Genomic DNA, 57096 nt, shown 5'->3' with positions numbered 1-57096 from the left:
AATATTATTGTGTTAGATAAAGGCGAAATAGCTGAACAAGGGACTCATAGTGAGCTAGTGAAATCCAATGGGCATTATGCTGAGCTATGGCAATTACAAACCACAACCAACGTACCAAAAGCACCAGTATCTAGCCCTACTGCTTTTGGTTTGAATGCCTCATTTAAGTTCTAATCAGCTGATAAAAGTAGCTAGAGCCAGGCCGTTCTAAACAGAGCGGCTTGTAATCCTTTCACTTAACACCCTTACCTGCCATCCTTGCTATTTTCTCAGCTATACTCGACAGTATTACTTCCATATCTGCTAGTTTTTGCGGCAGCTTCGAATAAACAGGAGGGTTGATGATTTGGCTGGTGGTTGCACTGTTATTATTGTTGTTGGCAATGATGGTGACTTTATTAAAAGGGGCTGGGAAGTCCCAGGTTGCAGTTGAGGTTAGTCACATGATGGGCAGAATAGAGAGTGCCCGTGCATCCAGTAATGAGGAAAAAGCTAAACAGGAAGCAGAAAAATTAAAACAGTTTCTCGATCAGGAAGGCCTGAAGGGAGGGATATTTGATCGAGCTCGGGAATTAATTAATGAGGTATTAAATTAACTGTTAAAATTCTCGTTTTATGGGAGTGAGTATTCAAAACCCTGAATATATCATATTGCAGTTAGGCAAGGTTTTAGTAATTGCTGATTAATTGCTTTATAAATGAATATACTTGGTTACAAGTATTAAATTTCTTCTATCATCTGTGGTTTGTTTCTCGATGAATTGACGTCTGCTTCGTTAGGGTATGGTTGTTCTATGACCCTATGCATGAGCGAAGCAACGATGAGACTAAAAAGTAAAAAATCATCCGTCACTATGCTGCTTTCGGCAGCTTTGGTTTCACAAGCAGCAGTCACTGCTATGAGTTTATCAGCAGCTGAAGCCTTATTTTCACCAGTTAATGATAACTATCAACAACAAAACTCTATTTCTAAGGCTGAAGCAGAATATATACAGGATCAACGTGAAGTAGATCTACAACTTGAAGTGATTGATGGAAAAATAGTTTTCCCAGAGCAAACAACCCTAAATTTATTTTTAGGGGAATCATTTAATCTACAGGTAAAACGGAGGGAACAGTCGACTACTAATAACGTAGAAATTATTTATGGATATGTGTTTGATAGTGGTTTTGATCATATTAAAAATTATAGTAATGTCATTTTCACAATTAACCACGATACCAACAAGGTAACTGGTTTAATTGAAACTGAATATGATAGCTATTTGGTGCAGCCGAATGAGAATGGTCGATACACTATTATTAAACAGCGAATGCCTGAAATATTAGATCAGCATGTAATACCTGCAGAAAACTGGCAAGTGACTAAGCTTAATGATAAGGATAAAACAGCTAAAGGTGAAACTGATAAAAAAGGTAATTATATTATTGATGTATACCTTGGATTTTCTCATCAGGCAGCAAAAAAAGTAGGTGATCCAAAAGCCGAGGCAGAAAAGTATGTGGCTTCTGTAAATAGTGGGTTAAAAAACTCCGGAGTTAACAATATACGACTTCGGCTAGTGGGTATTGGTTTTACTTCACAGAATCCAGGTATTATTGGCGATGTATTAGGTAAAGTTGAAAAATGGTTTGCGGCTGATGTGGAAAAATTTGCCCCTGACTTAGTGGGGGTTGTGCAGATGCCAACTAATGCTCCAAATAGTGCTGCAGGTTGGGCTGGGGTAACTGGTTATACTCAGGTGGTAGGAGCTCCCTGGCCTAATGCTTGGCGTCATGAGGTAGGCCATAATGTTGGTGGCTGGCACTGCTATGAGGCGGATAAGGCGAAAAAATGGCCATATGCGTTTGGTTATAATAATGGAAAAACCCGCACCCATATGTGTGGTAATTCTTCCAATTTTTATTCAAACCCCGATATTAAAGATGCTAATGGTTTATCCCTGGGTGATAAAACTACTGCAAACCTAATTCGCTTGTGGAAAGAACGTGCAGCGGAAATGTCTAGCAAACGCAAGCACACCATTCCTTTTCCTGATGATATTAATAACCCTATACCTGATCCTAAGCCGGACCCAAAACCTGATCCTAAACCAGATCCTAAACCAGATCCTAAACCAGATCCTAAGCCGGATCCGAAGCCGGACCCAAAACCCGATCCTAAGCCGGACCCAAAACCCGATCCTAAGCCGGATCCAAAACCCGATCCTAAGCCGGACCCAAAACCCGATCCTAAGCCGGATCCAAAACCCGATCCTAAGCCAGATCCAAAACCCGACACTATGTGTAAAAAGCCAGACTTGTTGAAAGGTAATCTGGTTAGAGAGCCTGACTTTAATCAGTTAACACCCTGGAAACGCTTTTATACCAAATCTATCAAGCATGCTATCGAGCAAATGAAAAAAGATTGTGGCTTGGATAATTGGTTAAAAGTGACTGACCGTAAACAGTATTATGATGGGACACTACAAAAACTGGCACAACCATTAGCTGAAAATAAAGAATATGTATTTACGGCTAAAGTGAAGTTACCAAAAGGGGCTGATAAAGATTTAGCCATGGTGACCTTACTGTTGAAAAATGAGTTAGGTGCCTACTACTATCAATATTTAGCTATTAATCAAGTGGATGAAAATGTTAAAGAGTTGAAAAAGCAATTTAAGGTAAATGCATTAGGTAAAGTAACCGACGCCTATATTGTTTTATTTGGCCCAAAGGCAGATAAAGATCTATTGATAGATGAGGTAAAAATTACACCTATAAATGATACTCCGAACCCAGACCCTGATCCGAAACCTGATGATAACAAGGTATTTGAGCATAACTTTGAAGACGACTTGCATGGGTGGCAGTCTGCTTTCAAAATGGGCAAGCTGGAACGAACTGATAAAATGAGTCAGCAAGGCCAGTGGAGTGCTCAGGTTACTGAAAGGGGCCATTGGTATGCCGGTTTATCACTGCCAGTTAAGGAAACGCTAACAGCTAATACGGACTATAAATTCTCTTTATCAGCAAGTTTGGGAGATGAAGCCAAAGCCAGTCAAATGCTGGACGTACAGCTGTTTTATGTAGACGATGAAGGTTATCACTGGCAGCGAATCCATAATATGCTGTTACCAATAGGAAATAAATGGTATCAGGTTGCTGCGGACTTTAAATTACAGCCAAAAGGGCAATTGAAAGCAGCTGAGCTATATATTATTGGTCCTGAGCCTAAAGTTAATTTTTATGTGGATAGTATTAAACTAGATAAAAAATAACCTCAGCATAAATATGCTATTGATTAAGGATACTCCTGGTCATGGATGACCAATTATTCATATCAGCTTTAAACTCCAGTAATATCTCTTAACTTTTTATTACCTTGCATCGCTCGATGCTCTTCATTATTTTATGTGTCAGTTGTAATTGATGAGTTATTTAATTTGGCTTTATACTATGGCCAAAGCGAATAATAAGCGAGCAAGTAAATGGAAACTACTGTGCAAAAATATAATGAATTACAACAATTCACTTGGAATCAACAGAAAGGATTAACCCATGATGCCTGGCGCTTTTATCATAAAAATGGTTTCTTGGTAGTTAATCATTTTGTGGCGGAGCAAACTTGTCAAAAATTAAAAAAACAAGCTTTCAAGATTGCTCAAGACCAGCAGCAACAAGAAACAGTGGTTTTTTCAACAACACACCGTCAGCATGATAAGTCACGCTATTTTATGGAGTCAGCCAATGATATTCGCTGTTTTTATGAAGAGTTAGCTGTGGCTAAGGATGGTGCGCTAACTAAACAAAAGCAGCAGGCTATTAATAAAATTGGCCATGCTTTACACAGATTTGATCCAGTATTTAAGCAATTTGTTGAAGGTAACAGCATAAAGCAGTTAATAAGCCAATTACCGTTGGTTTCACCAAAAATGATTCAATCAATGGTTATTTTTAAACAACCTTATATTGGTGGTGAAGTTGGGTGTCATCAAGATGCGACTTTTCTTTATACTGAACCCTCCAGTGTAATAGGACTTTGGTTTGCGTTAGAGGATGCGACCGTTGATAATGGTTGTTTACATGCCATTCCTGGTGGTCATCAGCAAGGGCTTGCCATGCGTTATTGTAATCAAAATGGTGAGATGCAAATGGTCGAATTGCAGAATATTCAGTGGGAGTTAAATGCTGCTATACCTTTAGAGGTAAAACAGGGTAGCTTGATTATTTTGCATGGCTTATTACCTCATTTTAGTGAGCAAAACTATTCTAGCCGTTCTCGGTTAGCGTTAACTTTCCACTTGATTGATACGCAATGTAATTATTTAGCAGATAACTGGTTGCAGTCAGTCTAGCCCGAATACTTCATCAGATCATGGATATTTTAATACTCGATTAAATTTTCAAACTAGCAAATTTCACTATAAACCCAACACCATTGTGTCTTAGCTGTATTATTAGTATTCAAATAACTTTCATGCTAGGCTATGTTACCTCATAGCCTAATATTAATGTGTAATTATTGAGAAATTAGTTTGAATACGACGAAACCTGGCGATGAGTTAGCAGTAGAACTTTCTCAGATAAGTGTGAAATATCAACAGCTAGAGCTGTTTAGTCGATTAGACTTTGCTCTGCCCCAACAACAAATTACTGCTGTAATAGGGGAAAGTGGTTGTGGTAAATCGACTTTGCTAAAACTTATCAATGGATTGGTAGCGCCTACCTCTGGTTCCATAAGACTCTTTGGTCAAGCCCAAACCCAACCTTTTAATAATACCACCCGACGTGGGATTGGTTATGCTGTTCAGCAGATAGGTTTATTCCCCCATTTGAATGCGTTTGAAAACATAGCCTTATTAGCAAAATTGGATAATTGGCAACAAACGGAAATTGAACAACGAGTGTCTTATCTTGCTGACTGCATGGGGTTAACCATTACTTTATTAGAGCGCTATCCCCATCAGTTATCAGGAGGGCAAGCCCAGCGAGTTGGCTTATGTCGTTCATTAATGGTGAAGCCTGCTGTTTTACTATTAGATGAAGCATTTTCTGCTGTTGATCCTATCACTCGTAAAGAAGTTCATGATCGTTTTTTACAACTTCATCAGGAAGAACCTAGAGCTGTATTACTGGTCACTCATGATATGCGTGAAGCAGTAAAAATAGCGGATAAAATTGCAGTAATGCAGGAAGGAAAAATTGTTCAGCATGGTGCGGTTTCCACGGTCACAGCTCAGCCTGCTAATGACTATGTTGCACGTCTTATCAAGGATCACATTTAATATGCGATTATTGTTGTTTATTATTTTGCTTTGGACGAGTCAATGGGCTGCTGGTGTAACTGATCGTGATAACACTACCATAACGGTGGGCAGTAAAGCATTTAATGAAGGCTATTTACTCGGTGAACTAGTTGCCCAAAAGTTAGAGTCTGATGGTTATAACGTGGAGCGTAAGCTGGGGCTAGGTAAAACAGTTATTACCTATGAGGCATTGCGTTATGGTGATATTGATGTTTATGTGGAATACACCGGTACTTTGGCACAGGCTATTTTCAAGCTAAAAAATACACCGGCTTTTGAGCAATTGAGTCGATTGGCGAAGCAACATGAACTACAGGTATTACCTAGTTTAGGTTTTAATAATACTTACGCGCTGGTGATGGATAAAAATAAAGCCAATAAACTGGGGATAAAAACCATTGCTGATCTTACTAAACACCCTCAGCTGAATTTTGGTTTAACCCATGAATTTATGAAGCGTGAAGATGGTTGGGAAAAACTAGCTGTCCATTACCAGTTAAACCAGCAGCCAGTTGGGATAGAGCACGGCTTGGCATATGAAGCGATTCAAGCAGGAAAAATTGATATTACCGATGCTTACTCCACAGATGGAGATATCAATAAGTTCAACTTACTGTTGTTGGAAGATAATGATGGCTATTTCCCTCGCTATGATGCAGTGCCTCTGGTAAGGGAGGATGCTGATCAAGCAATGGTAACTAGTTTAAAGGAACTAGCTGGTATTTTAGATGAAGCCACTATGCAAAGGTTAAATGGTGAAGTTGTCAATAATGATAAAACCTTTGCTGAAGTAGCCCATCAATTTCTGGTCACAAAAAAGTATAAAAAGGCCAGTGAAGTAGAACTAGAAGGCCCTTGGCAGCAGTTGCCAGGAAATATATTGCAACATTTAAAGCTGACGTTAATTGCTTTAGGGGCTGCCTGTCTATTAGGAATCCCGCTAAGTGTTTACTGCTATCGTAATAGAACGATTAGTCGTGTGGTTATTTATACTACAGGCTTATTACAAACAATCCCTTCTATTGCATTATTGGCGCTATTTATTCCATTATTTGGTATTGGTTGGTTACCCGCAGTTGTTGCTTTGTTTTTATATTCACTCATGCCTATCGTTCGAAGTACAACAACCGCTTTATTGACCATTGACCCAGTTCTGAAGCAAGTAGCGGTAGGCATGGGACTAACTCATAAAGAACAATTGAAAAAGATATATTTACCTTTGGCTTTACCTGCCATGTTTACTGGCATTAAAACAGCAGCGGTAATAAACATTGGTACGGCAACCTTAGCTGCTTTCATTGGTGCTGGTGGGTTAGGGGAACCGATTGTTACAGGGCTAGCACTTAATGACTTTCAATTGGTATTGTATGGAGCAATACCTGCGGCACTACTTGCAGTAGTAACCGAGTTATTTTTTGAGTTAGTAGAAATACGTTATATACCGGCTCATTTAAGAGATCAGTGGAAGTGATTGTAATTCAAAGTACTCCAACTTAAGCCTTCTCCCTTGTGGGGAGAAGATTTGGGATGAGTGGGCTAGTCTGTTACAAGACTAGCAATAGCAACTTTAACTGAAAATAAAGTAGATAATATTAACTTTGACGAATACCTTCGATAGATAAAATCAACTCAACTTCTTGGGAAGCTGGGCCAAGGTCTTTTTTGATATTGAAGTCTTTCAATTTAAATGATGTAGAACCTTGGAAGCCTTGACGATAACCGCCCCATGGGTCTTTACCACCACCAATTTTGGTTACATCAATAGACACTTCTTTAGTGACACCATGTAAAGTCAAGTCACCTACTAAAACAGCTTTATCGCTGCCTTTAGGCATGACTTTTTTACTTACAAAGGTCGCTTTAGGGAATTTTTTAACATCTAAAAAGTCATCACTGCGAAGATGCTTGTCACGCTCTGCATGGTTAGAGTCAATGCTGGCAGTATCGATAGTGACATTTATTTTCGTGGCCTCAGGCTTCTTTTCATCGTAACTAAAGGAACCGTCAAAGGTATTGAAGCGGCCATAAAGCCAGCTATAGCCAAGGTGTTTTACTCTAAACTGGATAAACGCATGGGCTCCTTTAGTATCGATTTTGTAATCGGCAGCCCATAACTGACTTGAGGCAAGTAAGGTTAGTCCCATGAAAACGCTTGCAACTTTATTTAATCGCATTGATAGCTCCTGTTGTTTGAAGGTTATTGTAAGATAGATGTCGTATAGCTGTTATTTTTTTGCAGTACCTAACATCCGTCGTAAAGTGTCGTCTTTATCCAGTACATGGTGTTTAATTGCTGCAAGGCCATGTAAACTGGCTAAACCAATTAAGATAAATGCCAAGTAATAGTGCACAGCGCCTGCATAGCTTTCTAGTTGGTCAATACCTGTAATTAGAGCAGGTACTTCAAACCAGCCAAAAACACTTACTGAGCGGCCATCGGCGGTTGAAATTAAGTAGCCGCTGAAAATAACCAGTAAGATTAACAGATAAAGTGTAATATGGGTTAAATGTGCCAGCAGTCGTTCCCATGCCTGGTGGGTCTCGAGTGGTTTGGGGGCATTGGTAAAGAGACGCCACCCTGCCCTTATAATAAATACAGCCAAAAGTAATAAGCCAATACTTTTATGTATGTCAGGACCTTTTTTATACCAAGGGTCATAGTAGTCAAGCTCTACCATATATAAGCCTAAGGCAAACAGACCTATAATGGTGATGGCAGTGAGCCAGTGAAGCAAAATACTCACTAAACCATATTGTTTAGGGGTGTTTTTTATATGCATTGAAACTTAAAGCCTAACGAATTAAGACACGATATCACTTCTAAACCAATAGCATATTACAGATAACAGTAACATAGGCTATAAAATTCTGAGTTAGTTCATCAAAAAATTTGATGAATTTTTTATGTTAGTTACTGTCTTTGGTGCTTGATGAAGGTTTGAAGAGGGAAAAGGAGCGTTAGGCGTCAGCCTGGAACAATACTGAGTGGTATATATGATCTTTTCTGAATAGAGTAAAGAGTTACTATATCCTGTAAAACTGTGCCGCTAGCTTGTGGAGCAACCACTCTATGCCTTTGAAATGGCTAGAGTGGTTGTACTTACCCATATGTTTATGAATTATGCTTTAACAAATTCATAATGACCACATCATCATCGGGTTTAGGGACAGGATCAGGTTTGGGTTTATTACAGGGTCTAACATCTTGATCATCAGGTTTAGGCTTACAAGGGCGACCATCATGACGTGGTTTCATGAGACGAATGAGCCTTTCCATTTGAGCAGCGGTCAGTACTTGTTTTAATGAGCGAATAGTGGTGTATTTCGCATTGAACGTATCTTTTAATAAGGTGGTTAGCTGTTCGTCAGTGAGACTATGCTTAGCCAGTAGCTCTTCATAACGTTTATTATCTTCGGTGACAATTGTGTTAGTCTTGGTTTGTTGTTCAGTCGTGAGTTCAAGTTTTTTCAGTGCTTCTTCTAATGGAAGTGGCTGAAAGTCTGGACGAGCATAACTGGTATTACCAAGCGTTGTTAATGAAAGTGTTGCTGCCAACAACATTGTTTTTAGTTTCATTGTTGTTTACTCCTTTAAATAACTACATTAAATATAATGTCGTCGCTGTACCTATTAAATTGTGGGTACCTCGGTGTGCTTGATAATAATGAGATAAAAAAACAGTACTGGGACGAGAGTTGTATATTTTAATAGCAATAAGTTCAAAAATTGAATGTGTAGACCATGTTAAGGTTTTACTGTGGTTGGTTAATAACCTTCAATTGAATCAGTTCGAAAAGTGCTAATAAACAACTCGCAGCATGCCTTTTTGATACTGCCAGTTAGTCAATTGATAGTAGTCTGACCATTTTTTTACCAGTGTTTTGAAGCGTCCATTTTTCTTTATCGTATCTAAGGCTTGTTGCCAATGGCTGACTAATTGCGGTGAGGTTTGTTTGGAAGTACCAATAAAAAGCTGGAATTTATAAAGCTCATACACAGGTTTGATTTGGTCAATTGAATAACCAGCTTCTCGCACTATAAAGGGAATATCTAGGTCAGTTTGAGCTAATAGAACTGCTCTATTGATAAACAGCTTTTGTATGGCTTGCTTCCATATTGGGCTGCTGCTTAAGTTAGTGAAACCTTGGCTTTTTAAGTATTGCTCTTTTGAATCGTCAATAACAGTGGCAATACTCGTTACTGTTTTTGCGTCATCCAATGAGCTAATGGTTACCTTGGTCTTTTGCGTACTATATAAAATCGCTTTTTTCTCTGCCAATGGACCAATCCACTGAAATAGCTGTTCCCGTTGCTTGGTGCGGCCCATACTGAATAGAAAGACATTTTCACCATACAATGTATATTGATAGGCTCTAGCCCAGGGGAGTAAGACAATGGGGGTAGAACTATTATTTGTTAAAGCAAGAATTTCTCTGACCACATCTGTGGCAAAGCCTGATACATCACTACCAGCCGCAGACTCTTTACTTGGCCCAATAGAGAAGTTGAGCGGTGGTTCTTCAGAGGTGTATATCTTAATAACAGGAGCAGCAAAGCACGCTAAATTAATAGTAATCGAATATATTGTCAGTAATACTAAAAACAGGAGTTTAGCCATCTAATTTAGAATCTAGCAGTTGTATGGAGTAACTAAACATTTTTTAGCTAAAGGACCTTTTTAATCAGTTGTTAACCAATAATCAGAGTCTATCTGCAATAGTCTGTTAGAAAAGGCTTTATGTAAGTGTAGACTCACTCAAAGGAAGTTCGAATGCATATTAGTGATCAGTTTGAAGGTGGCAATATAGCGGTTGTTTCGTTAGAAGATGCTGATGATATTCAACTGGAAATAAAAAAAGACAATCAGTCTGATTTTTATCAGTGGTTTTATTTTCGGTTTGTTGGTGAGGTTGGCAAAAAATACCAGTTTCATATTATGAATGCTGCAGAGGCTGCCTATGCAAAAGGATGGGAGGGATATCAGGTACTTGCGAGCTATGATCGAGAAAACTGGTTTCGCATGCCTTCCTGTTATGAGAATGGGGTGTTGTCAGTGAAATTTGGTTTGGAAGAAGCCAGCGTTTTCTTTGCTTATTTTGAGCCATATTCTTATGAAAGACATCTGGATTTGTTACAGGCAGCATTGGTTGATGAGCGTGTCTCCATGCATTTGTTGGGGCAGACTTTAGATGGTCGGGATATTAATTTGCTGCAAGTTGGTGAAGTAACCGCTACTTATAAAGTTTGGCTGATTGCTCGTCAACATCCAGGAGAAACCATGGCGGAATGGTTTATTGAAGGTGCCTTGGAAGCATTATTAAACCCTAATCTTGGAGTAGCCAGACAACTGCTTAAGCAAACGGTGTTTTATATTGTGCCTAACATGAACCCTGATGGTAGTGTAAGAGGACATTTACGCACTAATGCAGCAGGCATTAACTTAAATCGGGAATGGCAAAACCCATCAATGGAAAAAAGCCCTGAAGTGCTTTTAGTTAGAAATAAAATGCATGAAATAGGGGGTGATATTTTTTTAGATATTCATGGTGATGAAGTCCTGCCCTATAATTTTGTGGTAACCGCAGAAGGGGTGCCCAATTATAATGAGCATATAGCTAACCTGGAGCAGCGGTTTAAAGATGTCTTTTTGCAGGTAACGCCTGAGTTTCAGGTGGAGCATGGGTATCCGATTGACTCACCGGGTGAAGCGAACTTATCAATGGCAGCCAGTTATTTGGCCAATCACTTTCAAACGTTATCATTAACGTTAGAGATGCCATTTAAGGATAATCAGTTATTGGCTGACCCGTTGACAGGTTGGTCGGCAGAGCGGTCCAAACAATTAGGGAAGGATATTTTAATTCCAATCTGGCAGACATTGGAGTTAATGGAAAAATAGTTATGTTGCTTTTGACAATAGCCAGCACTGGCTGGCTATTTGTACGATAGAGCAGTGATCAATTATTTTTGTGTACACTGGCCACGCAAGTCTTCAGGCATTTCAGAATCAGCAATCATCTGGCGTTCTTCAATGGTTAATGGTTCATGGTTGCAGTAACGTTCCCATAGTTGACGTAACTTGTCCGCTTCAGTATCAACGGGAGTTGGTGCTACTGGCTCAACCTGAGTACTGACTGGTTCGGTGGTTTCACTATGGGTATCAGTAGTGGTTTGGTTACTGCCACAGGCAGTTAATAGCGTGATTGAGAAAATAGTGGCTAACTTTTTCATTATTGCTCCTTTGATTATTGAAGGGTGTCCGCAAAACTACTGCGATTTATCTGGTGCGCACTTTGGCAGGCGCAACCAACCTTTACGAAACCCTCTTTGAAGGCTGATACAAGACTACTAAGCCTGCAAATAAAATGTTTGCAGTAACCGCCTTCGACTTGCTATTTGACGCCTATTGTTGTGCTTATACTGCTTTATGTTGGCTGGCGCATCATAGCTTGGATGTCTTCTATCACTCAAGACTATCTGGCTGCGGAATATACGCATTGGTGACCCTGATCATTATTTTCGAGAGGTTGTTAGCAGTTAAGATTATTTATTGTTCATTTACTGATTTAGAATGCACTGAACTTTGAACCCTGGATTGCTGATGAAATATTAGGGCTGGGTTATTTGAAGATCTATTAACAAGTTGCAGTATAATATACACCTAATGCGAATGATTTTTAGGTAAGGTTATCAAGTGGTTGAAGTCCAGGAGCTAATAAATAATAAGTGACTGGAGTGAATGCCGTTAAATTCTCCTGCATTAACTGCCTTCCCACCATCATTGGTGGTCAGCGAAGATAACGAAGCCTTACAAATTATTCACGAAGGTTATAAGTAAATTTCGTTCATGTAGTGGTCATATAGGAATATGTCAATTTATTTTATTCTGGTCGAACCTAAGCTTCCGGCTAATGTAGGTGCAGCTGCAAGAGCCTTACAGACCATGGGCTTTGCTAATTTAAGGATTGTAAATAGCCAGGCGCATCTAGCACCAGAAGCTCAGTGGGTTGCCCATGGGGCAAGAGAAGTGCTGACAGCGGCAAAACATTATAACCACTTGGCAGAGGCAACTGTTGATCTCGATTTTACTGTAGCGACAACGGTTAAAAAGCGTAGTACCAAGCGTTATTACTATAGTCCTGAGCAGGTCAAGCAGTTGCTTGAAACAAAGGGCGCAACAATTAGTAAAGTGGGTATTGTGTTTGGTCGTGAAGAAAGTGGTTTAACTTCAGAAGAAGTACATCATTGTGACATTGCTAGTAGCATACCTCTTGCGAACCCTCAGCCATCACTTAATCTAGGGCAAAGTATAATGCTGTATGCCTACGTTTTATCAAGTATTGATATTGAACAAGAACAAGAGATACTTGCACCTGAAGGTCAAATGAAAGCGCTAAAAGCCAAATTAGCGTTACTGTTTGAGAGCTTGGCGATTTCCCCTACAGCAGTAGAATATCGCTGGGCGATGGAGAGATTAGGTGTGTTGACAGAAAAAGATATCCATTTTTTGCATACTTTTGCCAGTGATTTGTTAAAGTTGGCTCCTAACGGGGATAATATAAATCCCAATTCAACGGGTAATTAAGCTAAGTATTCAGTATGGGCTCTGTAGGAGCCCAGGTATTTTTTTATGCTTAACAAAGCTGCAAAAAACTAAAACCCATGTTTCATCATTATCTCTTCCATTAGTTTGTTTTCCCTTATTGTTTTTAGACCACGATTAAACGATTCCAGTTTTTTTTTGTATTCAGGGGCTTTTTTGGAAAAAGCAATATAAAGGGGCTTAATTTCTAAAGGAGGATCTAGAAACTCCAATTCTAATGCATACCAAGGATAGCGTTTGGCAATAATATATTGGGCAACATATTTATCGATAAAAATAAGTTGGACACGATTTTTATATAAACGCTTGATATTGGTATCGTCGTTGATTACTTCTTCTTTTACTAAATAGTCTGCTTCATCAAACTCTTTGGTATTGATATAACCTCTCACTACGCCAAAACGATAGTTACGTAGGTCCTTTAAGGCTGCAGCAAGATCTTTGCGTGGATCTACACTGAACTTTATACTTTGATCCTTTCGTTTATAAAATCCGACTGGTCCACCTGGAAAGGGGTCGGAAAAAACAAAATCGGTGAGCCGGTTTTCATCATAATATTCTGGGAATAAACCATCTACATGACCAAGGGTTGCAACGTGGAGTGCTCGAGCCCAAGGGAAAAACAACACCTCCAGTTCATAGCTTGCTTCAGAAAATGCAGCTTTAACAATTTCGTTGACATAGCCTTTATTTTCCAACTCCTGGCCAATATAAGGTTCCCAATTCAGGGTAGATAAAACGATTTTGTCGCGAGCAGCGGAGTAACTACAAAAAAAAGTAGCTAACAATAAAAAGCATGCCAACCTAAACTTACACATTACAAGCACCGAACTACCTAAACAGCTACCTATGAAAAATAGCTGAAAAAGAGCAGCTTGCCAGGGTATTTAATGGTTAACTGGAAATCCGTGGCGAATTTGACGTAACAAGTTTATCCAAGATAATCCCGTAAAAACTGCCACTTTCATCATTTTGCTGAAAATGCCAACCTAGATGTTGTTGACAGCAAGTACACAAACTAATTGCCCAACTACATCCGGTAAACCAAGTTGCCTCTGAATGATACTGACCATACTGATTACAACCTGGTGCAGCACAAAAGCAACCAAACTCAAACGCAAAGCCTGCAGGGTTCATTTTGAGATGAATGTGTTGGCCGCTGATTTCGATGCGTTCATGTTCGTAGGTGATAGTATTAAGGCAATGTTTACACAACAGGGCGGAAGCGGGCTGTTCGAGTAGCTCAACTAACTCGTCAACCTGGGACTTAACTTCTGGTTCGGCAATAACGGGCAAAGAGCCAATAACTGGAACCTTTGGGCTGATAAATAAGTAGTTATTAAACATACATGTCATCCAAGAGCGAACAGACAGGGGCCAGTTGATATTTGGCCCTTGGGCTAAAATGCTGCTCCTTGCATTAGCCTAGTCAGTTCATACTGCATGGTACTTCATCAGCCTTTTGACTACAATTTGTTGGGTGGTTACTACATATTGCTTAATTTTCATAATAGAGTGTCGATAATGTTGCACTGTTGAATATCAAAAAATATTAGTAAGTTTCAACACCCCGTCTTTGTATCATTAAATAAATGTTATACCCTACATTTTTGGTATAAAAACTATTGTTTGATGGTTTTTTACAATATCATCAACAAATGGCTTTTTTCTTCTAAGTATCTACCTAATTTTAGTAGACTCATGATTGCTTGCCAGTAACAGAAGATTAAGAGGACGTTGGCCAGATGAGAAAAGAAACCCTTTGGGCTGTATTAATAGTGACGACGGTCTTTACGGCTGGCGTGATAGGAGTAGGATGGGACTCCTGGATAACCCCAAATGCCCCCCTACCTTCGCCTGATGACAGCTTAGTTAATCAGAAAGATGATCTAAATAATGACGGGCCTGCTACTAGCTCTCAACAGACTAACTCTACAAAAGTTGGGATAAGTGACAGTAGAGATAGTAAACAAACTGCAGATACTCGTGGTGCTATGAAGCCTCCTGCCGATGTGAATCCTGACAAAACAGTTATTCAGCAATCGGCTACGGCTACTTCATCTGAAAAGCAGAACAAGAAGTCAGCTGGTCAGCGAACCCGAATAATTGTCAAAGATCCAGTCGTGTTGGATGGTGTTGATGTGGTGGCTGAATTAAAAGGGAAAGAGTTGTCAGCAGAAGACGCTATTAAAGCAGCGGATGAATAACGCGTATTAACTAAAAATTTTAAAGACAAGGTAACGTTTATGGAAATGCTGGTAACACCTATTTGGTTATCAGAACAACTCTCTCTTAACAATAATATTTGTGTTATCGACTGCCGCTTTTCTTTGGCTGATCCTACAGCTGGTCAGCAAGCGTATAAGCAGCAGCATATTCCTACAGCAGTGTATGCTGACTTAGAAAAAGACTTATCTGGTCCGATTATACCAGGAGCAACTGGGCGCCACCCTTTGCCTGATGCCAATCGCCTTAGCCAACAACTAAGAGATTGGGGGGTTAATCAAGACACAAAAGTGGTCGTATATGATCAGCAGGATAGTAGTATGGCTTCTCGGCTCTGGTGGTTACTGACTTGGCTTGGCAAGGAGCAAGTGGCGATTTTAGATGGTGGCATACAAGCCTGGCAGAGTTTAGAGCTAGCGGTTACAGCAGAAATACCCAATAAAGCTGAAGGAAACTTTTTGGGTGTGCCCGACTCCACCATGTGGGTGTCTGCAGAAGAAATACTGCAGCAGCTGGCTATGCCAAAATGGTGCTTGATTGATGCTCGAGCTACTGCTCGTTATGCTGGAGAGCAAGAGCCAATTGATCCTGTCGCAGGACATATTCCCAGCGCGCTTAACTTGCCTTTCCAGGGCAATTTAGCTGAGTCTGGTTGTTTCTTGCCTAAACATGAATTAATTGAGCGTTTTAAAAACTTGTCAGTTAAAGAAGTCACAGATTTGGTGTGTTATTGTGGTTCTGGAGTAACAGCTTGCCATAATATCTTTGCCATGGACCTAGCAGGATTAGGGCGCCCTAGGTTGTATCCTGGTTCTTGGAGCGAATGGGTAACCAATCCGAACCGGCCGGTAGCGACATCAGCTTCATAGGTGATGACTAATAAGCTGGGTAAACTTGGTTATTTGTCATGAACTTGAACAATGGGTGAAATAGTCAAGTTAATGATGTCTTATAATTTTACAGTAGGTTACAGTTGATTATTCTGAAAATGGTCAATAGCTGATTGATACTGGGGTATAAATAAAATTATTGTATGGACCAAACTTTGCTTAATAAAGGATAGTTTTTAACGGATAACAAGTTGGCGGGACAATGAGTAATAGTGAGCATAGCAATCAACCAGTTAAGACTGGGCAGCAATCAAGCTTGACCAGTGATATTCAGAAACTGTCAAGTAAACAGGTGCAACGTCGGAAGTTGCTCAAAGCTTCTGCAGTAGGAGCTCCTCTAGTGTTAACTTTAAGAAGTGGCGCGGCATTAGCAGCAACCAGTGCTACTTGTGATATGAAATTGGCTGAGGCCAATTTACCTGACCCTGATGCTGTGGTGTCTGAGCAGGACGGAATGAATGAAGAGCCTAGCTGGGTACGGGCAATGGGTACCAAGTATACATATACTCCGACCAATGGTGAGCCTCAAATGATTGTTGAGGTTAATAATACGCTGTATGAGTTAAATTTGAGTCAGCAGCTGATTCAAGCAATGAACCAAAACCAATTGGCTGAGTGGGAGCAAGCTGTGACTAATAACGAAGGGGAGTTAAGCTCTGAACAGGTGAGCGTCCTTGTTTACTTTGATGATATGCAGCAAATGAGTGTTGAATACTCTCCAGGTACTTCACCGTTAACGAATTCTTGCTGGGTTTCAATTCAGCCTACCCCCTAATAAAGAGTGTTGTAGCCTTTGGGTTACAGCACTAATCTGGTCTACCCTTTAAGCCATGACAATCTATTGCCAGAAAAAAAATAAACCTGCAAATTGGCGTCTGGCTGATCTTGATCAGTTACTATGGGCTGATTGGGGGGAAGATACTATTGTGTTTAATGGCTTATCTGCGGATACTCATTTGTTAAATGCTATGTCATTAGATGTTTTATTGTTATTGGCCAAACAACCACTATCGCTTGATCAGTTAATAACAAGCCTTGCCAATCAATGGCAACAGACCTCGGAACAGCTTGCAAAACCAGTTAGTAATTTGATCCACAACCTGGATTGTTTAGGGTTGATTGAGCCGGACTTTACATGAAGATTGCGGACTTAACAGTAATGGAGCTACAGGAGCGGCTTCGCACTGGCTTGATGTATCAAATAGGTCCATTTAAATTTCAATTAACTGTAAAAAACTGTAAAACACTTGTATCCCAACTGCATTGGTTATTTGCACATTATCCCACCTTTAGTCAGCCACAACTCATAGATTTTTCAATTCAGGTTAAACGACCTCAGTTGTGGCGTCGTTGGTGGCGACCTCAAGTGGAATTTAGAACCGATGGTGAGCCTGGTATGGCACCGTTTCCACTGGATCATGCGCTACCTATGCTAGAGTGGGGGAGTAACTGGTGTATTGCTACCCATGCCCATCGGTATTTAATGCTGCATGCTGCAGTGGTGGAGCGTAATGGCCAGGCTATTTTATTTCCTGCCTGGCCTGGCTCAGGAAAAAGTACTTTATGTGCAGCATTGTCGTTGAGTGGCTGGCGAATGCTATCAGATGAGTTTGGGCTATTAGAGCCTGAGACAGGTTTATTGCAACCGCTCCCTAAGCTAATTCCACTAAAAAATACTTCAATTGAAGTAATGAAGCGGTTTAGTCCTGAAGCGGTCATTGGGCCTTTATTTGAAAAAACCCGCAAAGGCATGGTTGCTCACTTTCGGCCTCCTGCTGCCAGTATTGAACGAGCAGAGGAAAAAGCTCATCCTCGTTGGGTCATTTTCCCCCGTTATAAGCCAGGCGCGAACAATGAATTGATCCTAGTAGAAAAGTCTCAAGCATTATTGAGACTGGCAAATAATGCATTCAATTACAAATTATTGGGTGTCTCAGGGTTTCAGGCTGCACGCCAATTAGTTGATCAATGCAGCTGCTATGAATTGAACTTTGATAATTTACGGGCGGTTATTCCATTATTGCTTAGCCTGTATGAACAGCAGCCTGCTTCCCAATCAGCCAAGAGTATTAGTAGAGTGGTTAATGAAACAGCGGGCTGAACATCATTATTTACTGAACGCCATTAAAGAACCATCAAGTGTGGTTCCGTTTTCTGTAGCGCAATGGAACATCCTGCTTTTTCAGGCTAAACAGGCTGGCATGTTAGCCACACTGACTAACTGTTTTCAGCAGCAACAGGTTTGGGATCAGTTACCTGAGCAGGTACAAGGTCAATGCCAGGATGCTTTGCAGTTTGCAAAATATTTACAACGTAATGCTCGCTGGGAAATCAATAGACTCAGGCGGATACTGTACCCTGCCGGCTATCAAATAACTTTACTAAAAGGAGCGGCTTATTTATTTCATAATATTCCGGTTAGTGAAGGACGATTGTTAGCGGATGTTGACTTATTATTTGCTGAGGAGGATTTACCTACGATTGAATCTTTACTAGTCGATAACGGTTGGGCTTGTGCAAAACAAAATGAATATGATAAAGCCTACTACCGTCAGTGGATGCATGAGTTACCTCCTTATCGTCATCGCGAACGGTTGTATGATGTAGATATTCACCACCGGATTTTACCCCGCACCAGTCGTTTAAACCCAGATCCTTCTTTATTATTAAATGCGGCTGTACCTCTGACTGAGCCAGGGCTAAATACCTTGTGTTTTCCTGACATGGTGTTACACGCTGTGGTCCATTTAGGTTATGACGCGGATTATCATAACCGAATTAGAGATTTATACGATATAGATCAATTGCTTAAATATGGGGAGCAACATGTGGCTGACTTTTGGCTGCAGCTTCAAGAACGTGCAGTGAAACTCGGTGTTACATCCCCTCTGGTTGATATTTTGTGGTTGTTACAGCAGTTTTTTGCAACCTCAGTCAATGAGAAATTGCTTGCAGAGTTGTCTAGACAGCCAACTCCTATTCAACGGATGAAATATTGGGCAATGCCTGAAGCGATATTACCTTTAGCAAGGGGGCAAGCACGGTTACAAAAAAAACTGGCCTGCCAATTACTTTATTTACGTTCCCACTGGTTAAAAATGCCACCGCTACTATTGCTACATCACCTGTCTCGAAAAGCCTGGATGCGCGCAACTGGTAAAGCTTAAACAATATTGCAGCAAGTTTGCGCTGCTATACTCTACTATTAAGCTGAAATGACAGTTCACTTACAGCTGTAGTGCTGCACTATTGCATCCTATGAGGCTGTTGCAATAGCTTTGCGAAAGTCTCCTATAAATAAGTGGAAACCTTGTATGAAGGGGAGTTCTGTATTAATTGTTGAAGATAGCCCCATGGTTTGGAAGGTGCTTAAACACCTATTTGAGGCAAGAAAAGACTTATCCCCTTCATTTGCTGCAAACTTGAATGAGGCAGAGAGATATTTGAACAATGCTGAAAAGACTTATTTGGTAGCAGTAGCTGATTTAAACTTACCGGATGCGCCTAATGGTGAAGTGGTTGATAGAATACTGCATGCAAATATCCCCTGTATTGTACTCTCAAGCTCATATAATGATGAAAAACGGGAGGCACTGTTAGATAAAGGTGTCGTTGATTATGTGGTTAAAGAAAGCCGTTATTCTTATGAATATGTCATTAAATTAATCGAACGGTTGCAAAAAAATCAGTTTATTAAAGTGCTGGTGGTTGATGACTCTAAATCCTCTCGTGCGTTTATCAGAAAAACACTGAAACAACATTTATATCAAGTTCTGGAAGCGGAAGATGGCGTTGATGCGTTGAATGTGTTGCAGCAACAGCCTGATATTCGGTTGATGATCGTTGATTACAATATGCCAAATATGAATGGGTATGAGTTGGTAAAACATATTCGGCATAAACAGCATAATAAGAACTTAATTATTATTGGTTTGTCTGCTGAAGGGGGTGGGGCGTTATCTGCCAAGTTTATTAAAAATGGAGCTGATGATTTTTTACGTAAGCCTTTTTATCATGAAGAGCTGCACTGTAGATTAATGCATAACTTAGAGGAAATGGAACTATTTGAAGCTGTTAAGGATGCTGCAAATCGTGATTATCTAACGGGGTTATTCAACAGGCGTTATTTTTTTCAGATGGCTGAGAAAGTATATGGAAATGCCCTGGAAAATAATAAACAACTTAGCTTGGCCATGTTAGATATCGATTATTTTAAAAAGATTAATGATAGTTATGGCCATGAAGCTGGCGACTATGTGTTAACTAAAGTGGCTGATGTATTAATGCAAAAATTCGCTCGTTTTACTGTTGCTAGGGTGGGTGGCGAAGAGTTTTGCATTTTATTTAATGGGCTTAATGCAGAAAAAAGTAAGCAATTACTGGATAGTTTTCGAAACCTTATTGCAGAACAGTCCTTAATAGTGAGAGATAATGTTCTAAGCATTACGTTTAGTATAGGTGTAACTGATAACTTATATAACTCGCTCAGCGATATGTTGGCCAAGGCGGACCAATGCTTATATCAGGCAAAGCAAGCTGGCAGAAACGTAGTGATAAAAGATTGAAAACTAGTAAGTCCTATAGGAGATAGTATTCTGCTACCTCCTTGATAATCAACCTTTATCATGCTTCTACAACAGCAAGTTTTCGTTTTGCTGGAGTTAGTTCGCGAATGTCATATTGCTTGGCTAATTGCATCACTAGATGCTGTTGACTTCGGTTACTGGCTACAGCTAAATCGATTTTAAAATAATCCTGTTTCTTATTTAGTTTTGCGTTGAAGTGTTTTATTTCAAAGCCGCGAACCCGACTGGTATTTAAAATTCGTTCTAAGCAACCAGGGGTGTTACGAGCGACCAATTGCAATTCATAGTAATTCATTGTTTGTACACTCCAGCATATTATCGTTAGGTACACCCGGTGGAACCAGTGGCCATACGTTGTCCTTGGGGTTGATGCATACATGCAAAAGAAAAGGCTTGGTTGCCTTGAGAAAAGCTTGCAAAGCGGGCTCTACTTCAGATGTTTGGGTAATACATTGAGCTGTTAAACCAAATGCTTGGGCTACTTTTACAAAATCAGGGTTATCTGATAAATCAACTTCGCTGTATCGTTCAGTAAAAAACAGGGTTTGCCATTGCCTAACCATGCCAAGCCGCTGGTTATCGATAATGATAATTTTAATGGGGAGTTGGTAACGAATAATGGTTGCCAGCTCTTGGATATTCATCATGAAAGAGCCATCTCCAGAAATATTGATAACTTGCGCACTGGGGTTAGCAAATTGGGCGCCAATCGCTGCTGGCAAACCATATCCCATGGTACCGAGGCCACTACTGCTGAGATGGTGGCGCGGATGAGTAAACTGGTAATGCTGTGCTACCCACATTTGGTGCTGACCAACATCACAACTGATAATGGTTTCTTCTGGAGATAGTTGTGCTAATCGATGAATTAACTGGGGAGCATAAATCGAAGGGGGATTTTCTGGATAGGTGAAAGCATATTGGCTTTTTAGTTGAGTGCACTGTTGTTGCCACTGAGCAATGTTAGCAGAGTAGGCTAATTGACTTAAGCTGTAATTGAGTTCGCCATGGATAATTACATCGGGTGTTTTGAGCTTACCAAATTCAGCTGCATCGATATCTAGGTGAATGATTTTTGCATTTTCTGCAAAGCTGTCCAGCTTACCTGTTACTCGGTCATCAAAGCGGGCACCAATACAAATCAGTAAATCACACTGTTGTACGGCTAAATTGGCTGCTTTGGTGCCATGCATGCCTAACATACCCAGATAATAAGGATCATCTGGTAGATGATTGCCAATGCCTTTCAAGGTAGTGACTGAGGGTATTCCTGAGTGGCATGCATAGTCTCTTAATGCTGCAACGGCGTTGCCCAACATAATACCACCACCACTATAAAGCACAGGTCGTTTTGCCTGTAGAATCAGTTGATTGGCTTCTTCTATGGTGCCGGTTCCTGCTGTAGGCAAACTGTTGTCTAGTGAGGGAAAGCCAACCAGTGGGGGTATTTTTGCCAATTGAATGTCTTTTGGTACGTCGATTAATACAGGACCAGGTCGCCCAGATAGGGCAATCTGCATGGCTTCTTGCAGCATTCTGGGTAATTCGCATGGAGTGCGCACTTGAAAGCTGTGTTTAACCACAGGCAAGGCCATGCCTAAAATATCGACTTCTTGAAAGGCATCCGTTCCAATCAAGGGGCTGGCAACTTGGCCTGTAATGGCCAGCATGGGGATAGAGTCCAAATGTGCATTGGCAATGCCTGTGAGTAGGTTGGTGGCGCCTGGGCCAGAGGTGGCTAAACAAACCCCTAAATTACCAGTGCTTCTGGCATATCCATCGGCAGCAAGAGCGGCACCTTGTTCGTGACGGCAAAGAACATGGTTGAGCTTGCTATCATAAAGCGCATCATAGACAGGCATGATTGCACCACCCGGATAGCCAAAAATGGTACTGATTCCTGCAGTTTCAAGGGCTTTAATAATATGCTGTGCGCCATTCATAGAGTCTGTTCACATCATTGTTGTTGCAAAAAAAAACCCCCGGCTCTTGCAAGTCGGGGGTTTTGGTATCTGGTAGCTTATTTAGTGGTTAGCCACGTGAACCCCCTCGCTGATGAATAATAATCATCACGAGTATCTTCACGATAATAGTTTTAGCAGCTAACAGGGCATTCATTACAAGCAAACTCATCAATTAAGTGTCTCGTCAGTCACACATCAAGCGAGTGACGTATATTTAAGCAGAGCTTTATCACGTGCTTCCTTTAATCAGAGCATAGTTTGATGGAAAAAACAAGAACTAATAGGTGCCTTTACTTGAAGTTGACCAGCATCAATAACTTGTTTGGTTATTTCCGTTATTCATAGCTTTATGGTTTGCTAATAAAAATAAGTGCTGTGTGATACTGCAAACAGAATCGTTTGTTTGCGGGAGTTAACGTAGCTGAAAAATTAGCTGGCGAGCTAAACAACAGATTACTAAACTTATTAATGAGTAATAGGGAGGAAAACAATGTTAAGGCATAAACACAGCCTAGTCGATGAGTTCCCCCAGTGTCGGGAGCAAATTAATAAACTAAAACATGAAAACCCCACCTTCGCCAAAATGGCAGCTGAATATCACATGCTTGATCACCAGCTATGTGGCTTAACGATGAGAGATATTCCGACAAGTGACGAAAATTATCTCTCATTGAAAAAGCGACGAGTTAAATTGAAGGATCAAATTTACGCTATGCTTGTTCATTAGTGAGTCAAGTGAAAGGGTAACGTTAAGTTACCCTTTCTTTTTTGTAGCTGTATAGTGTCGTCTTTCCGATAAAAAAACAAAACTCACTTGCTCTGGGTGATAACGTTGTATTAATAAAAATTAAGGCGTAATGAAAAATAAAAAAGTAATAATACTGATGTGCTATCCACAAGCTTTATATAATCCAGCTACGCTTATAACTAAGGAAAAATCTATATTATTGGGAGTGACATATTTATAGTTAGTATATAAAACTTAGTAGTAAAGCAGTAAAAAAGGTGTAATAAAATGAAATGGGCGCTTGTTGGTGATAAAGATACGAGGGGGAATGTAATTGTTGAAGGTAGCCCAAATCATAGGGAAAGTGGTAAGCCAGTTGCGCGGGTTGGCGATAAACTGAGTGATGGAAGTGTTATTATAACAGGGCACCCTTTTATCAAAATAGATGATCGGCCTGTGGCTATTACAGGTAGTGATGTCAGCAATGGTAATAAGCTGGTGGAAGGCTCCTCAATCACTCAGTTATAAAAAAAATATAACTTCTCGCTTAATATTATTAGCCTTTTTATTTTGCATATGCCTATTATGTTTTTTTGTTAACGATACTCACATTGAGTAGACTTTGCAAAGGATGTATATTAAAAAATATACAGTATCGTCAAAGCGAATGCTATCTAGGAGCGGCCGTCAAGTGACTAAGCTCTATGAGTTAATTGATTTGGGTGAATGCAGTTAATTGATCCTATATAAACTGCATATTACCACCAACCTGGTGATCAGCGATGACAACAAACCCTAAAAATCATTCGCGAAGAGTATAGGTAGCTTGTCTTTAGTGTGTAGTAGTTGAGTATGACAGATAAATTGATTGATGTACCAATACCGCAGGAACAACGTGCCTATCCTCGTAAAGAGGTTAACTGGCAAGCAGCTATCAAAGGAACTGATCATAACGAAGAAGCTATTTCTGCTGTAGCTGTTAATATTTCTATACAAGGAGTAATGATAGCAACCCCAGTCAGTTTTCAAGTTAAGCAAAAATTATCAATCATGATTAAGGCTCATCATTTAAATAACCAGCTAATAATTTATGCTATAGCTGAGGTAAGGCATGTGATTGCTAGGAAAAACGATTATCATGTTGGGCTGCAATTTAAACGAATACAGCCACTTGCAAAGAAATTTATTTATAGATTTGTAGGAAATGCAATTTAATTAATAAATTACACGCATACTCTCATAGAGTTATCCTAATAATTCATTAACTTCATCTAGAGGCTTACTGTTGCTATAAATACAATTGTAATAGACACAACTATAGGCAAAGCAAAGCATAATGGTAATACCTAATACTAGTAATCGACATTTTTTGAATTTTCTAGCTTGGATAAATTAATATTACTATCTTTTTCAATAAGAAATGTACGGTACTGCTGAATAAATGTGGTTTGAGTAAAAAATCTTTAACCCTTCCATATCTCCCTTGCACACCGTTATTATAAAGCTATAAGTAAAAGTATTTAATTCTTCTAAATATCTTCACTGGGAAGATACTCTTTGATAATATCGACGACGTCTTAAGTTTGTTGACGTTTAATCTAAAATGGATGCTAGTGCTTAATCACTCGAATCATGGAAGAATAATGAAAATACTTAAATACCTTACCATAGCTATTTCAATGATCTTACCAATTCAGTCGTTTGCAACTCATACTGAACTTGAGATATTTAACGACTCAGACGAAGGTGTGGATATTCAAGTTCATGGCTATTTCACAGGTAATATAACCCCTGCTGAAATGGAAAGTAGTATGCTGTGGTCTAGTTTAATTGAAATGTGTAATGAAGGTATTTCAAATACGGTTTCAAACTCAGCAAGCCTATGTGCTGCTGAGGTGTATTTATCTCCTAACTCCATAGATCAAAAGGCTTTGGGTGTAATACTTATTAATTTAATCAGAGGTAATATTATTATTGTTCGTCAAAGACCTGAATTGACTGGCTATAAAATAGTATCCTATGGTAATGGACAATTATTAATTGAAAACAACAGTAACTAAAAAGCTGATATAAACTTAGTTAGCTAGGGTGTTGAAGTACATAGCGGGCTGAAAGGTGAGATGTAAACAAATATGTTGAATTATGTCTAACATACAAAACCTAAATATTGATCAGTGATATGATGCCAACATTATTCAAACTTATACAATACTGTTTATGCATAACAATACTGTCAATTACGCCTCTATGGGCCTAGACGCAGCATGCAGTGTTGATTGCTTTTAGTATTATGCAAAAATTACTTGTTCATTTTTCGGTTGTAACTTCGCTTAATTCTTGAATAAATTTGTTACTCTTTCTAAATAGAGATATATGGAATGGAAAACAATTTTTTAATCGTACCATTGAAGAGAAGTTTGTTTTCTTCTCTGACTGATGCTGAGCTCATTGAATCTAATGCCAAGTGGATGGAGGTTGATTTAAAGCCTGGTTATCCGTGTCGAGTATCTTTAGAAGACGCAGACATTGGGGAAAGAATTCTCGCTATTAATTATTGCCATCATTCGGTAGATACACCCTATAAGGCCTCAGGCCCAATATTTGTTAGAGAAAACGCCTTAACAGCTAACCTGTCAATAAATGAAGTTCCTATGATGCTTCGCCATAGACTATTATCTTTACGTGCATATAATGACCAAGGGATGATGGTAGATGCTCATATCACGGAAGGCGTAAATTTAGATACAACTATCAATGAAGTATTTATAGAGCCTTGTATCGAATATATACAAATCCATAATGCCAAACCTGGCTGTTTCAATTGCACGGTAGTTAGAGCATAACGAATATAGTCACAGGACAAAAAAACGCTCTCAAAATTAGTTGCTTCAATTTTGAATCAACTGTTAATCCAAATAGCGGATTCCTTAGTGAATGTGGGTCGGTTTATGTGGAATCTGGGTTCGATGGTTATTACTGTCGCTGGCAAAATAAATAATTTTATCGAGGCGACTATTGGCTGGAAAAATATCGCTGCTGTTGTGGCTGCATTAATTGGGGTGAAATTAGTCGGTGCGGTATTAGCTGCAGGTGCTGCGCTAATGACGATTATTCCAGCCATTAAAGCCATGGGCTTAGCGATGATGGCCAATCCGATTGGTTTAATTATTAAACTCATTGCTGTTGGCACTACGTTGATTCATACCAGCTGGAGTACGGTTTCTACTTTTTTAGGGGATACCTTTGATGCTATTGTTAATGCTTGTAGTGATGCATTTGAAATAATTAAAAAATACTTTCTCAACTTCACGCCGCTCGGTTATATCGTTTCCAACTGGGAGGGTATCAGTGATTTTTTTAGTAACCTTTGGGATGAAATTAACCAGGCGTTTGATGGTGGAGTAACAGGTATTGCCAAAAGCTTTTTAAGTTATTCCCCTTTAGGGTTAATAAGGTAATTTACCCATACCCGCCAAAGGTACCAAGTTATCAGTTGCCATCCAGAATATTCATATGGGTGATTTTATTATTGATGGGGTGTCACTCTCTGGCCCTCCTAACCAAATGACCATTCAGGCCAAAGGTGCCAACCTTCGTGATCAACTCCGTAGCCCTAAATCACGTTCCTGGCATCAAAAAAAGCTGGTAGATATTGTAACCACCGTGGCTAATGACAATGGGTTGAAGCCTAAAATTGCAGAAGTATTTACGCCTATTGTCATTGATCACATAGACCAGACAGAAGAATCTGATATTAATTTTTTAAGTCGCATTGCGTTAGATCATGGGGCGATTGTTAAGCCGATGATGGAACATTTAGTGTTTGTTGAGCGAGGGAAAACCAAAACAGCCACCGGTAAACAATTGTCAGCAATAACAATTTCTAAAATTAATAAATGGAATTTAAAAGCCCCTGACAGGCAATATTATAAAAGTGTGATGGCTAAATATCATAGTGCTGAAGGTGGCAAGACAGAGCATGTTAAGGTTGGTAATGGCGAACCGACCTATACTATTAAAATTGTATATCCAACCAAGGAAGCAGCCCAAGCCAGCGCCAAAGTCAAGCTAAGTGGCTTAAATTATACAGAAGCCAGTTTAAGTATAACTGTAGTGGGTAACCCTAAGTTAATAGCTGAGTGGCCTGTGATTATTCAAGGTGTAAGGGCTGGTGTTGATTGTAGGTGGGTGGTGAAGCAGGCCAAGCATTCGGTAAGTGCTTCGAGGTATATAACGAGTGTTAGTTTAATTAATTGAAGTATAAAGGGAATTATACGTCAGCATGACGCAATATATTACGTCACTACAACGTAATGTATTACGTCATAGTGACGTTCATTAATAGTTATGTTTTAGGATGGAAATGGTTTCAACAGATAGTTTAATACAGGCTTCTAGTGATATTTCAGATGCTTTTTTCGAAAAAAAGTATTTCACTACAATTCACAGTTTAGAGACTGGGGATGAGGGTATGTATTCATTATTTGTTGTGGAACTCAAATACCCACTTCCTCCAAGTGCGGAAGTTCAATTTGCACTGCTTTGGAAATCTATTGAAGAGTATGAATTCTCCGAAGACTACTATGAGAAAATGTCATCTAGAGAAAAGCAAGATAGCTTGTTTAGCTGCTTCACAGAGTTTCTTAACGGTTGTGATTTTCGTGTAACTACTGATTCTGATACAGAAAGAACAAATGAAATAATAAATGAATGCCAATCATTGGTTTTAGAAAATCCCGAAAAAATGGCTTGGGGAAAGGATCATAAAGTTGGCTATTACAAAAATGGTAAGTTCGTGAGTTCCCGGCTACCTAAGGAGCTTATTAACAAGGTAAGCCTTCCAGGAACTGTCGCAACAGATGATTGGAATGATTACATGGTAATATTTGAATCAAAGAGAGCCCTTTCCCTATTTTATTGGTTTACAGGTGCTTAGTTAGTACGATAAACATAACAAGTTGTTCAAGGTGACGCCTGGCGGCGCACCTTACCAAGGCGTTATGCCAGTCGTTCCAAGCTTCTATGCCGATCATTCCATGCTCCTAAAGGTAATTTATGTACATATTTGGGAAAATAAGACAACTGAGTGAACTGAAAACCGTTACTCAGTCAAGAAAAATTGAAAGATCTTCAGTTTCAATGTTGTGCATTGATGATCAGGGTCGGTGTTTGTCAACGTAGTTGTCGTGTTATCTTCTTATCTTCATCGAGCTATCTCAAAACGTGAGGCATAATAAATATTAATAATCAATTTAGGGCTAATTATTAATAACACAGACAACACCCATTGCTCCTTCTGGTGGACGCCTTGCGATGCAAAGCATCCATCCTCAGCAGCTTCAATTAAAGAGGGGAGTTGCACAGTTTTAAATGGATATTAACGAGTTTGATTTCTCTCAGGGTTTAAGTGGACTTCATCTGCCAACTCCCAGTTTCGTATATTCCCACTCCATCGGTTAGGGGAAGCTGCTTTAGCTTGCTCATAAACCTGTTTCCGCCGGCTTAAAATAACTAGGTCTTCACCTGTATGGCGTTGTACCGGTGTTACAAACTTTAATCCACTATGCTGATGCTCATGGTTATACCAATGAACAAATTGATCAACCCACCGTTGAGCGCTTTCTAATGAGGTAAACCCTTGGTGAGGGAAATCTGGTCGGTATTTAGTGGTCTTAAATATGGACTCTGCATAAGCATTGTCATTGCTAACTCGCGGTCGACTATAAGAAGGCTCAATACCAAGTTCAGCGAGTTTGACTTGTAAAGCGCTTCCCTTCATTGGACTCCCATTATCTGAATGTAATATCAGGGGCTGCTGGTGAATTTTATGGAGATTTTCCCGCCAGAAGGCTTTCTGTATTAAGTCTGCCGCTAGGCTACTACGCTCACAATCGTGCACCTCCCAGCCAACCACCTTGCGGCTGAAAACATCAAGGATCAAATACAGGTAAAAAAAGATGCCGGTGACGGGACCTGGCAACCAAGTGATATCCCAGCACCAAAGTTGATTAGGGCCTGTCGCCGTGTGGGTGGTTTTCGGTTTGGGTTGACGAGATTGGGTCTTCCCTCGATGGGTTGATAACCCTTCTGCCCGCATGAGCCGATAAAAGCTGGCTTCACTGGCAATATACTCACCTTGATCTGCTAATTTAGGCACAATCTGAGAAGGTGGGAGGTCAGCAAACTCCGGTGAATTCAGCGTTTCTCGCATCTGTTGATGAACATTGGGAGGCAGCTTATTAGGCGGCAATGGACGCTGTGCAGTGGTGCGGCCATCCGGTTGTAGCTCACCGCCTTGCTGCCACCGTTGATAAGTGCGCGGGGTTAACCCTAATACTTCACAGGCCTTAAATTGCCGAGCCCCTGCAGTTGTGGCTTCCCCAATTAACTGAACTGTTTGTTGCCTATCCGCATACGACGTTAGGCTTCCTCGTCCGGTCCCCAGATTGACTGAGCTTTTTTTTGAAGGACTAACAGGGCCGCGGCTTCGGCCAGTGCTTTTTCTTTTCGCTTTAGCTCTTTTTCAAGTTGTTGGCACCGCTGCTTTTCCACTTGCAAGCTTTTCTTTAGCTCCTGGGAGGGTTGCTCTGGCTGAATAAATGCCTGTTTCCACTGCTCAACTTGCTCAACATACAACCCTTTTTTTCGGCAATAGGCTGCTAGCTCTGCTTGAGATAAGGCCGCTGTCTCAATGATCACATTAAGCCTTTGTTCTGATGACCAGCTTTGATTTGATGTTTCTTTCGGCATGTTGGCAGATTGACTTCGCACTTTGGTTTTCCAAGTATGCAGGGTTGACTGAGGAATGCCAGTCATTTTGTGTACCACTGGGACTGATTTATTTTCGGGTGGGAGCAATAGCTTTAAGATATTTTCTTTTTGCTGTTTGGTATATTTAGCCATCAGTTATCTGTCGTCATCTCAGTGAATAAAAACGACAACTAGCCTGACAGAGAGGGGGGTTTAGAATATGAAAAAATTATCCTAATTATCACTATACCTAAGCCATTAACTGCTGTATATTTGAACAGCATGGAAACTTAATTGAGAAGGTATAAATAATGGCTATCAACAAAGTTCAATTTCAAAAAGGCCTGAGTTTAAACGAGTTTCTCAAACAATATGGTACAGAAGAACAATGCTTTAATACCTTATACAAATTGCGATGGCCAGAAGGTTTTCAGTGCCCCAATTGTGGATACGACAAATGCTGTCAACTCACTACTAGAAAGCTTCAGCAGTGCTATAAATGTCACCAGCAAACATCTGTAACTGCAGGTACTATCTTTGAATCAACCAAATTACCATTAAAGACTTGGTTCCAAGGGATGTATTTGATCTCCCAAGACAAAAAAGGTATATCAGCCATAGAATTACATCGCCATTTAGGTATTTCCTATCAAGCTGCCTGGAGAATGAAACATAAGCTCATGAAAGTGATGCAAGAAAGAGAAGGCACCAAGCAATTGTCGGGTTTTATTGAAATTGATGATGCCTATCTTGGTGGTGAGCGTACAGGTTGCAAAAGAGGTAGGGGAGCAGATGGGAAAATACCTTTTGTAGCAGCCGTAGAAACAACAAAACAAGGTCAACCGACACGAATTAAACTGAGCATTTTAAAAGGGTTTAATAAAGAAGAGATAACGGCTTGGAGTAGGCAGAATTTGGCCAAGGGCAGTACCGTAATCTCCGATGGACTGGCCTGTTTTAATGGTGTCATAGAAGCAGGTTGTCTTCATGATAAAATTGTATGCGGTGGTGGTCGTGCATCAGTAGAGGAACCTGAATTTTATTGGGTTAACACCATCCTTGGAAACTTAAAAAGTGCTTTACGTAGTACTTATCATGCTATTCGCGCTAAATATGCACAACGTTATCTTGCTGAATTTCAGTATCGATTTAATCGAAGATTTAGCTTAGTAGAATTTATTCCTAGGCTAGCATTTGTAGCACTGAGAACACCTCCACTACCAGGTAAGCTACTAAATATAGCTTAGGTATGATGATAATTAGGAAAATTATTAGAAATCATAATTTTAATATTCGTGTTTTAAACGATATTGAAGATATTAAAGCGGTTATGGATTACCCAGTTGTTATTTGTGATATCAAAGGAGTTGGTAAAAGTTTTGGCTCCATATATGAAGGTGGGCATATCATTGAAGAAATCAAGAGTCACTATCCTGAAAAAGTGGTGATTGCCTATACCGGTCAACAATTTGATGCAACTTATAATAAATTTTTCTCTTTAGCTGATTTTACGTTAACGAAAGATGTAGATTCGGATACATGGGTTACCTTGCTTGACCAAACCATAAGTAAAGTGGTTTCGCCTGTTGAGCAATGGAAGCGGATGAGAACCTTTTTGCTTGAAAAAGAAGTCCCAATTAAGACTGTATTTCAGTTAGAGCAAGAATTTATTGAAGCTGTATTAAAGGGTGATAAAGATAAATTTGCAAAAAATTCCACTTTAAGGGGCTTGGAAGGTGATATTAGAGATGTAATATCCAGCTTTATAGCTAGTATTTTGTTTAAAATGGTGTTTGGAGCATGAGTAGAATATCGGCAATTCCAGTGTGGAATGTAGAAACGGAACAGCTGGAAGGCGGTTGCTTTTCAAGCGTCTCGGATGTGTGTTTGAAACAAAATAAGAAAACGTGTAAAAAACACTATGAAAGAATAAAGAATTTAAAAGGATTTCATGAATGCCCCGCTGGACTGTCTTCATACAACTCGGGTGAAAGTATATATTCCGGAGTAAGAATAGCTGGGTATTACACAAAAAATAAGATTAAAAATTCTAGCTCCTTTCTTCCAACGATACCTCCGAATGTCATTCTTGAAAGCGTGTCAAATTCAAAGTCAATTGAGCGCGAGATTTTTGAAGGCGAAGTTCAAGCAGAATTTGATAAGGATCTTGTGGATTTCTGTTTACATGAGGTTAGGAAATATAATTTGATCATTAAGAGGAGTTCTGAGGAATACCTAACCTCTAAAGATTTTTGCAGTTTAGATAATGAAAAACTAATGAAAACAGTGTTCGCATCAAGCTCTTCGATCACAAATCGTCTAAATATATATGACTTCGAAAGCAATCCAAAAATCATAACAGCATCTACACCATTTCAGGCGTCCGTGTTTCAGAAATTCCAAAAAGCTTCGCATTGCTTGGAAATATACGCAAGAGATGCCGGAGTTCGAATATCCCCTTTTAAAGGTCGTCTACATACGAATATCGATATGTTTCCAATATTTGATTTCGTACCTCATGTATTGTTAGAGAATGCCATTAAATACTCCCCTAGCAACCAAACTATTGAAGTAGCTTTCAAAGAGCACAGTGACTCATTTGAAATAAAAGTCGAGTCGATTGGTCCTAGCCTAAGGGATGGAGAAGAGCATAAAATCTTTAACAAAAAAATTAGAGGGAAAAACGCTGAACTAGTTGATACTAGTGGCGGTGGCTATGGACTCTATTTTGCAAAACTGATTTGCGAACTTCATAATATTAATCTAGCTGTAAATGTCGAAGGCTCAAGTGTCAGATTGAATAACATTCCGTATTCAAAATTTTCTTTTGTCATTTCATACAATAAATTGCATAACAAAGCATTGCAGCGGACAAGCCGCTGAATGCGGCGTTATATTTTTCGGCCAAACTAAAGAGATGATCATTATGACAAGTGATAAAGCAATATCCGAACACTACTTGCACGGTTATTTACTGCAAGCGATTCGCGCATCAATTAAAAAACTCGGTAAAACGATTGATAACATATCAATTGAAGATCTTGCACCTGTTGACGAATTTCATATTGGGGGGCGGTTAGCAACTGAAAATTTGCTAAACCAGCTCAGCTTTTCCGAGAAACACCATATACTTGATGTAGGTTGTGGTCTGGGTGGCGCGGCACGATTTGTGGCAGACAAGTACAACAACCATGTTACTGGGATAGATTTGACAGAGGAATACGTTGAAGCAGGAAAGTCACTATGTGCCTGGGTCAATCTGGATAAAAAGGTTTTTCTTCAACAGGGGAGCGCAACTGCGATGCCCTTTCAGGATGAATTGTTTGACGGCGGCTACATGTTACATGTAGGTATGAACATCGAAGACAAAGAATTGCTTTTCAGGGAAATTTTTCGAGTGTTACGACAGGGATCATCTTTCGGTGTCTATGATGTAATGCGCATCAACGAGGGTGACCTGACCTACCCGGTCCCTTGGGCAACAGAAAAGAGTACTAGCAGGTTAGCTACACCCAACCAATACAGACAAGCTCTGAATGATGCTGGATTTGAAGTTTCTAAAGAAAATAATCGTCGTGATTTTGCGCTGGATTTTTTCAGGAAGGTACTTGAAAAAACAGAGGCAAGTGGCGGCCCACCTCCGCTTGGATTACATACGCTAATGAAGGAAAGTACTTCAATTAAAATTAAGAATATGATCGGCAATATCACAGCTGATTATATTGCCCCCGTGGAGATAATCGCCCATAAAAATTGAATAAATATAACAAGCACATGCAGCCGGACCAAACCACTCGCTGCGCTCGCGGTTTAGCCGCTGATGCGAGGCGTTATTCATAGGGTGAGTTCGTGGAGAGAACATAATGAGATTCCTTACGTTAGTATCTTTAGTTGGCGACATAGTAACTATCGGTGGTGCTGTTAAATCGCTCCTTAATAATCCTGAAAAGCAAGATGTGGTGGAATACATATCTTTTTTAGAGACAAAAAGGGTTCTTTTTGCACAATTTGACCAAGAGCTAAAAGATCCTGTAATTCAAAGCATTAAGACGATTAAAGCTAAAACTTAGGAAGATTAAAATGAGTGCTTCAGAACATTTAAATACATATCTGGAAGGTTGGGGTAAGGGAGATGCAGAACTAATTTTGAAAGCAACAGCGACAGACTACACTCTTGATGACCCCAATCATGGCATGGTTTCGAAAAGTGAATTTATGGAATATTTTGAAGAATTAAAGAAAGTAGTAGCTTCTCTTTGCGACGGTCAACTACCAAATCCACTAGTAGAGGCATCGGAAGTGCTTACCAAAGAAGAAGGAAGTATTTTTACTGCCTGGTGTTGGTGGGGCATTCCGGGTACACCAATTAAGGGTAGTGGCCTTATCAAAGTTGGCGCTAATGGTGTTTATTCAGAAGTGCTTACCTATTATACGAAACTCAGTGGGTAAAACTCGGCCACTATTTGATGTTGTGTTATAGGTATTTTTTCTAGTATAGAAGGATACTTCATTACCTGAAAAATATTTATACTACTTTAATTTGTGAGGCTTACTACCTCTTCACCTTAATCTACTCACCTTAACTCAAGATGCTACAAAGCCTATCCTGAAAGCCCATCGACAAACGACAATGAGATTATATAAAAAACACTGTTACTCTGATGAAGTAGATGAATGAGGCAATAAATCGATGGGAAGGGAATGCAGGCAAGCCCACTGATTAGCAGGGGATTACCTACTTAGATTACCAAACCGTACGACCAATACTTTGGTAAAAAGTATGGAGGTAATTTGGTTCGCTACATGTAAATAGAAACGATGTGTAACTTCCAACACTTATTATGCCCTTCCACCTGTTACCTTTCAATAAGAGTGAAAATGATTAAGGTAACATTGTATAGCGCACAAACTGATAAGAAATTGGTATAAGAGAAAAAGCCATTACAAGAATACAGAAACTATAGACTTTGATTCTAAGTACTCTTACAGCAAGCAAAGAATATAAAAAAACAACAGAGGCATTTAGCATAAATCCAAAAAAGATACTCTCAGAAAAGCTAATCAAAAAACCCAAAATCAAATAATAAATTAGCTTTATATACAAGACAACAATTAAAGGGGAGTTAATAAAAATTGCTAATGGTCTCATACTCCCTTTAAACATCGAGATTAAAAGTAAGGCTTGTCCTATAATTAATCCCCCTCCCCAATACTTACTAGTAACACCTGCTGTCCACATTCCTAACTGAAATACCAAGCTTAAATCATATATAGCATATACATATATAAAAACTGTATTCATTAACAGCCATAATGTCATGTTAAGTTGCATAAATTTACAATAAACTTTATAGGCTATAAAATTTCGGAAATCCACTTTCAGAAAGTAACTGACAACTACATATAACAAATTTATAGCTATCAGTTTAATATTCTATCTAAAGTGACCCATCTGTATTATTTAGAATCTTTTGCTTTATTATAAGCACTTTCTGTTTGTTTTTGAAAGTTACTTTGCCAAAACCAATAATCATCAGTATCCACTTGGAAATTATCTAAACTTCTAGTTACATTTGAAAGATTCTCACCTCGTACTGTAGTATCCCAATCTGCTCCTCTGCACACATCACCATGTGTTAGATTATGGCCATCACCAGTAAAGTTAAACTCCAGCCCATCTTCAGAGGTACAAGAGTAGGCACACTGCTTAACTCCATTTACTTCTCCAACACCTCCTGAGTTTTTTGCCTTACAAGTACACTTTACAAGACCTAATGGATCTACATACAAAACTGGGTTAGCATCAACATAAGCATAAGTATTTAAGCCACCATTTAACCCAATCGGATCACTTTCGATGTACCGTCCAAGTGTTGGATCGTAGTCTCTATAATAGTTGTAGTGTAGCCCTGACTCTGGGTCAAAAACCTGCCCAGGAAAACGCAATGCAACCACTGTTTTCTGGCCATTGCCATCCACATCTTCATTGGCTACGCCAACCCCAAACGCATCTGATTGCCACTGCCAGATTGCTTGGCCTGCTTTATTGGTAGCAACCCGTGGGGTGTTGAGGTGATCACTGTGGATATACGCAACTTGCTGTTTTGTGCTTTGGCCTTTGTCGTTTAGCCATTGCTCTAACATAGCTATGGGCTGAGTACCTAACCACGCATAGTTACGGGTGTAGAACAGTTTATTGCTAGCGTTGTAATAAGCTTCTTCTAACAGTTGCCCGTTTTGGTCGTAGCTATAAATAACGGTTTGGTTGCCAAGCTCTTTAACGATTCGCTCGCCAATCGCGTTATAACGGTATTCAGCTTGTGTATTCCCACCTTTAACAACGGCTTTTAGTCGCCCTTGACCATCATATTGGAGCTGTAAACCATTACCATTATTTTGGGTATTGCCCATGCCGTCATAACTGACATTGCTTTCTTCATGCTTGATTAAGCGGTTGCTGTTTTCGGCATAAGTTAGTTTTTGGGTTTCAGTTTTACCGGCTTTTTCGGTTGTACGCTTGGTGCGGTTACCGACCGGGTCATACTCATAGGTTTTACGACCGTAGTTGGCTTGCTCTTCGATTAAGCGGTCTAAGGCATCGTAACCGTAGCTACTGTTATTTTGCTGGGCTAATAAGTTATCAATGCCGGTAATATTACCATTAGGATCGTACTGGTAATTCAGCTCTTGGATGCCTTGTACCGTTTGCTGAATTAACTGTAAATCCTGATCGTATTGGCGGTTTAAGGTTTTACCGTTACCCCACGTCAATTGTTGTACAGGGCCAAAGGGTACATAGCCAATATTGTTGGCTAAATTAATGACCTGATCACTTCCCTTAAATTGTCCCGTGACTTGGTTAACTTGCCCATTACTATTGCGTTGGTAGCTGATGGTTAAACCAGAGGGGTATTGAATACGGGTCAGCTGATTAGCCAGGTTGTAGCCATAAGCCACGCCAAAGAATTGATCCTTACCATTCAAGCTAACCGAGCGCATAGTTTTGGTGACATTGCCCCGGTCATCATATTGGTAAGCAATTAAGCCTGACTGGTCCTGAATGCCAGTTAAACGGCCAATGCCTTTGTTACCATCGTTGGTGCCATCATAAAGATAAGTAACATTCAACTCAGGGCTAGCAGGATAAGACCGGCTGGTTTGACGGTTTAAAGCGTCATAGCTGTATTTGGTAACAACACCACGGCCATCGACTTTTTGAGTAATGTTACCGGCGGCATCATGGCTATAAACCGTTTCACCACTGCTTGGGCTAATTTCTTTAACTAAACGGCCTAAGCCATCATATTGATAAGTAGTGGTAACACCACGCGGGTCAGTGACATGGGTTAAATTATCTTGCGAGTCGTATTTAAATTGGGTGTTTTGGTTTAATGCATCAGTGCTAGTGACTAACCGATTTAACGCATCATATGCATTACCGCTTTTATAATTACGAGGGTTAGTAGCACCTGTTGTATTGCTGTTTTTATCGTATTCAAACCGGCTGGTTTGGCCATTAGCGCCAACAGACTTTAACAGTCTACTTATTTCATCATAAGCCTGGCTAAATTGGCTCACTACTGCACCGGTTGAAGATTTAACAACCTGCTTGGTAATATTCCCGGCATTATCGTGTTGATATTCGATGCGTTCGCCTAAGCCATTTTGAATAGCGGTTAAACGTTTCGCTCCATCGTATTCATAATGCAGTTCGCTACCATTCGGTAAATAAACCGCCGTCACTTGGCCAATAGCATCGTATTCAAAGCGCGTAGTGATATCGCCCGCTGCACTTTTAATAATGGATTGGGTTAATTGGCCCATCTCATCATAAGACAGGTGAGTGACTGTGCCATTCGCATCGGTAATTTTCTGGGGATTACCAAAGACATTATGGTTAGATAATTGTGTGGAATGCCCTAATGCATTAACAACTTCGGCTAATTGCCCTTTGTCGTTGTAGCTAAATTGGGTAATGTCCTGCACATCTGTACGTGGGCCATCAATTTGCGTAACATTGCCCTGATCGTTGTATTGATAACTGGTGGTACTGCTCGCACCTGAAAGCGCTAACGGGGAAATAAATAACGATAACGCCCCGGCTAATAAAGTCTGTTTAAACTGCATAATATTACTACTCAAAATAAATTTAAAACCTGGCCAAGGCGGTCGTGAACCGCCTAGCAATTTAAATTAATTGATTTTATTTAGCGCTTTCCTGCCGTTGACTTGTTAGCTGGCCTTTATCGCTATATTCATAAGTGGAGGTTTTACCTGGCTCTGTCACCTTTACTGGTAAACTAAAGGTTTCGTGCCATTCCGTGGATACTGTTCGAGCTTGTGGTGTACCTGCTGCTTCTGTTTTTTCAGTTTCTAAACCACGATCATTATATTGATAGGTTGTTTTAACCCCTTGCCAGTCGGTTTTGGATTTTAATAACCCATTATCAAAATATTCGTAATTCTTATTGGCTGCCGCGCAGTTAGCTGATGCGTGACCTTCTACTTTGATAACATTATTCACGCCATGATAATTTTTAAAATAATAAGTTGTTTTCTTGCCTAGAGGGTTAGTGACAGTCGTTTGGTTATCACCATAAGCTAAACTATAATGCTCTTTACCATTGGCTATTTCACTAACTATCGCACGTCCTTTTTCGTCATATTCCCACTGAAGTGATTTAACACCTCGCTTATCAGTCACTGCTGTTAAGTAAAATGGAAAGCGCTCATCATCATAGTGAAAACGACGCGTTTTATTGTCAGGATAAGCGACTGTGGTTAGTCGTCCTCTCGCATCATACTGGTAAGTAATCTGATAATTATTATCAGCTTTGGCTTCAATTAATTGAAATTTATTGTTATATTTTAGTGTTAACTCATTTCCTTGATTATCCGTGATGACTGTATTATCAGATTCATAATGATAGTTATATGTTTTACCACCCAACCACTTTTGTTTAAGAAGCCGTCCTTTTTCATCAAACCAAGCTTGATGATTGTCACTAAAAAGAACTTTCCACTTAGCTCCATTTTCCTGAGTGGGCTCTAGTTTATGAAAAACATCTGGATCACTGGTCCATTCGGAATTAACTAAAGTAAACTGATAGTATTTACCGTCGTGAAGTTGCAATCCTATTTGCTGCTCACCTTTCACTATCATAAGCCGTGTAGAAAAATTATGAGACCAAAAACCGGTGTTACTATTATATGTGCGTGATACAGGAATTTCCCCTGGAATATCAACATCAATATGGTACATATTTCCCGTAGAAATGCGGATAGGCTGGCCTACACTTGGTGTGGTGTTTGGAGCAGTACAACTGCTTGAACCATTTTCTTTAGGAGACAATAAAATAGATCTAGAAAACTGAATTTTTTTATTTCGCCACCACGTAACTCCATCAAAATAATCATAATGGCAGTGGCCAATCAATCGTTTTGTAGTCTTAAGAGGGTAGGTGTATCCTTTATCAATAAATTTACCATAAGGCCTATCAGGTCGGCCCTTATGCCATATAGCAAATTTTTCTTCATACCACTGTTTATTTGCAGCACAAGCCGCTTGCAGAGTAGGCCACGCTCCTGCGTAAGTTCCGCTAACGCCCCACATGCCTTCGGGTAATTTGTTCTGTGCTAGAGAAATGCTTGTGCTTAGCAAGCTCAATAAAAGGATGGATACTTTTTTCATATAAACAACAGCCTGAAAAGGATTTTGTGATAAACCGAGCATTCTACTTAAAATTGATTAATGTTCAATCAATTTCGAGTATTATAAATATGGGTTATTTTACTGATATTGTTGGAAAAGTTTGATGAATAATAGGTCGGTAATTACGTAGAAAATACCACTCAACCAAGCTTGACATTGAACATGAAAAATGAATAAGAAAGGAAAGCTAACCCAATATTGGGCCTGCTATATGATGTGGTTGGAAGCAAGACTAAACACGGTTACTTACAGCTTATTTTTCGGCTTGCTATGTACTTCAACACCATAGCTAACCAAGATAACTTATTCTTCGATGTTAACACTCATCCAAAAGAGCAATAGTTGATGCTCTATTAATTGTGCGTAAAGCTTGCTCCATTTCTATAGCTTTGATAGTCACTTTTAAATATTTATTTTTTAACTCCTTATACTCTTCTATGCTCACATGACCAATCTCATCTGTCATCAATGACGGTTGGTTTAACTCAGATATTAACTTTTAGATATCTAGTGAAGGATTATAAGAATGTCTGTACCACCCTGGGGACCACCAAGCTCCATAACAAGAAAACGTCTATATAAAAAAATACCTAATTATCATCATACCTAAGCTATATTTAGTAGCTTACCTGGTAGTGGAGGTGTTCTCAGTGCTACAAATGCTAGCCTAGGAATAAATTCTACTAAGCTAAATCTTCGATTAAATCGATACTGAAATTCAGCAAGATAACGTTGTGCATATTTAGCGCGAATAGCATGATAAGTACTACGTAAAGCACTTTTTAAGTTTCCAAGGATGGTGTTAACCCAATAAAATTCAGGTTCCTCTACTGATGCACGACCACCACCGCATACAATTTTATCATGAAGACAACCTGCTTCTATGACACCATTAAAACAGGCCAGTCCATCGGAGATTACGGTACTGCCCTTGGCCAAATTCTGCCTACTCCAAGCCGTTATCTCTTCTTTATTAAACCCTTTTAAAATGCTCAGTTTAATTCGTGTCGGTTGACCTTGTTTTGTTGTTTCTACGGCTGCTACAAAAGGTATTTTCCCATCTGCTCCCCTACCTCTTTTGCAACCTGTACGCTCACCACCAAGATAGGCATCATCAATTTCAATAAAACCCGACAATTGCTTGGTGCCTTCTCTTTCTTGCATCACTTTCATGAGCTTATGTTTCATTCTCCAGGCAGCTTGATAGGAAATACCTAAATGGCGATGTAATTCTATGGCTGATATACCTTTTTTGTCTTGGGAGATCAAATACATCCCTTGGAACCAAGTCTTTAATGGTAATTTGGTTGATTCAAAGATAGTACCTGCAGTTACAGATGTTTGCTGGTGACATTTATAGCACTGCTGAAGCTTTCTAGTAGTGAGTTGACAGCATTTGTCGTATCCACAATTGGGGCACTGAAAACCTTCTGGCCATCGCAATTTGTATAAGGTATTAAAGCATTGTTCTTCTGTACCATATTGTTTGAGAAACTCGTTTAAACTCAGGCCTTTTTGAAATTGAACTTTGTTGATAGCCATTATTTATACCTTCTCAATTAAGTTTCCATGCTGTTCAAATATACAGCAGTTAATGGCTTAGGTATAGTGATAATTAGGAAAAAATAAGCAATGATATAACTGAAGTAATTGTCTATTGTGATAAAAAAAAGAAAAGTAAAAAGTCTGTATATCCTTGGTAAGTATGTCGAACATATACATGTTTACCAAGAAAATACAAAAAATAGGGGGCAATCTATATTGTTTTACTTAAGCCCCTTATTAAGCATAAATGCAGCTACTTCCATTCAGAACTAAACAAGCCTCAGTTATAATTTAATACTGTGCCTAACTTTATCTAAATTCAGTTAAAAATACCCTTGTCGGCAATTAAAATGCCAATAAAATTATAGTAAAAACAGGTAGTTGTGGAGTGTACCTGTTTTTTGTTGGCTTCGGGAGGCAAGGGGCGCAGGTTTGAATCTAGTAACTCTGACCAGTTCCCTATTCTAAACAAGTGCTTACAAAACCATCCTTTTTCATGGAGTCATCAACTGTGTAAAAGTCTTCCGAAATATCGATCTATCGCTTCACAGATTTTTATAGGTAACTTGGGTTGTATGGTAGATAGAGGAGGGTAGCTGATAGTGTTGACTTAAACAATAGCAATGTGTTGCTTTGGTATATGGTTAATTTAAGTTTCAGTTATGTGTTAATTGGCTATTCTTACTAGTAGTGTTCTTAATATACCTCGTGCGTAGGGTATTGTGGGTGTCATAGGTAAGTTTAACTGTACTCTGGAGAAGTCATATGGTTTCAGGAAATGGTGTAAGAGTAGTTGCAGGACGGATTAGCCCAAATGGTACGATTATTACCAACCCCACTGGTGGCATTCGTAGTAGTTCTAAGAAGTCAAAAGGCTTGTATTTGGTTCACTTTAAGCAGCATTTTCAATCGCCACCTACTGCAGTGGTGACTGTTTATCAACCAGGGGGGACAGACTTTTCGATTACAGGGGATAACACTCAAATTAATGCGTTAATCATTTCCATTGACTGTAACCAAATGTTGGTGAAAACGGGAGATGTTGAAGGTAATGCTTTTGATCAAGAGTTTGCCTTTATTGCTTTAGAGCAATTAGCTGGATGACAGTAGTAGATATTGGATAAAAATAGTATTGGGTAAGTAAATGTACTTTTTATTTGCTCTTCTGGTTATATATGCTCAATGTATTTACCAAGGAATAAGTCGTCCATTTATAGCTTGTTTGTTACTGAGTATGGGAACTGTTGTATGGGCTAAGCCAACCGATACGTTAATATGTGGTACTAACGAGTTTGCGCCTTTTGGTTTTATCGAGGATGGGCAGTTAAAAGGGATTGAGGTTGAGCTGTCCATGAAATTGGCAAACGGCTAAATATTAAAACTAAACTGAATTTATTTCCCTGGAGTCGTATGCTTGCCATGATCAAGAAGGGGAATTTGGACTGCATGATAGCTGCTTTTAAAACGGAAGAGCGGTTAGCCTATATGGACTATACCAATGTACCTATTCATGTGTCTGCTTTAGTTTTTTTTGTGCATAAAGACAGACCCTTTCAATTTAATACGCTAGAGGATCTAAAGGGACGCAATATTGGTTTAGTCTCTGAATTTACTACATCGCCTGAGTTTGATGAGGCATTGAGTAAACACTGGTTTAGGGTTAGTTCTGTTAATGATTTTAAGCAGAACTTTGAAAAGTTAGCCGCAAAACGAGTTGACATGGTGCTGGTTAATCGTCATGTAGGGGCATACTTACTAAAACAGTTAAATTTATCTAACATTATCACATTGCCTGTACCGTTAACGGCTAGAGCTGCTTATTTGACTTTTTCTAAGCGTGCGGAAAAGACCTCACTTATCCCTAAATTTGACATGGTATTATTTGAGTTACTTACAGATGGTACCTATCAAGACTTGTTTGAAAAATATACAGGCCTTGATAAGGCAGGTGTTGTAACTGAGTAAGTTCAACCTAGCCAATAGAGAAGGCAGATGCTTTACAATATGGCCTAAATCCTACTTTTGCTAACTTGAGCTTGGTTGTGATACAGTCTGCAGTCTCGTTCATCAACACGCTTTTGGTCGTACTGGTTCAGTTTTGAAATAGAAGAGTCTACATAATGATTGAAGTACTGGTTTTAGGCGCTATTTTAGCAGTAGTTTACCTCTTAGAGTGACTTCCCCAGTCACTAGCTGGTTTTAGCTTTACCGGGTTGATGGGGATAATTATCAACTCATTGTTTTTGCAGCACAGTTGTTTTCTTCTACTAATGGCAGATGTTTCTGTCAGTTGTCTCCTGTTTTGCAGTTAAAACTTTAGAACTCTTGAATTAACTTGAATAATAAAGTCAATATAGTCACCAGCTCCTTCTTTAGCATCATAAATATTTTTGAATGGGCCTATATCAATACCTTCCCTTGTTTTGAAAAACCAGATGCTTTTTTTCCGAAAGAAGCGCTCAGATCGTTTGCCAAAAAATTTGTTTTCATTAATCCTCAAATTTCTCATCGCATAGCTCCTTTCTTAAGGGATATCAATCTAACATACTTACAAAGATGCTCTTTAGAAATACGGCCATAGGTATGGCATTGTCAGAACTTAAGCATAATTTACGCCAGTAGCTGTTATTGGTTGATTTTGTTTATTAGATTTTTTTATCTGGCATCCCGCCTTTTAAATTTTTAGGGGGAGTGTGTAGAAATCTGACAGCTTATTTCTTTGCAAAGTACTTGTTGTATAGCAACTGATAGTCTGAGGTTTGCTTTAAAAGTTATAGTTGATCTAAAGGCTGCTCTATTAGGTTGAGAGAAAGTCGTTGTTTAAATGAAAGTCATATGGCCAATAGTCAGTACCTATATTCAGAGAACTTGCGGCTGAGCTATATTGACTGTAACAGGAGGAGATTATGAATAGGGATAAATGCAATAAAGCAAACTAAACTATTGTATTTTTTAGTGATAACTTAAAAGAAATAGAACATGCACAGCACACAGGGACACTTTAATATTTAAAAGTATAATGCATATGTATGTTATAGCTTTTTATTTTCCATGATTTGGAAGAGCGTTGCTTTATAATGCTCAAATAGACTTGGTAAGAAAAATAGCTAGGGCGGTTTAAGATAAGCTTATTATATCGAAGATGATTAAAAGAGAGGCTGAGTACAGTGGATGCTGCTGCTCAACAACTTGCTAATTATATGAATGAACTGGCATTGTTAGCTTACCCTGCCGGACGGCTTCAGCATTTGGAGTTTGTGTTGTGGCATGCTGTTGTAGTTGGCCCATTCCAATATGGACGATTAAGCCTTACTCAAGAACATATAAAAAGGCTAAGGGAGCTCAGTTATTCCTGTAATGGTTGGATTTATCGTGACCCTATAGAAGGCGAAATTTGGGTCTCCTTAACCCAGTGGCAAGATATATATAGCCGTAAAATTGACTTAATTAGCTTATAGATAGCCAAAACCTAGGTGTTATTATCTAATAACTACTCTCGACTTTTTTATAATATATCGCTATAGCTCTGTATGCTTACTTTAAACTTTTGTCAAAAAAATGCGTAGTCTATTTGTGTTTCATTCTTAGTTATTGTTAAGTGGGTTTTACAGTCGTTACGATAGTAGTTATGGAGTTTTGATTGCTATGGATCAATTTGATGTAGCCCACTATGCCCAGCTGATCTCGATGGCCGCGAAAGGCAATGAAAAAGCAGCCATGGCATTTGACTTTCTTATGCCTGATCAGCAGTTGGCCGTTTTAAAATATAAAATCCATTCGCTAAAAGAAAAATACCTCAGCAAAATAGAACAAGGTGGTAAGTTAGTGACATCAGCTAATGAGTTTTATAGTTTTGCTAATGTTGTGCCTTTCAATATAGGCAAAAGTTCTAAGTCTGAAGTTACACGTTTAATAGAAGAATACCGCCAAGAACATGATACTTATCCAACCCGACGTCAGCTGGTAGGCTTCTTTTTAGACGAACTCGAAACCACCGTTGATATGATTGGTGTAAATTCTTAATAACCCTATATTCTCTTTAGCTGCGCACAAGGAACTGTGCAGTTTGCAATTCCAACAAGTTGGACTCCTGTCTCTTGTTAAACTTCTGCTTCTGATTATCCTTGCTATAGGGCTTGAAGTCGGTCTTAAAAGGCTTTCTAATGAAGCTCTTATTTATTATTTTCATTAGCTCGCAATATTTCATAGGTTTACAGCATGGCGAAGCAGTGGTCTCCCAGTAGTTGGCAGCAACTCCCCATCAAACAGCAGCCAGAATATCCAAACGCTCAGGCACTTGAGTCAGTTTTAACTCAGTTACAGCAAAATCCCCCACTAGTATTTGCAGGTGAAGCACGATTGTTGCAGGCCAAGTTGGCCGATGTAGCTCAAGGCAAAGCATTTTTATTACAGGGAGGGGATTGCGCAGAAAGCTTTGCAGAGTTTAATGCTAATAATATTCGTGATACTTTCAAAGTGCTGCTGCAAATGGCCATTGTGCTGACATTTGGCGGTGCTTGCCCTATCGTTAAGGTTGGCCGCATGGCAGGCCAGTTTGCCAAGCCACGTTCTGCTGGCCTGGAAACTCAAAATGGCATATCTCTCCCTAGTTATCGGGGAGATATTGTTAACTCCATAGCTTTTAATAAAGAGTCTAGAGTACCTGACCCTAATCGACTGTTAAAAGCCTATAACCAAGCAGCAGCGACATTGAATTTGTTGCGGGCATTTGCTCAAGGCGGGCTGGCTGATCTTCACCAGGTTCATCGCTGGAATTTAGGGTTTGTCAAAAGCAGTGCGCTAAAAGAGCGTTACCAACACCTGGCTGAGCGAATTGATGAAACCCTATCTTTTATGGCGGCCTGTGGCATTACTGCGCAAACCAGCTCAGCCATTCGTGAAACAGACTTTTATACTTCCCATGAAGCATTGTTATTAAATTATGAAGAAGCCTTAACTCGCCAAGATAGCATCACTGGTGATTGGTATGACTGCTCTGCCCATATGCTATGGATTGGTGATCGAACTCGGCAGCCAGAGGGAGCTCATGTTGAATTCTTACGAGGGGTAAAAAACCCTATCGGTGTTAAAGCTGGTCCGACGTTGAAACCTGAAGAGCTGATTCAGTTAATAGATACTTTAAACCCTGAAAATGAGTTTGGTCGAATCACTGTTATTGTCAGAATGGGGGCTGGGAAAGTAGCTGATGGTTTACCAGCGTTGATCAGAAAAGTCCAACAAGAAGGGCGCCATGTGGTATGGAGCTGTGATCCAATGCATGGCAATACTATCAAAGCTTGCTCTGGCTACAAAACCCGTGCTTTTGATCAAATTCTGCAAGAGGTGAGGGAGTTTTTCCAAGTGCATCATGCTGAAGGCAGTTATGCTGGGGGGGTGCACTTCGAAATGACAGGACAGAATGTCACGGAATGTATTGGAGGTGCTCAGGCTATTACAGAGGAAGGTTTAGGGGATCGTTATCATACTCACTGTGACCCAAGGTTAAATGCAGATCAGTCACTGGAATTGGCATTCTTAATTGCAGAAACCTTAAAGTCCTGTCGCCAACAATCAGAATAGTTGATGGCAAGCAAAAAAATAACAACGTAAGGGTGAGGGGAATAACATGTTCCAGCTAGAGTCATTAACTGAAAGGGATAAATCAACGTCATACCAGTGGCTGCTGGAGCAATTGAAGTCGTTAACCCAGGACGAGCCTAATATGATTGCCAATTTGGCTAATATAAGCAGTTTGTTGTTTTGGCAACTGGAAGATGTTAATTGGGCTGGTTTTTACCTGAGAGAAGGGGATCAGTTAGTGTTAGGTCCTTTTCATGGTAAGCCAGCCTGCATCAGAATCCCTCTGGGTAAAGGTGTTTGTGGTATAGCTGCTGACACAGGCCAGGTGCAGAGGGTTGCAGATGTCCACCAATTTACTGGGCATATTGCCTGTGATGCTGATACTAACAGTGAAATTGTGTTACCCATAAAGAAGCAAGGTCAGGTAAAAGCGGTGCTTGATATTGACAGCCCAGCGGTTGATCGATTTGATGAGCAGGATCAAGCAGGCTTACTTGCCATAGCCTACTACATCGAAAAGCAGTTATGGTTCAAAGGCAAAGATACTAAAAATTAATTTACTATGATAAGTCAAAAGAATATGGACTATGCTAATTATAATTGCATGCAGCTAACAGTTTAGCCAATCAATGTCAGAAGATAAAAGACGCCATCAGCGGACGAAAGTTACCCTGCAAATTAAGCTAATGAGCAACGGTGATGAAGGGATAACGCTAAAAACCCGAGACATTTCAGATAGTGGCATATTTTTGTTAGCTGAAGAAGACAGCATCCCTCCTTTAGGCACGATTGTGAAAGTTCAGGTACAAGGCTTACCTATCCCAGCACCCGTTTGTACTATGGAAGTTGTCAGGTTGGAGCCAGAAGGCTTTGGTTTAAGAATGCTAGAAAAATAATACATTAAGTCGCTAAGTTCAGTGGTTGTATTCCTTTATTTTTAACTGTCAAAAAGTCTTAACTTCATTGCCAAATTGGGTAAATTGGAGTAAAAGCTTAGTTTCTTGTGAAGATTTCATACCAGTAAATCCAGGCTTAAATTAAGGGGGGGATATGCAGACAGTTGCTATAAAAAAGCTACCACAAAAACCAGCTAATCATTTTCATCCCTTTCATCAACTCGTAGTGGGTCTTAATGGCGACACCTTATTTGAGGTGGGCGGGATGGCTAACCGGTTAGGCCAACAATTAAGCTGTTTGGTACCTGCGAATCAGCCGCATGATTTTGCTGGCGATGATCACAATCAAATTCTCGTTTTGAACGTACCGGCTCAAGCAAACCAGCATTGGGTTGCTCCTCAAGTGGTTGACCAACTGTTTGCTCACCCAGGCTATAAAAAGCTCACGCCTCCCTTACAACAGCTCATTCATGTCAGTGTTCAGCAGCTAACGCTTGCGCCTCAAGATAAAGTGCTGGCAAGTCATCTAGCAGCTACTTTTCTCCATGCACTGTACCATGCGAGTCAGGTTATAGAGTGCAAAGCTTTGCCAGCTAATAAAGTTGATCTCTCCAGACTCAATAAATTTGTTTTAACGAATTTGTCACGAAAAATCAGTATTTTTGAGCTAGCGAAAGACCAGTACATGAGCCCTAGCCACTTCCATGCAGTCTTCAAGCAACAAGTGGGTATGACACCATTTCAGTATGTGATCAAGCTAAGGGTACAAGAGGCAGAACGGCTGCTTGCTACTACTCAGTTGCCTCTAGTAGAAATTGCCAGCTTAACTGGCTTTTGTCACCAAAGTGCGTTGAACCGAGTCTTTAAGCAAGTGATTGGCTATACACCAAAAGCATTTAGGCTGCGTCGGCAAGGCGCAATTGTTTCTTAACAACGTCAATAGTTGTTGACAGATTACCCAAATTTCAAGTGAATCGTAGCTTTTTGCAAGCTTAGCCTAGTTTTTTGCAAGAACCGATACTTTCCCTCTAGCTAGACTATCCCGTCATCTCACAATTGCAATAACAATTAATTGCAATAACAAATAATAGGCACCCTTCAGCATGTTTTTCGTCCATTTTAGAGCCTCTTTAGGTTAGGTAGGACGGGTAATAGAGCAAACCTAGTTAACTGGGGAACGGCTGTTGGGCATGAAAATAATTTTTATACTAATTAAACAATTTTTACTAATTGGGTACCGCACATGTTCAATGCTGCTGATGCTTTTAAATCAGACTTTTATACCTTGCCCCCCCAGCAATTGAAGTCTTTTATCTCACCTCATTATGAGATTGATGAAGCACAATACCTAAGTCAACTTATTGAAATAGCTCAGCCATCTTCAGAGCAGCTTCAAAAAGTAACCGAGCAGGCCAGAAAGCTAATTGAGCAAGTAAGAGCGCAAGATGATGCAATTCATATGGTTGATGCTTTGTTGCTGGAATATAGCCTGGACACCAAAGAAGGCATTTTGCTGATGTGTTTGGCTGAGGCGTTAATGCGAATTCCTGATGCAGACACAGCGGATGCATTAATTAAAGATAAATTAAGTGTGGCAGATTGGCAGCGGCACTTGAAAAAAAGTGACTCTGTATTAGTGAATGCATCCACCTGGGGGCTGTTACTTACTGGCAAAGTCACTGCAATGGATAGCAACATAGATGGTAGTCCTGCTGGCGTCATCAACCGTTTGGTTAATCGGTTAGGTGAGCCTGTGATTCGTAAAGTAATGAACCAGGCAATGAAAGTGATGGGTAAGCAGTTTGTGCTGGGGCGTACTATTCAGGAAGCACTGAAAAACAGCCGCAAAAATCGCGATTTAGGGTATACCTACTCATACGACATGTTGGGTGAAGCGGCATTAACTAGAAGTGATGCAGACAAATATTTTAATGACTATTTAAATGCCATTAAAGCTGTTGGTAGTGAAACTTATGGCAATGAGAAAACGCTGCGTCCTACCATTTCAATAAAACTTTCAGCATTGCATCCGCGCTATGAAAAAAGTCATGAACAGCGAGTAATGACTGAATTATTTAATACTATTATTGAGTTAATTAAAGTCGCTAGGCAACAGGAAGTAGGGATTACCATTGATGCAGAAGAAGCGGACCGACTGGAAATTTCTCTGCAACTGTTTGAAAAGCTTTATCGAGATCCTGCTACTCAAGGTTGGGGACAATTTGGCTTAGTGGTTCAGGCATACTCTAAAAGAGCGTTACCCGTCTTGTGTTGGCTAAATGGGTTAGCTGCTCAGCAGGGAGATATGATTCCTTTGCGTTTAGTTAAAGGAGCATATTGGGATAGTGAAGTAAAGCTTTGCCAGCAACTTGGTACAACAGGCTATCCAGTTTTCACCCGTAAAGAAGCAACCGATGTGTCGTATTTGGCCTGTGCTCAATTTTTATTAAGCGATGCCACCAAAGGTAATATTTACCCTCAGTTTGCTAGCCATAATGCCCATACCGTCGCATCTATTTTAGCGATGGCTAAAGGAAGGGAGTATGAGTTTCAGCGTTTGCATGGTATGGGTGATGGTTTATATAAGACGGTATTAGCCAATTGCCAGGTGCCAGTACGAATTTATGCACCAGTAGGAGCGCATAAAGATCTATTACCTTACTTAGTGCGTCGTTTATTAGAAAATGGTGCTAATTCTTCCTTTGTACATCGGCTAGTCGATGCTAAAACTCCCGTTGAAGACCTGACTAAGCACCCGGTTGAAGTATTAAAATCCTATGTTTGTTTGGCTAATGACCGGATACCAACTCCGTCCAGAATCTATGGCAATGAGCGACGTAATTCAGCTGGCATCAATATTTTAATTGAATCCCAGTGGCACCCTTTAGCCTCTAAAATCCGTACTTATATGAACCACCCTTGGCAGGCAGGCCCCATTATTAATGGTGAGGTCGTTACCACGAAAGATAAAAAAACGGTTTATTGTCCTTATCGTTTCAGTGACTCAGTGGGTGAGGTATATTGGGCAACAGAGCAGGAAGTTAAGCAAGCATTGCTTGTGGCTAAAGAGGCTTTTTTATCCTGGAATACTCAGCCTGTTGGGACAAGGGCCAAATGCTTGCAAAAATTGGCTGATTTACTGGAAACCAATTTGGCCGAGTTTATTGCGTTGTGCCACCGAGAGGCGGGCAAGACAATTCAGGACTCAATTGATGAAGTCAGGGAGGCTGTCGATTTTTGTCGCTACTATGCGGTGCAGGCGGAAGAGCGTTTTGGAAATCCTCAAGTATTGCCTGGCCCAACCGGCGAATCCAATGAGTTGAGCTTAGCTGGTAGAGGGGTATTTGTGTGTATCAGCCCCTGGAACTTCCCATTGGCGATTTTCCTTGGTCAAGTTGCAGCCGCTTTAGCTGCAGGGAATACGGTTATTGCCAAGCCCGCAGAGCAAACTAGTTTAATTGCTTTTAAAGCAGTGCAGCTGATGCTGGAAGCAGGCTTTCCTAAAGGCGTTATTCAGTTCTTACCAGGAGATGGGGCTCAGGTAGGTGCGCCATTGACTGCAGCTGATGTGATTGCTGGGGTTGCGTTTACTGGTTCAACCGATACTGCTCAGTTAATCAATCGCACCCTGGCTGCCCGTAAAGGTGCGATTGTACCTTTAATTGCTGAGACTGGTGGGCAGAATGCAATGATTGTAGACAGTACTGCACTGCCTGAGCAGGTGGTGAAAGATGTTGTGCACTCTGCATTTGCCAGTGCTGGGCAACGTTGCTCTGCTTTACGAGTGCTGTTTGTCCAAGAAGATGTGGCTGATCGCATCACTGAATTACTGAAAGGTGCGATGGCAGAGCTGGAAGTGGGTGATCCAAGCTTAATGTCAACTGACCTAGGCCCAGTGATTGACCAACAGGCACAACAGCAGTTGTTACAACACATTAGTCAGATGAAGCAGTCAGCCAAAGTGATTGCTGAAGTTAGTTTGCCTAATGTGAATGGTTATTTTGTACCTCCCACGGCAATAGAAATTGAGAGTATTAATCAACTGACTAAAGAGAACTTTGGACCAATATTACATGTGGTTCGTTATAAGGCCTCTCAATTAGATCAGGTTATTAACAACATCAATGAAACAGGCTTTGGGTTAACCCTGGGAGTGCACTCGCGAAATGAAGCATTAACCCTCTATATTGCTGACAAGGTAAATGTAGGGAATGTCTATGTTAACCGTAACCAAATTGGTGCTGTGGTAGGTGTTCAGCCATTTGGTGGGCAAGGCTTATCCGGCACTGGTCCGAAGGCAGGGGGGCCACACTATCTGTATCGGTTTGCCACTGAGAAAGTGCGCACAATAAATACCACCGCTGTAGGCGGTAATGCGAGCTTGCTGTCTTTATCCAGTGAAACTGTGTAACTTTTTACCATTAAGGAGCATTAAAGGAGGGCTGGTAGCACATTGTGACAGGCTGATATAGCAAAGGTACAATGTGCTCCTAGTGAGCGTTTAATTTATCTCTTAGCCTAGATATTTCCCCAGATATTCTGCTATCTGGTGAAATATTCGGGTGTAGCAAGGAGCTACTCGCCAATTAGAGTCAAGCTGTTCGATAGCAAGGATGCACCAGGAGAATAACAACAGTGCCGTGAGGCACCACTAGCAATGGGGCATATTTTAATGACAACAGAAAATCTTACGATTCTAGCAACTTTTATAGTGTATCTTGCGGGAATGCTTTGGATAGGCTACTGGGCTTATCAGCGCACTGCGAATTCAACTGATTACTTTCTTGGTGGGCGGTCCTTAGGACCCTGGCCTGCTGCATTAAGTGCCGGCGCATCAGATATGAGTGGCTGGTTATTACTAGGTATGCCAGGTTTTGCACTAGGCTCTGGCTTAGAGTCAGTCTGGTTAGCTGGCGGCTTACTACTTGGGACTTGGCTAAACTGGTTAATTGTGGCTAGGCGCTTAAGAACCTATAGTATCGTAGCCAATAACTCACTGACTTTACCTGAGTTCTTTGCCAACCGCTTCCGTGATAAAACTAAGCTAATTCAAACCGTTTCTGCTTTCTTTATTTTGCTATTTTTCTTGTTTTACACCAGTTCAGGTTTAGTGGCTGGTGGTAAATTATTTGAAGAAGTCTTTGGTTTGAATTATCAGCTAGCGGTAGTTATTGGTACAGTTTGTATTATTTCTTACACCCTGTTTGGTGGTTTCTTAGCAGTATCTTGGACAGACTTAGTACAAGGTTTGTTAATGGCAGCTGCTCTAGTAATTGTGCCATTGGTCGTTATGCAAGATGCTGGTGGTTTTAATGCTTCTATTGAGGCTATTAGAGAGAAAAATCCGGAGTTATTGACTTACTTTAACAATAATAAAGGGGAAGCATTAAGCTTAATTGCTATTGTTAATCTGGCTGCTTGGGGATTAGGTTATTTTGGTCAGCCACATATTTTGGCTCGGTTCAAAGCGATCCGCTCAAACCAGGAATTACCGACTGCTCGTCGAATTGCTGTCAGCTGGACATTCCTTTCTTTAGTTGGTGCAACGCTTGTTGGCTTGGCTGGAATTAACTATTTAGATGCTACTGGAGTTCAATTAGCTGATAGTGAAAAAATATTCATGCACCTGGTTGGAGCCGTATTCCATCCTGTTGTCGCTGGTATTTTATTAGCAGCGATTTTGGCTGCTATTATGAGTACGGCTGACTCACAGTTGTTAGTATCTTCTTCTGCCCTGGCTGAGGATTTTTACAAAACGTTATTTAATAAAGAAGCTACTCAAAAGCAAGTGGTTACTGTTGGTCGAGTAGCGGTTATTGTCATTGCCATTATTGCGTTGACATTAGCGATGGATAAAAACAACAGCGTACTTGATTTAGTATCTTATGCTTGGGCTGGATTTGGCGCTGCATTTGGACCAACTTTAATACTGGCTTTATTCTGGCGACGGATGAACTGGCAAGGTGCCTTGGCGGGTATTGTTGTTGGTGGTGTCACCGTTGTGGTTTGGAAGCAGTTAGGGGGTGGTATATTTGAGCTGTACGAAATTGTTCCAGGCTTTATCTTAGCTACTATTGCTGTTGTAGTGACTTCGTTGTTGACAAAAGAACCCGAAGAAGCCGTAACTAAACAATTTAATGATATGGAAAAGCAGCTATACAGTAGCACGGACAATGTGAAAGGCTCTTTAGTCATTGACTAAAATGCTGGTTTGATAACTGTGGTAGGCCACTAGTCATCAGCCCTTGCCGAAGCAAGGGCTGAAATCTACTACATTAGTAGCAGAAAGAGGGACAAACAGATTGCCCCGAAAGTAATTACCCACAGCCCAACATCACCAATTTGATGTTCTACTTTGTCTAAATGTTGATAACGACTTTTTAACACAAACTTATTCGTTTCAATACTTCTATTAATAAGCCTAGAACAGCCTTTAGCGCAGTCAAGCGACTACAAAGGAATCAGCCTTTGGCTATTATGCCGTTTAAAAAGGTTTCAGTTGCTTGCTCAATGTAAGGGCCAAGCTCTTCAGGGGAAAGGTTAATCGCTTTACTAGGAGAGTTAACCAGAAGCCCATCAATCAACAATGATGCTAACCCATGTACCATTGACCAAGCGGCCACCGCATGAACCTTGGCAAGCTTTGCTGTAAACTGTCTAGACTCAATGCCTTGCTCAATAATGTTAGCAAGTACCTGGTAAGCTTGATTGGCAGCACTATCCAAATCCTCGGGTGGGTTCGCATCTTCTCCACAAAAATAGCGGCCAAACATCAGGCGATATTGTTGTGGATGAGTCAGGGCAAATTGAACATAAGCTCGTCCTGCAGCTAATAATGATTCTGCTGGGTTTACCGCTTGTTGTTGAGCAGTGGCAATGGCTTGAGATAAACAGTCAAAGCCTTCTTTGGCTAAAGTAACCAGTAAAGCATCTTTATCACTGAAATGACGGTAAAGAGCTGTTGCTGAAACCCCTACATCTCGGGCAAGTCCCCTTAGACTGAGCTTTTCAGGGCCTTCTGAGGTCAGGCGTGTTAATGCAGCAGCTAACACTGCTGATCGTAAATTACCGTGATGGTATGTGTTTTTTTCCATCAAAAGATCAAATAGCTCACTATTATTTATTAGGGCTAGTTTTCACCACAAAGTTGCCTTGATCAACACTTGTAGTGTAAATAACTGCATTAAATAACCAATATGGCTTTAAATACCGAAAATATTAACAGCTGCTATTTGGTTGGAAGCTAGTGGGATTGAAAGTTGAAGAACTAATCAGGTGGCCCGCCAGTTAGACAGGCTTAAATAAAGTAACCAATTATAGCAGGCCACTGAGTCGTTATTTGCAAGGCGTGCTTTGTAGCACTATTGAGAAGCTTTAGCAGCAACTCGGTTGACAAAAGGGTTTGAAAAAGGTGAATCTTCTGCCAATAAGGTTGCTTCAGGGTGATAGCGACTCATAACAAATCGCACAGTTTCTTCTTCAGCTTTTTTTACATCAACCATAACTAAATATTTGCCTTTTTCTAACTCTGGTTTAAAGCGCTCTATTTTATAGTGGTCATGAGCCAGCCCAACCAGGCCTCCTGTCCACGCACCAAACAAGGCAAAAACGGTTGTTAACAGAAGCATAGTAAGGAGGTTTAGGCTGTCAACCACGCTGGTCAACAGTAATATTAGGTTGGCAATCAGCCCTAAAGTAATACCTATCAGAGCACCTTGCTCGCCACGATGGATAATGTCATAACGCTGAAATGGCGTGGCGCCATGCAAGTGGTGGTGATATAAGCCAGCTTCGTCTTTGGTCATGATATGAAAGCGCCAGTCACTTACCCCTTCTTTGTGTAAGTCAGCAGAAATAAGGTCAGCACTATCAATGTTTTCGGTAAGGTAATATAAACGTTTCATAAGCCCTTCCTTTGTTCGTCAATCCCTCGAGTTCACGAAAAGCTTATTAGTAAGTATAAACATCTATAGAGAAAGTGAAGGGCTTAAAAGTGAGTGATGAGATCTTGTTAACAAAGAACCGCTATATTGCAAACTGAGCTAGCAGACTGATGGCGACCCTCCTATGTTTAACTTTATATACCCTCCGCGAGTGACTTTTAGGGTTGGCTATGATTACTAATGTTTTGACGATTTCACTTTCAGATTCGGTGGGCTGGTTTGGGATTCAGGCGGATGTAAAAACATTCACTGCACTGGGGGCCTATAGTACCTCTGTCGTTACTGCAATTACTGCCCATGGAACGGATCTATATACAGAGCTCAGTAATGATATTGTAACTGGTCAGCTGGAAGCTGTTTTAGCAACGACCCCCATCAGCTGTTGTAAAGTTGGCTGGCTAGGAAATGAAACTCTGACACAGAGGATAATAACGTTATTATCTGAGCAACAACAGTTGAAGTGGGTATTTTCACCTGGGTTTGCACTATTGAACAATAAGCATGGGCTGCCCGCAGAAACAGTAAAAAGTATTGTATTTAACTTAATGAAAAAAGCAGACATTACTTGCTTGAACTGTGAGGAGGCTGCTTGGTTGACTGATCAAAAGTACCCTAGTGATTTCCCTGAAATGCAACAATTAGCGTTACAGCTACTGAAACAGGGTAATGGACAATTACTTATTACCGGGGGAAACTGGTCAGATGAGTTTGTTATCGACTGTTATGCTACTACTGAGAGTTGTGTGGAGTTAGCAGCTAAGCAAGATCACATGCCAGTAGTAGGCGCTGGTTGTAGCCTGGCAGCGGCACTTGTCGTTTATTTAAGCAAAGTGCCAGACCAGTTAGATGCCATTCGTTCAGCAAAGTCATGGGTAACTCGTGCTATTCATCACAGCAATGAATTGAGATTTGACACTTCAAAAGGCTCAATTAATCACCTTTTTGACATCCCCGCATAGTCAGTAGAAAGCAGTCCAGGGTAGTATAAGCAGGCTGGTAATAACGAGGCAGGGTGATTAATGATATCTAAAACGCGTAGTATTTTTCGTGGGACTCTAGTGACAATAGCCATTTTATTGCTGTTGATATGCCTTATCATTCCCTGGGCATTGAATATTTGGCTATTACCGACTATTGGTGAGCAGTTTGGGGTGAAGTATTCGGCTTCGAACATTTGGTTAAACCCTATTACAGGTACAGTCACTATTGAGAAAGGCATCATTAAACAGCAGCAGTCTCCTTTTTTTAAATGGCATGAGTTACGTGCTGATATCAGTATGCGACAATTACTCAATCGTCGTATTGTTATCGAACAAATAGCTGTTATTGAGCCAGCTTTGTGGCTGCAACGTGATAAACAAAATGTCTGGAATTTTGAATCATTA

The 57096-nt window shown here is 40.1% G+C and carries 59 protein-coding genes and 1 pseudogene (2 of these 60 only partly in view); 42 read left to right on the top strand and 18 right to left on the bottom strand.

The annotated features are described in order from the left end of the window. The 6 genes from G4Y78_RS21115 to G4Y78_RS21090 form a co-directional block, all read left to right on the top strand. A protein-coding gene (locus tag G4Y78_RS21115) for a type I secretion system permease/ATPase (protein WP_163834882.1) crosses the window boundary here: on the top strand, nt 1-174 show its 3' end. The gene continues 2052 nt to the left of window position 1, outside the view; only the last 174 of its 2226 coding nucleotides appear in the window; its start codon lies off the left edge, out of view; its stop codon occupies nt 172-174. A gap of 167 nt (nt 175-341) precedes the next feature. Continuing rightward, complete coding sequence (locus tag G4Y78_RS21110; protein ID WP_163834881.1) at nt 342-596, top strand: hypothetical protein; 255 nt, start codon at nt 342-344, stop codon at nt 594-596. A gap of 210 nt (nt 597-806) precedes the next feature. After that, nucleotides 807-3260 carry a carbohydrate binding domain-containing protein gene (locus G4Y78_RS21105; protein WP_163834880.1) on the top strand — a complete coding sequence of 818 codons (2454 nt, stop codon included), beginning with the start codon at nt 807-809 and terminating at the stop codon, nt 3258-3260. Between the two features lie 222 nt (nt 3261-3482). Further along, nucleotides 3483-4337, top strand: coding sequence for a phytanoyl-CoA dioxygenase family protein (locus G4Y78_RS21100; protein ID WP_163834879.1), 855 nt, complete (start codon nt 3483-3485; stop codon nt 4335-4337). 180 nt (nt 4338-4517) lie between these two features. Further along, on the top strand, nt 4518-5267 hold the full coding sequence (locus tag G4Y78_RS21095) for an ATP-binding cassette domain-containing protein (RefSeq protein ID WP_163834878.1): 750 nt from the start codon (nt 4518-4520) through the stop codon (nt 5265-5267). Nucleotide 5268: 1 nt separating this feature from the next. After that, complete coding sequence (locus tag G4Y78_RS21090; RefSeq protein WP_222937551.1) at nt 5269-6759, top strand: glycine betaine ABC transporter substrate-binding protein; 1491 nt, start codon at nt 5269-5271, stop codon at nt 6757-6759. A 121-nt stretch (nt 6760-6880) separates the two neighbouring features. Here G4Y78_RS21090 and G4Y78_RS21085 read toward each other — a convergent pair whose 3' ends face one another. The 4 genes from G4Y78_RS21085 to G4Y78_RS21070 all read right to left on the bottom strand — a co-directional run bounded on the left by G4Y78_RS21085 (nt 6881) and on the right by G4Y78_RS21070 (nt 9907). Continuing rightward, nucleotides 6881-7462 (bottom strand): YceI family protein, encoded by a 582-nt coding sequence (locus G4Y78_RS21085; RefSeq protein WP_163834876.1) that lies wholly within the window; start codon nt 7460-7462, stop codon nt 6881-6883. Nucleotides 7463-7513: 51 nt separating this feature from the next. After that, nucleotides 7514-8068 (bottom strand): cytochrome b, encoded by a 555-nt coding sequence (locus G4Y78_RS21080; protein ID WP_163834875.1) that lies wholly within the window; start codon nt 8066-8068, stop codon nt 7514-7516. 332 nt (nt 8069-8400) lie between these two features. Further along, nucleotides 8401-8865: a hypothetical protein gene (locus G4Y78_RS21075; RefSeq protein WP_163834874.1), complete on the bottom strand. Its 465-nt coding sequence runs from the start codon at nt 8863-8865 to the stop codon at nt 8401-8403. Nucleotides 8866-9088: 223 nt separating this feature from the next. Continuing rightward, on the bottom strand, nt 9089-9907 hold the full coding sequence (locus G4Y78_RS21070; protein ID WP_163834873.1) for a substrate-binding periplasmic protein: 819 nt from the start codon (nt 9905-9907) through the stop codon (nt 9089-9091). A gap of 153 nt (nt 9908-10060) precedes the next feature. Between G4Y78_RS21070 and G4Y78_RS21065 the strand changes: the two genes are divergently transcribed. Continuing rightward, nucleotides 10061-11188: a M14 family metallopeptidase gene (locus tag G4Y78_RS21065; RefSeq protein ID WP_163834872.1), complete on the top strand. Its 1128-nt coding sequence runs from the start codon at nt 10061-10063 to the stop codon at nt 11186-11188. Nucleotides 11189-11250: 62 nt separating this feature from the next. Here G4Y78_RS21065 and G4Y78_RS21060 read toward each other — a convergent pair whose 3' ends face one another. Beyond that, on the bottom strand, nt 11251-11520 hold the full coding sequence (locus tag G4Y78_RS21060) for a hypothetical protein (RefSeq protein WP_163834871.1): 270 nt from the start codon (nt 11518-11520) through the stop codon (nt 11251-11253). Nucleotides 11521-12157: 637 nt separating this feature from the next. Between G4Y78_RS21060 and G4Y78_RS21055 the strand changes: the two genes are divergently transcribed. Further along, the gene (locus G4Y78_RS21055) at nt 12158-12874 is read left to right on the top strand and encodes a tRNA/rRNA methyltransferase (protein WP_163834870.1); all 717 of its coding nucleotides are present in this window, start codon (nt 12158-12160) and stop codon (nt 12872-12874) included. Between the two features lie 68 nt (nt 12875-12942). On the opposite strand, the gene G4Y78_RS21050 is transcribed toward G4Y78_RS21055, so the two are convergent. Further along, nucleotides 12943-13710, bottom strand: coding sequence for a substrate-binding periplasmic protein (locus G4Y78_RS21050; RefSeq protein WP_163834869.1), 768 nt, complete (start codon nt 13708-13710; stop codon nt 12943-12945). A gap of 76 nt (nt 13711-13786) precedes the next feature. Next, complete coding sequence (locus tag G4Y78_RS21045; RefSeq protein WP_163834868.1) at nt 13787-14239, bottom strand: cereblon family protein; 453 nt, start codon at nt 14237-14239, stop codon at nt 13787-13789. 398 nt (nt 14240-14637) lie between these two features. On the opposite strand from G4Y78_RS21045, the gene G4Y78_RS21040 reads away from it, so the two are divergent. The 7 genes from G4Y78_RS21040 (at nt 14638) to G4Y78_RS21010 (ending at nt 20573) form a co-directional block, all read left to right on the top strand. After that, a complete protein-coding gene (locus G4Y78_RS21040) occupies nt 14638-15099 on the top strand; it encodes a hypothetical protein (RefSeq protein ID WP_163834867.1) in 462 nt (153 codons plus the stop codon). 39 nt (nt 15100-15138) lie between these two features. Beyond that, the gene (locus tag G4Y78_RS21035; protein ID WP_230425628.1) at nt 15139-15987 is read left to right on the top strand and encodes a sulfurtransferase; all 849 of its coding nucleotides are present in this window, start codon (nt 15139-15141) and stop codon (nt 15985-15987) included. Nucleotides 15988-16210: 223 nt separating this feature from the next. Further along, nucleotides 16211-16783: a hypothetical protein gene (locus G4Y78_RS21030; protein ID WP_163834866.1), complete on the top strand. Its 573-nt coding sequence runs from the start codon at nt 16211-16213 to the stop codon at nt 16781-16783. Between the two features lie 55 nt (nt 16784-16838). Continuing rightward, a complete protein-coding gene (locus tag G4Y78_RS21025) occupies nt 16839-17147 on the top strand; it encodes an HPr-rel-A system PqqD family peptide chaperone (RefSeq protein ID WP_163834865.1) in 309 nt (102 codons plus the stop codon). Next, nucleotides 17144-18109 carry an HprK-related kinase A gene (locus G4Y78_RS21020; RefSeq protein ID WP_163834864.1) on the top strand — a complete coding sequence of 322 codons (966 nt, stop codon included), beginning with the start codon at nt 17144-17146 and terminating at the stop codon, nt 18107-18109. Before G4Y78_RS21025 ends, G4Y78_RS21020 begins: the two co-directional genes overlap by 4 nt. Further along, the gene (locus G4Y78_RS21015; RefSeq protein WP_163834863.1) at nt 18093-19175 is read left to right on the top strand and encodes a nucleotidyltransferase domain-containing protein; all 1083 of its coding nucleotides are present in this window, start codon (nt 18093-18095) and stop codon (nt 19173-19175) included. Before G4Y78_RS21020 ends, G4Y78_RS21015 begins: the two co-directional genes overlap by 17 nt. 147 nt (nt 19176-19322) lie before the next feature. Next, the gene (locus tag G4Y78_RS21010; protein ID WP_163834862.1) at nt 19323-20573 is read left to right on the top strand and encodes a diguanylate cyclase; all 1251 of its coding nucleotides are present in this window, start codon (nt 19323-19325) and stop codon (nt 20571-20573) included. A gap of 58 nt (nt 20574-20631) precedes the next feature. Here G4Y78_RS21010 and G4Y78_RS21005 read toward each other — a convergent pair whose 3' ends face one another. Beyond that, a complete protein-coding gene (locus G4Y78_RS21005; protein WP_163834861.1) occupies nt 20632-20889 on the bottom strand; it encodes an ACT domain-containing protein in 258 nt (85 codons plus the stop codon). Continuing rightward, complete coding sequence (ilvG, locus tag G4Y78_RS21000) at nt 20876-22537, bottom strand: acetolactate synthase 2 catalytic subunit (RefSeq protein ID WP_163834860.1); 1662 nt, start codon at nt 22535-22537, stop codon at nt 20876-20878. Before ilvG ends, G4Y78_RS21005 begins: the two co-directional genes overlap by 14 nt. A 511-nt stretch (nt 22538-23048) precedes the next feature. Here ilvG and G4Y78_RS20995 point away from each other — a divergent pair. From G4Y78_RS20995 to G4Y78_RS20960, 8 genes are all read left to right on the top strand, one after another. Further along, nucleotides 23049-23285, top strand: coding sequence for a YdcH family protein (locus G4Y78_RS20995; protein WP_163834859.1), 237 nt, complete (start codon nt 23049-23051; stop codon nt 23283-23285). Nucleotides 23286-23573: 288 nt separating this feature from the next. Further along, complete coding sequence (locus G4Y78_RS20990; protein ID WP_163834858.1) at nt 23574-23813, top strand: PAAR domain-containing protein; 240 nt, start codon at nt 23574-23576, stop codon at nt 23811-23813. A gap of 324 nt (nt 23814-24137) precedes the next feature. Beyond that, the gene (locus G4Y78_RS20985; RefSeq protein WP_163834857.1) at nt 24138-24500 is read left to right on the top strand and encodes a PilZ domain-containing protein; all 363 of its coding nucleotides are present in this window, start codon (nt 24138-24140) and stop codon (nt 24498-24500) included. A 428-nt stretch (nt 24501-24928) separates the two neighbouring features. Beyond that, the gene (locus G4Y78_RS20980; protein ID WP_163834856.1) at nt 24929-25345 is read left to right on the top strand and encodes a hypothetical protein; all 417 of its coding nucleotides are present in this window, start codon (nt 24929-24931) and stop codon (nt 25343-25345) included. 357 nt (nt 25346-25702) lie between these two features. Beyond that, nucleotides 25703-26128 carry a DUF1203 domain-containing protein gene (locus tag G4Y78_RS20975; protein WP_222937550.1) on the top strand — a complete coding sequence of 142 codons (426 nt, stop codon included), beginning with the start codon at nt 25703-25705 and terminating at the stop codon, nt 26126-26128. A 51-nt stretch (nt 26129-26179) separates the two neighbouring features. Then, entirely contained in the window at nt 26180-26743 is a 564-nt protein-coding gene (locus G4Y78_RS20970) for a hypothetical protein (protein WP_163834854.1), read from the top strand. Nucleotides 26744-26798: 55 nt separating this feature from the next. Next, complete coding sequence (locus G4Y78_RS20965) at nt 26799-27542, top strand: contractile injection system protein, VgrG/Pvc8 family (RefSeq protein ID WP_163834853.1); 744 nt, start codon at nt 26799-26801, stop codon at nt 27540-27542. A gap of 106 nt (nt 27543-27648) precedes the next feature. Next, entirely contained in the window at nt 27649-28221 is a 573-nt protein-coding gene (locus G4Y78_RS20960) for a hypothetical protein (protein WP_163834852.1), read from the top strand. 441 nt (nt 28222-28662) lie between these two features. Here the strand turns inward: G4Y78_RS20960 and G4Y78_RS20955 are convergent. Further along, nucleotides 28663-30188, bottom strand: a pseudogene (locus tag G4Y78_RS20955) (IS3 family transposase). Nucleotides 30189-30346: 158 nt separating this feature from the next. Between G4Y78_RS20955 and G4Y78_RS20950 the strand changes: the two are divergent. The 6 genes from G4Y78_RS20950 (at nt 30347) to G4Y78_RS20925 (ending at nt 34484) form a co-directional block, all read left to right on the top strand. Then, entirely contained in the window at nt 30347-31282 is a 936-nt protein-coding gene (locus tag G4Y78_RS20950) for an IS1595 family transposase (protein ID WP_163830705.1), read from the top strand. Between the two features lie 2 nt (nt 31283-31284). Further along, nucleotides 31285-31839, top strand: a complete 555-nt coding sequence (locus G4Y78_RS20945; RefSeq protein WP_163834851.1) for a DNA-binding transcriptional response regulator — start codon at nt 31285-31287, stop codon at nt 31837-31839. After that, nucleotides 31836-32918, top strand: coding sequence for a sensor histidine kinase (locus G4Y78_RS20940; RefSeq protein ID WP_163834850.1), 1083 nt, complete (start codon nt 31836-31838; stop codon nt 32916-32918). The genes G4Y78_RS20945 and G4Y78_RS20940 overlap by 4 nt, the downstream gene beginning before the upstream one ends. A 43-nt stretch (nt 32919-32961) precedes the next feature. Beyond that, nucleotides 32962-33792: a class I SAM-dependent methyltransferase gene (locus G4Y78_RS20935; protein WP_163834849.1), complete on the top strand. Its 831-nt coding sequence runs from the start codon at nt 32962-32964 to the stop codon at nt 33790-33792. A gap of 106 nt (nt 33793-33898) precedes the next feature. Beyond that, nucleotides 33899-34105, top strand: a complete 207-nt coding sequence (locus tag G4Y78_RS20930) for a hypothetical protein (protein ID WP_163834848.1) — start codon at nt 33899-33901, stop codon at nt 34103-34105. A gap of 10 nt (nt 34106-34115) precedes the next feature. Then, nucleotides 34116-34484: a nuclear transport factor 2 family protein gene (locus tag G4Y78_RS20925; RefSeq protein ID WP_163834847.1), complete on the top strand. Its 369-nt coding sequence runs from the start codon at nt 34116-34118 to the stop codon at nt 34482-34484. A 433-nt stretch (nt 34485-34917) separates the two neighbouring features. Here G4Y78_RS20925 and G4Y78_RS20920 read toward each other — a convergent pair whose 3' ends face one another. From G4Y78_RS20920 to G4Y78_RS20900, 5 genes are all read right to left on the bottom strand, one after another. Next, complete coding sequence (locus tag G4Y78_RS20920; protein WP_163834846.1) at nt 34918-35355, bottom strand: hypothetical protein; 438 nt, start codon at nt 35353-35355, stop codon at nt 34918-34920. A gap of 137 nt (nt 35356-35492) precedes the next feature. Further along, complete coding sequence (locus G4Y78_RS20915) at nt 35493-38162, bottom strand: RHS repeat-associated core domain-containing protein (protein WP_163834845.1); 2670 nt, start codon at nt 38160-38162, stop codon at nt 35493-35495. A 76-nt stretch (nt 38163-38238) separates the two neighbouring features. Next, complete coding sequence (locus G4Y78_RS20910) at nt 38239-39726, bottom strand: DUF6531 domain-containing protein (protein ID WP_163834844.1); 1488 nt, start codon at nt 39724-39726, stop codon at nt 38239-38241. 337 nt (nt 39727-40063) lie between these two features. Next, nucleotides 40064-40213 (bottom strand): hypothetical protein, encoded by a 150-nt coding sequence (locus tag G4Y78_RS20905; protein WP_163834843.1) that lies wholly within the window; start codon nt 40211-40213, stop codon nt 40064-40066. Between the two features lie 140 nt (nt 40214-40353). Continuing rightward, a complete protein-coding gene (locus G4Y78_RS20900) occupies nt 40354-41289 on the bottom strand; it encodes an IS1595 family transposase (protein WP_163830705.1) in 936 nt (311 codons plus the stop codon). Nucleotides 41290-42057: 768 nt separating this feature from the next. Between G4Y78_RS20900 and G4Y78_RS20895 the strand changes: the two genes are divergently transcribed. From G4Y78_RS20895 to G4Y78_RS20885, 3 genes are read left to right on the top strand one after another with little or no spacing between them, the layout of a single operon-like run. Further along, on the top strand, nt 42058-42396 hold the full coding sequence (locus G4Y78_RS20895; RefSeq protein ID WP_163834842.1) for a hypothetical protein: 339 nt from the start codon (nt 42058-42060) through the stop codon (nt 42394-42396). Between the two features lie 40 nt (nt 42397-42436). Then, the gene (locus tag G4Y78_RS20890; RefSeq protein ID WP_163834841.1) at nt 42437-42664 is read left to right on the top strand and encodes an amino acid ABC transporter substrate-binding protein; all 228 of its coding nucleotides are present in this window, start codon (nt 42437-42439) and stop codon (nt 42662-42664) included. Nucleotides 42665-42702: 38 nt separating this feature from the next. After that, the gene (locus tag G4Y78_RS20885) at nt 42703-43257 is read left to right on the top strand and encodes a substrate-binding periplasmic protein (RefSeq protein ID WP_230425627.1); all 555 of its coding nucleotides are present in this window, start codon (nt 42703-42705) and stop codon (nt 43255-43257) included. A gap of 343 nt (nt 43258-43600) precedes the next feature. Here the strand turns inward: G4Y78_RS20885 and G4Y78_RS20880 are convergent, their stop codons facing one another. Then, complete coding sequence (locus G4Y78_RS20880; protein WP_163834840.1) at nt 43601-43801, bottom strand: DUF6316 family protein; 201 nt, start codon at nt 43799-43801, stop codon at nt 43601-43603. Between the two features lie 658 nt (nt 43802-44459). Here G4Y78_RS20880 and G4Y78_RS20875 point away from each other — a divergent pair. The 8 genes from G4Y78_RS20875 to putP all read left to right on the top strand — a co-directional run bounded on the left by G4Y78_RS20875 (nt 44460) and on the right by putP (nt 53970). Next, nucleotides 44460-44750: a hypothetical protein gene (locus G4Y78_RS20875; RefSeq protein ID WP_163834839.1), complete on the top strand. Its 291-nt coding sequence runs from the start codon at nt 44460-44462 to the stop codon at nt 44748-44750. A 187-nt stretch (nt 44751-44937) separates the two neighbouring features. Then, the gene (locus G4Y78_RS20870; protein WP_163834838.1) at nt 44938-45315 is read left to right on the top strand and encodes a hypothetical protein; all 378 of its coding nucleotides are present in this window, start codon (nt 44938-44940) and stop codon (nt 45313-45315) included. Nucleotides 45316-45510: 195 nt separating this feature from the next. Continuing rightward, entirely contained in the window at nt 45511-46872 is a 1362-nt protein-coding gene (locus tag G4Y78_RS20865; protein ID WP_163834837.1) for a class II 3-deoxy-7-phosphoheptulonate synthase, read from the top strand. Nucleotides 46873-46918: 46 nt separating this feature from the next. Beyond that, nucleotides 46919-47428 (top strand): GAF domain-containing protein, encoded by a 510-nt coding sequence (locus G4Y78_RS20860; protein ID WP_163834836.1) that lies wholly within the window; start codon nt 46919-46921, stop codon nt 47426-47428. Nucleotides 47429-47501: 73 nt separating this feature from the next. After that, nucleotides 47502-47768 (top strand): PilZ domain-containing protein, encoded by a 267-nt coding sequence (locus G4Y78_RS20855; protein WP_163834835.1) that lies wholly within the window; start codon nt 47502-47504, stop codon nt 47766-47768. 154 nt (nt 47769-47922) lie between these two features. Further along, nucleotides 47923-48699, top strand: a complete 777-nt coding sequence (locus G4Y78_RS20850) for a helix-turn-helix transcriptional regulator (protein ID WP_163834834.1) — start codon at nt 47923-47925, stop codon at nt 48697-48699. A 312-nt stretch (nt 48700-49011) separates the two neighbouring features. Then, entirely contained in the window at nt 49012-52179 is a 3168-nt protein-coding gene (gene putA, locus G4Y78_RS20845) for a bifunctional proline dehydrogenase/L-glutamate gamma-semialdehyde dehydrogenase PutA (protein WP_163834833.1), read from the top strand. 261 nt (nt 52180-52440) lie between these two features. Continuing rightward, nucleotides 52441-53970 carry a sodium/proline symporter PutP gene (gene putP / locus G4Y78_RS20840; protein WP_163834832.1) on the top strand — a complete coding sequence of 510 codons (1530 nt, stop codon included), beginning with the start codon at nt 52441-52443 and terminating at the stop codon, nt 53968-53970. 259 nt (nt 53971-54229) lie between these two features. On the opposite strand, the gene G4Y78_RS20835 is transcribed toward putP, so the two are convergent. After that, entirely contained in the window at nt 54230-54862 is a 633-nt protein-coding gene (locus G4Y78_RS20835; RefSeq protein WP_163834831.1) for a TetR/AcrR family transcriptional regulator, read from the bottom strand. Between the two features lie 267 nt (nt 54863-55129). Beyond that, nucleotides 55130-55672 (bottom strand): hypothetical protein, encoded by a 543-nt coding sequence (locus G4Y78_RS20830; protein ID WP_163834830.1) that lies wholly within the window; start codon nt 55670-55672, stop codon nt 55130-55132. 209 nt (nt 55673-55881) lie between these two features. Between G4Y78_RS20830 and thiD the strand changes: the two genes are divergently transcribed. After that, the gene (gene thiD, locus G4Y78_RS20825) at nt 55882-56670 is read left to right on the top strand and encodes a bifunctional hydroxymethylpyrimidine kinase/phosphomethylpyrimidine kinase (protein WP_163834829.1); all 789 of its coding nucleotides are present in this window, start codon (nt 55882-55884) and stop codon (nt 56668-56670) included. Between the two features lie 60 nt (nt 56671-56730). Beyond that, a protein-coding gene (locus tag G4Y78_RS20820) for a DUF748 domain-containing protein (RefSeq protein WP_163834828.1) crosses the window boundary here: on the top strand, nt 56731-57096 show its start. It continues 2472 nt past the right edge of the window; 366 of the gene's 2838 nt are visible here — the first part of the coding sequence; the start codon lies at nt 56731-56733; its stop codon lies off the right edge, out of view.

It is taken from the genome of Spartinivicinus ruber, assembly GCF_011009015.1.
GTDB classification, from domain to species: Bacteria; Pseudomonadota; Gammaproteobacteria; order Pseudomonadales; family Zooshikellaceae; genus Spartinivicinus; species Spartinivicinus ruber.
Note: the sequence above shows the minus strand (reverse complement) of the source record. Positions and strands in the feature narration are given on the sequence as shown.

What these genes read in the sequence shown, in the direction of transcription:
- G4Y78_RS20945 (WP_163834851.1), top strand. Translation starts at nt 31,285, where the DNA reads ATGATGATAATTAGGAAAATTATTAGAAATCATAATTTTAATATTCGT.
- G4Y78_RS20870 (WP_163834838.1), top strand. Translation starts at nt 44,938, where the DNA reads ATGGATCAATTTGATGTAGCCCACTATGCCCAGCTGATCTCGATGGCC.
- G4Y78_RS20865 (WP_163834837.1), top strand. Translation starts at nt 45,511, where the DNA reads ATGGCGAAGCAGTGGTCTCCCAGTAGTTGGCAGCAACTCCCCATCAAA.
- G4Y78_RS20995 (WP_163834859.1), top strand. Translation starts at nt 23,049, where the DNA reads ATGTTAAGGCATAAACACAGCCTAGTCGATGAGTTCCCCCAGTGTCGG.
- G4Y78_RS21005 (WP_163834861.1), bottom strand. Translation starts at nt 20,889, where the DNA reads ATGAATTACTATGAATTGCAATTGGTCGCTCGTAACACCCCTGGTTGC.
- G4Y78_RS20855 (WP_163834835.1), top strand. Translation starts at nt 47,502, where the DNA reads ATGTCAGAAGATAAAAGACGCCATCAGCGGACGAAAGTTACCCTGCAA.
- G4Y78_RS21055 (WP_163834870.1), top strand. Translation starts at nt 12,158, where the DNA reads ATGTCAATTTATTTTATTCTGGTCGAACCTAAGCTTCCGGCTAATGTA.
- G4Y78_RS21060 (WP_163834871.1), bottom strand. Translation starts at nt 11,520, where the DNA reads ATGAAAAAGTTAGCCACTATTTTCTCAATCACGCTATTAACTGCCTGT.
- G4Y78_RS20885 (WP_230425627.1), top strand. Translation starts at nt 42,703, where the DNA reads ATGCTTGCCATGATCAAGAAGGGGAATTTGGACTGCATGATAGCTGCT.
- G4Y78_RS20930 (WP_163834848.1), top strand. Translation starts at nt 33,899, where the DNA reads ATGAGATTCCTTACGTTAGTATCTTTAGTTGGCGACATAGTAACTATC.
- G4Y78_RS21090 (WP_222937551.1), top strand. Translation starts at nt 5,269, where the DNA reads ATGCGATTATTGTTGTTTATTATTTTGCTTTGGACGAGTCAATGGGCT.
- G4Y78_RS21070 (WP_163834873.1), bottom strand. Translation starts at nt 9,907, where the DNA reads ATGGCTAAACTCCTGTTTTTAGTATTACTGACAATATATTCGATTACT.
- G4Y78_RS21050 (WP_163834869.1), bottom strand. Translation starts at nt 13,710, where the DNA reads ATGTGTAAGTTTAGGTTGGCATGCTTTTTATTGTTAGCTACTTTTTTT.
- G4Y78_RS21080 (WP_163834875.1), bottom strand. Translation starts at nt 8,068, where the DNA reads ATGCATATAAAAAACACCCCTAAACAATATGGTTTAGTGAGTATTTTG.
- ilvG (WP_163834860.1), bottom strand. Translation starts at nt 22,537, where the DNA reads ATGAATGGCGCACAGCATATTATTAAAGCCCTTGAAACTGCAGGAATC.
- G4Y78_RS20920 (WP_163834846.1), bottom strand. Translation starts at nt 35,355, where the DNA reads ATGACATTATGGCTGTTAATGAATACAGTTTTTATATATGTATATGCT.
- G4Y78_RS21040 (WP_163834867.1), top strand. Translation starts at nt 14,638, where the DNA reads ATGAGAAAAGAAACCCTTTGGGCTGTATTAATAGTGACGACGGTCTTT.
- G4Y78_RS21010 (WP_163834862.1), top strand. Translation starts at nt 19,323, where the DNA reads ATGAAGGGGAGTTCTGTATTAATTGTTGAAGATAGCCCCATGGTTTGG.
- G4Y78_RS20985 (WP_163834857.1), top strand. Translation starts at nt 24,138, where the DNA reads ATGACAGATAAATTGATTGATGTACCAATACCGCAGGAACAACGTGCC.
- G4Y78_RS20925 (WP_163834847.1), top strand. Translation starts at nt 34,116, where the DNA reads ATGAGTGCTTCAGAACATTTAAATACATATCTGGAAGGTTGGGGTAAG.
- G4Y78_RS21030 (WP_163834866.1), top strand. Translation starts at nt 16,211, where the DNA reads ATGAGTAATAGTGAGCATAGCAATCAACCAGTTAAGACTGGGCAGCAA.
- G4Y78_RS21035 (WP_230425628.1), top strand. Translation starts at nt 15,139, where the DNA reads ATGGAAATGCTGGTAACACCTATTTGGTTATCAGAACAACTCTCTCTT.
- G4Y78_RS21085 (WP_163834876.1), bottom strand. Translation starts at nt 7,462, where the DNA reads ATGCGATTAAATAAAGTTGCAAGCGTTTTCATGGGACTAACCTTACTT.
- putP (WP_163834832.1), top strand. Translation starts at nt 52,441, where the DNA reads ATGACAACAGAAAATCTTACGATTCTAGCAACTTTTATAGTGTATCTT.
- G4Y78_RS20850 (WP_163834834.1), top strand. Translation starts at nt 47,923, where the DNA reads ATGCAGACAGTTGCTATAAAAAAGCTACCACAAAAACCAGCTAATCAT.
- G4Y78_RS21020 (WP_163834864.1), top strand. Translation starts at nt 17,144, where the DNA reads ATGAAGATTGCGGACTTAACAGTAATGGAGCTACAGGAGCGGCTTCGC.
- G4Y78_RS20940 (WP_163834850.1), top strand. Translation starts at nt 31,836, where the DNA reads ATGAGTAGAATATCGGCAATTCCAGTGTGGAATGTAGAAACGGAACAG.
- G4Y78_RS20915 (WP_163834845.1), bottom strand. Translation starts at nt 38,162, where the DNA reads ATGCAGTTTAAACAGACTTTATTAGCCGGGGCGTTATCGTTATTTATT.
- G4Y78_RS20950 (WP_163830705.1), top strand. Translation starts at nt 30,347, where the DNA reads ATGGCTATCAACAAAGTTCAATTTCAAAAAGGCCTGAGTTTAAACGAG.
- G4Y78_RS20960 (WP_163834852.1), top strand. Translation starts at nt 27,649, where the DNA reads ATGGTTTCAACAGATAGTTTAATACAGGCTTCTAGTGATATTTCAGAT.
- G4Y78_RS20835 (WP_163834831.1), bottom strand. Translation starts at nt 54,862, where the DNA reads ATGGAAAAAAACACATACCATCACGGTAATTTACGATCAGCAGTGTTA.
- G4Y78_RS20965 (WP_163834853.1), top strand. Translation starts at nt 26,799, where the DNA reads ATGGGTGATTTTATTATTGATGGGGTGTCACTCTCTGGCCCTCCTAAC.
- G4Y78_RS20895 (WP_163834842.1), top strand. Translation starts at nt 42,058, where the DNA reads ATGGTTTCAGGAAATGGTGTAAGAGTAGTTGCAGGACGGATTAGCCCA.
- G4Y78_RS20860 (WP_163834836.1), top strand. Translation starts at nt 46,919, where the DNA reads ATGTTCCAGCTAGAGTCATTAACTGAAAGGGATAAATCAACGTCATAC.
- G4Y78_RS20890 (WP_163834841.1), top strand. Translation starts at nt 42,437, where the DNA reads ATGTACTTTTTATTTGCTCTTCTGGTTATATATGCTCAATGTATTTAC.
- G4Y78_RS21065 (WP_163834872.1), top strand. Translation starts at nt 10,061, where the DNA reads ATGCATATTAGTGATCAGTTTGAAGGTGGCAATATAGCGGTTGTTTCG.
- G4Y78_RS20900 (WP_163830705.1), bottom strand. Translation starts at nt 41,289, where the DNA reads ATGGCTATCAACAAAGTTCAATTTCAAAAAGGCCTGAGTTTAAACGAG.
- G4Y78_RS20990 (WP_163834858.1), top strand. Translation starts at nt 23,574, where the DNA reads ATGAAATGGGCGCTTGTTGGTGATAAAGATACGAGGGGGAATGTAATT.
- G4Y78_RS20880 (WP_163834840.1), bottom strand. Translation starts at nt 43,801, where the DNA reads ATGAGAAATTTGAGGATTAATGAAAACAAATTTTTTGGCAAACGATCT.
- G4Y78_RS21105 (WP_163834880.1), top strand. Translation starts at nt 807, where the DNA reads ATGAGCGAAGCAACGATGAGACTAAAAAGTAAAAAATCATCCGTCACT.
- G4Y78_RS21075 (WP_163834874.1), bottom strand. Translation starts at nt 8,865, where the DNA reads ATGAAACTAAAAACAATGTTGTTGGCAGCAACACTTTCATTAACAACG.
- G4Y78_RS21015 (WP_163834863.1), top strand. Translation starts at nt 18,093, where the DNA reads ATGAAACAGCGGGCTGAACATCATTATTTACTGAACGCCATTAAAGAA.
- putA (WP_163834833.1), top strand. Translation starts at nt 49,012, where the DNA reads ATGTTCAATGCTGCTGATGCTTTTAAATCAGACTTTTATACCTTGCCC.
- G4Y78_RS21025 (WP_163834865.1), top strand. Translation starts at nt 16,839, where the DNA reads ATGACAATCTATTGCCAGAAAAAAAATAAACCTGCAAATTGGCGTCTG.
- G4Y78_RS20830 (WP_163834830.1), bottom strand. Translation starts at nt 55,672, where the DNA reads ATGAAACGTTTATATTACCTTACCGAAAACATTGATAGTGCTGACCTT.
- G4Y78_RS21110 (WP_163834881.1), top strand. Translation starts at nt 342, where the DNA reads ATGATTTGGCTGGTGGTTGCACTGTTATTATTGTTGTTGGCAATGATG.
- G4Y78_RS20910 (WP_163834844.1), bottom strand. Translation starts at nt 39,726, where the DNA reads ATGAAAAAAGTATCCATCCTTTTATTGAGCTTGCTAAGCACAAGCATT.
- G4Y78_RS20935 (WP_163834849.1), top strand. Translation starts at nt 32,962, where the DNA reads ATGACAAGTGATAAAGCAATATCCGAACACTACTTGCACGGTTATTTA.
- thiD (WP_163834829.1), top strand. Translation starts at nt 55,882, where the DNA reads ATGATTACTAATGTTTTGACGATTTCACTTTCAGATTCGGTGGGCTGG.
- G4Y78_RS20905 (WP_163834843.1), bottom strand. Translation starts at nt 40,213, where the DNA reads ATGACAGATGAGATTGGTCATGTGAGCATAGAAGAGTATAAGGAGTTA.
- G4Y78_RS21045 (WP_163834868.1), bottom strand. Translation starts at nt 14,239, where the DNA reads ATGTTTAATAACTACTTATTTATCAGCCCAAAGGTTCCAGTTATTGGC.
- G4Y78_RS20980 (WP_163834856.1), top strand. Translation starts at nt 24,929, where the DNA reads ATGAAAATACTTAAATACCTTACCATAGCTATTTCAATGATCTTACCA.